This is a genomic window from Curtobacterium sp. MCBD17_035, from assembly GCF_003234815.2.
GTDB lineage: Bacteria > Actinomycetota > Actinomycetes > Actinomycetales > Microbacteriaceae > Curtobacterium.
Genome location: NZ_CP126279.1, coordinates 2,685,316 through 2,742,986 on the forward strand (window position 1 = coordinate 2,685,316; position 57,671 = coordinate 2,742,986).

53 protein-coding genes (1 of these 53 running past the window's edge) are annotated in these 57,671 nt (G+C 71.8%); 15 read left to right on the top strand and 38 right to left on the bottom strand.

The annotated features are described in order from the left end of the window. Positions 1-141: the end of a LacI family DNA-binding transcriptional regulator gene (locus DEI93_RS12615; protein ID WP_349815062.1), read on the top strand. The gene continues 882 nt to the left of window position 1, outside the view; 141 of the gene's 1,023 nt are visible here — the last part of the coding sequence; its start codon lies off the left edge, out of view; the stop codon is at positions 139-141. Next, entirely contained in the window at positions 138-1,589 is a 1,452-nt protein-coding gene (uxaC, locus tag DEI93_RS12620; RefSeq protein WP_258372292.1) for a glucuronate isomerase, read from the top strand. Before DEI93_RS12615 ends, uxaC begins: the two co-directional genes overlap by 4 nt. Before the next feature lie 157 nt (positions 1,590-1,746). Here uxaC and DEI93_RS12625 read toward each other — a convergent pair whose 3' ends face one another. The 3 genes from DEI93_RS12625 to DEI93_RS12635 all read right to left on the bottom strand — a co-directional run bounded on the left by DEI93_RS12625 (position 1,747) and on the right by DEI93_RS12635 (position 5,787). Beyond that, positions 1,747-3,258, bottom strand: coding sequence for a purine-cytosine permease family protein (locus DEI93_RS12625; protein WP_258372371.1), 1,512 nt, complete (start codon positions 3,256-3,258; stop codon positions 1,747-1,749). Between the two features lie 148 nt (positions 3,259-3,406). Further along, positions 3,407-4,768, bottom strand: coding sequence for an NtaA/DmoA family FMN-dependent monooxygenase (locus tag DEI93_RS12630; protein WP_181436089.1), 1,362 nt, complete (start codon positions 4,766-4,768; stop codon positions 3,407-3,409). Next, positions 4,765-5,787, bottom strand: coding sequence for an adenosine deaminase family protein (locus DEI93_RS12635; RefSeq protein WP_258372302.1), 1,023 nt, complete (start codon positions 5,785-5,787; stop codon positions 4,765-4,767). The genes DEI93_RS12630 and DEI93_RS12635 overlap by 4 nt, the downstream gene beginning before the upstream one ends. Before the next feature lie 182 nt (positions 5,788-5,969). On the opposite strand from DEI93_RS12635, the gene DEI93_RS12640 reads away from it, so the two are divergent. Next, entirely contained in the window at positions 5,970-6,869 is a 900-nt protein-coding gene (locus tag DEI93_RS12640) for a LysR family transcriptional regulator (RefSeq protein WP_181436091.1), read from the top strand. Positions 6,870-6,982: 113 nt separating this feature from the next. Here DEI93_RS12640 and DEI93_RS12645 read toward each other — a convergent pair whose 3' ends face one another. The 3 genes from DEI93_RS12645 to DEI93_RS12655 form a co-directional block, all read right to left on the bottom strand. After that, positions 6,983-7,495: a gluconokinase gene (locus tag DEI93_RS12645; RefSeq protein ID WP_258372295.1), complete on the bottom strand. Its 513-nt coding sequence runs from the start codon at positions 7,493-7,495 to the stop codon at positions 6,983-6,985. Next, positions 7,492-7,809, bottom strand: coding sequence for a putative quinol monooxygenase (locus tag DEI93_RS12650; protein WP_111010992.1), 318 nt, complete (start codon positions 7,807-7,809; stop codon positions 7,492-7,494). Before DEI93_RS12650 ends, DEI93_RS12645 begins: the two co-directional genes overlap by 4 nt. Before the next feature lie 234 nt (positions 7,810-8,043). Continuing rightward, complete coding sequence (locus DEI93_RS12655) at positions 8,044-8,712, bottom strand: hypothetical protein (RefSeq protein ID WP_111048129.1); 669 nt, start codon at positions 8,710-8,712, stop codon at positions 8,044-8,046. Between the two features lie 292 nt (positions 8,713-9,004). Here DEI93_RS12655 and DEI93_RS12660 point away from each other — a divergent pair, with 292 nt between their 5' ends. After that, the gene (locus DEI93_RS12660; protein WP_146244453.1) at positions 9,005-10,582 is read left to right on the top strand and encodes a molybdopterin-dependent oxidoreductase; all 1,578 of its coding nucleotides are present in this window, start codon (positions 9,005-9,007) and stop codon (positions 10,580-10,582) included. Here DEI93_RS12660 and DEI93_RS12665 read toward each other — a convergent pair. Continuing rightward, on the bottom strand, positions 10,569-11,153 hold the full coding sequence (locus tag DEI93_RS12665; protein ID WP_111010990.1) for a TetR/AcrR family transcriptional regulator: 585 nt from the start codon (positions 11,151-11,153) through the stop codon (positions 10,569-10,571). The genes DEI93_RS12660 and DEI93_RS12665 overlap by 14 nt on opposite strands. Positions 11,154-11,244: 91 nt before the next feature. On the opposite strand from DEI93_RS12665, the gene DEI93_RS12670 reads away from it, so the two are divergent. Continuing rightward, positions 11,245-12,348 (top strand): saccharopine dehydrogenase family protein, encoded by a 1,104-nt coding sequence (locus DEI93_RS12670; RefSeq protein ID WP_111012353.1) that lies wholly within the window; start codon positions 11,245-11,247, stop codon positions 12,346-12,348. A 30-nt stretch (positions 12,349-12,378) separates the two neighbouring features. Here DEI93_RS12670 and DEI93_RS12675 read toward each other — a convergent pair whose 3' ends face one another. Next, positions 12,379-13,410 (bottom strand): zinc-dependent alcohol dehydrogenase family protein, encoded by a 1,032-nt coding sequence (locus DEI93_RS12675; protein WP_111120240.1) that lies wholly within the window; start codon positions 13,408-13,410, stop codon positions 12,379-12,381. A 158-nt stretch (positions 13,411-13,568) separates the two neighbouring features. Here DEI93_RS12675 and DEI93_RS12680 point away from each other — a divergent pair, with 158 nt between their 5' ends. Next, positions 13,569-14,549: an aldo/keto reductase gene (locus DEI93_RS12680; protein WP_111010987.1), complete on the top strand. Its 981-nt coding sequence runs from the start codon at positions 13,569-13,571 to the stop codon at positions 14,547-14,549. Between the two features lie 84 nt (positions 14,550-14,633). On the opposite strand, the gene DEI93_RS12685 is transcribed toward DEI93_RS12680, so the two are convergent. The 7 genes from DEI93_RS12685 to DEI93_RS12715 form a co-directional block, all read right to left on the bottom strand. Next, positions 14,634-15,422 (bottom strand): putative protein N(5)-glutamine methyltransferase, encoded by a 789-nt coding sequence (locus DEI93_RS12685; RefSeq protein ID WP_111120241.1) that lies wholly within the window; start codon positions 15,420-15,422, stop codon positions 14,634-14,636. A 6-nt stretch (positions 15,423-15,428) separates the two neighbouring features. After that, entirely contained in the window at positions 15,429-16,406 is a 978-nt protein-coding gene (locus tag DEI93_RS12690; protein ID WP_111010985.1) for a ribose-phosphate diphosphokinase, read from the bottom strand. 8 nt (positions 16,407-16,414) lie between these two features. Further along, positions 16,415-17,890, bottom strand: coding sequence for a bifunctional UDP-N-acetylglucosamine diphosphorylase/glucosamine-1-phosphate N-acetyltransferase GlmU (glmU, locus tag DEI93_RS12695; RefSeq protein ID WP_111010984.1), 1,476 nt, complete (start codon positions 17,888-17,890; stop codon positions 16,415-16,417). A 93-nt stretch (positions 17,891-17,983) separates the two neighbouring features. Then, entirely contained in the window at positions 17,984-19,195 is a 1,212-nt protein-coding gene (locus tag DEI93_RS12700) for a zinc-dependent alcohol dehydrogenase (protein WP_111120277.1), read from the bottom strand. A gap of 239 nt (positions 19,196-19,434) precedes the next feature. After that, on the bottom strand, positions 19,435-20,979 hold the full coding sequence (locus tag DEI93_RS12705) for a Mur ligase family protein (RefSeq protein ID WP_111120242.1): 1,545 nt from the start codon (positions 20,977-20,979) through the stop codon (positions 19,435-19,437). 135 nt (positions 20,980-21,114) lie between these two features. After that, positions 21,115-22,500: an MFS transporter gene (locus DEI93_RS12710; RefSeq protein ID WP_111120278.1), complete on the bottom strand. Its 1,386-nt coding sequence runs from the start codon at positions 22,498-22,500 to the stop codon at positions 21,115-21,117. A gap of 135 nt (positions 22,501-22,635) precedes the next feature. Continuing rightward, positions 22,636-23,127 (bottom strand): DUF4126 family protein, encoded by a 492-nt coding sequence (locus DEI93_RS12715; protein WP_111072395.1) that lies wholly within the window; start codon positions 23,125-23,127, stop codon positions 22,636-22,638. A 522-nt stretch (positions 23,128-23,649) separates the two neighbouring features. On the opposite strand from DEI93_RS12715, the gene DEI93_RS12720 reads away from it, so the two are divergent. Together DEI93_RS12720 and DEI93_RS12725 are read left to right on the top strand one after the other, a co-directional pair. Continuing rightward, positions 23,650-23,889, top strand: a complete 240-nt coding sequence (locus DEI93_RS12720) for a hypothetical protein (protein ID WP_181436092.1) — start codon at positions 23,650-23,652, stop codon at positions 23,887-23,889. Further along, the gene (locus DEI93_RS12725; RefSeq protein ID WP_111120243.1) at positions 23,886-24,773 is read left to right on the top strand and encodes a J domain-containing protein; all 888 of its coding nucleotides are present in this window, start codon (positions 23,886-23,888) and stop codon (positions 24,771-24,773) included. The genes DEI93_RS12720 and DEI93_RS12725 overlap by 4 nt, the downstream gene beginning before the upstream one ends. Before the next feature lie 116 nt (positions 24,774-24,889). Here DEI93_RS12725 and DEI93_RS12730 read toward each other — a convergent pair whose 3' ends face one another. The 8 genes from DEI93_RS12730 to DEI93_RS12765 all read right to left on the bottom strand — a co-directional run bounded on the left by DEI93_RS12730 (position 24,890) and on the right by DEI93_RS12765 (position 35,615). Continuing rightward, complete coding sequence (locus tag DEI93_RS12730) at positions 24,890-28,213, bottom strand: GH92 family glycosyl hydrolase (protein WP_220037902.1); 3,324 nt, start codon at positions 28,211-28,213, stop codon at positions 24,890-24,892. 244 nt (positions 28,214-28,457) lie between these two features. After that, on the bottom strand, positions 28,458-29,189 hold the full coding sequence (locus DEI93_RS12735) for an OBAP family protein (RefSeq protein ID WP_258372296.1): 732 nt from the start codon (positions 29,187-29,189) through the stop codon (positions 28,458-28,460). A gap of 110 nt (positions 29,190-29,299) precedes the next feature. After that, complete coding sequence (locus tag DEI93_RS12740; protein ID WP_111120245.1) at positions 29,300-30,751, bottom strand: alpha-L-fucosidase; 1,452 nt, start codon at positions 30,749-30,751, stop codon at positions 29,300-29,302. A gap of 74 nt (positions 30,752-30,825) precedes the next feature. After that, complete coding sequence (locus DEI93_RS12745; RefSeq protein ID WP_111010970.1) at positions 30,826-31,005, bottom strand: DUF6903 family protein; 180 nt, start codon at positions 31,003-31,005, stop codon at positions 30,826-30,828. Between the two features lie 37 nt (positions 31,006-31,042). Next, positions 31,043-31,921, bottom strand: coding sequence for a carbohydrate ABC transporter permease (locus DEI93_RS12750; RefSeq protein ID WP_111010969.1), 879 nt, complete (start codon positions 31,919-31,921; stop codon positions 31,043-31,045). Positions 31,922-31,931: 10 nt separating this feature from the next. After that, on the bottom strand, positions 31,932-32,939 hold the full coding sequence (locus tag DEI93_RS12755) for a carbohydrate ABC transporter permease (protein ID WP_258372298.1): 1,008 nt from the start codon (positions 32,937-32,939) through the stop codon (positions 31,932-31,934). A 98-nt stretch (positions 32,940-33,037) separates the two neighbouring features. Then, the gene (locus DEI93_RS12760) at positions 33,038-34,363 is read right to left on the bottom strand and encodes a carbohydrate ABC transporter substrate-binding protein (protein WP_111120246.1); all 1,326 of its coding nucleotides are present in this window, start codon (positions 34,361-34,363) and stop codon (positions 33,038-33,040) included. Between the two features lie 229 nt (positions 34,364-34,592). Then, on the bottom strand, positions 34,593-35,615 hold the full coding sequence (locus DEI93_RS12765; RefSeq protein ID WP_111010967.1) for a LacI family DNA-binding transcriptional regulator: 1,023 nt from the start codon (positions 35,613-35,615) through the stop codon (positions 34,593-34,595). 108 nt (positions 35,616-35,723) lie between these two features. Here DEI93_RS12765 and DEI93_RS12770 point away from each other — a divergent pair, with 108 nt between their 5' ends. Further along, positions 35,724-37,628, top strand: a complete 1,905-nt coding sequence (locus tag DEI93_RS12770; RefSeq protein ID WP_258368689.1) for a glycoside hydrolase family 35 protein — start codon at positions 35,724-35,726, stop codon at positions 37,626-37,628. A 92-nt stretch (positions 37,629-37,720) separates the two neighbouring features. On the opposite strand, the gene DEI93_RS12775 is transcribed toward DEI93_RS12770, so the two are convergent. Then, positions 37,721-39,610: a glycoside hydrolase family 2 protein gene (locus DEI93_RS12775; RefSeq protein WP_258372299.1), complete on the bottom strand. Its 1,890-nt coding sequence runs from the start codon at positions 39,608-39,610 to the stop codon at positions 37,721-37,723. A gap of 48 nt (positions 39,611-39,658) precedes the next feature. On the opposite strand from DEI93_RS12775, the gene DEI93_RS12780 reads away from it, so the two are divergent. Next, positions 39,659-40,675 carry a LacI family DNA-binding transcriptional regulator gene (locus DEI93_RS12780; protein WP_111120247.1) on the top strand — a complete coding sequence of 339 codons (1,017 nt, stop codon included), beginning with the start codon at positions 39,659-39,661 and terminating at the stop codon, positions 40,673-40,675. Positions 40,676-40,893: 218 nt separating this feature from the next. After that, on the top strand, positions 40,894-41,508 hold the full coding sequence (locus DEI93_RS12785) for a hypothetical protein (RefSeq protein ID WP_111120248.1): 615 nt from the start codon (positions 40,894-40,896) through the stop codon (positions 41,506-41,508). 84 nt (positions 41,509-41,592) lie between these two features. Here DEI93_RS12785 and DEI93_RS12790 read toward each other — a convergent pair whose 3' ends face one another. Both DEI93_RS12790 and DEI93_RS12795 read right to left on the bottom strand, forming a co-directional pair. After that, positions 41,593-41,904 carry a nucleoside triphosphate pyrophosphohydrolase family protein gene (locus DEI93_RS12790; RefSeq protein WP_111010964.1) on the bottom strand — a complete coding sequence of 104 codons (312 nt, stop codon included), beginning with the start codon at positions 41,902-41,904 and terminating at the stop codon, positions 41,593-41,595. Between the two features lie 812 nt (positions 41,905-42,716). Further along, positions 42,717-43,202, bottom strand: a complete 486-nt coding sequence (locus DEI93_RS12795) for a P-loop nucleotide/nucleoside kinase family protein (RefSeq protein ID WP_181436094.1) — start codon at positions 43,200-43,202, stop codon at positions 42,717-42,719. A 79-nt stretch (positions 43,203-43,281) separates the two neighbouring features. Here DEI93_RS12795 and DEI93_RS12800 point away from each other — a divergent pair, with 79 nt between their 5' ends. Continuing rightward, positions 43,282-43,743 carry a Rossmann-fold NAD(P)-binding domain-containing protein gene (locus DEI93_RS12800; RefSeq protein ID WP_111120251.1) on the top strand — a complete coding sequence of 154 codons (462 nt, stop codon included), beginning with the start codon at positions 43,282-43,284 and terminating at the stop codon, positions 43,741-43,743. A gap of 12 nt (positions 43,744-43,755) precedes the next feature. On the opposite strand, the gene DEI93_RS12805 is transcribed toward DEI93_RS12800, so the two are convergent. The 10 genes from DEI93_RS12805 to DEI93_RS12850 form a co-directional block, all read right to left on the bottom strand. Continuing rightward, positions 43,756-44,514: a phosphotransferase gene (locus tag DEI93_RS12805; RefSeq protein ID WP_111010961.1), complete on the bottom strand. Its 759-nt coding sequence runs from the start codon at positions 44,512-44,514 to the stop codon at positions 43,756-43,758. Positions 44,515-44,618: 104 nt separating this feature from the next. Then, positions 44,619-44,954: a hypothetical protein gene (locus DEI93_RS12810; protein ID WP_111010960.1), complete on the bottom strand. Its 336-nt coding sequence runs from the start codon at positions 44,952-44,954 to the stop codon at positions 44,619-44,621. 59 nt (positions 44,955-45,013) lie between these two features. Next, positions 45,014-45,271 (bottom strand): GNAT family N-acetyltransferase, encoded by a 258-nt coding sequence (locus DEI93_RS12815; RefSeq protein ID WP_181436095.1) that lies wholly within the window; start codon positions 45,269-45,271, stop codon positions 45,014-45,016. Continuing rightward, positions 45,268-45,477: an alcohol dehydrogenase catalytic domain-containing protein gene (locus tag DEI93_RS12820; RefSeq protein ID WP_349815063.1), complete on the bottom strand. Its 210-nt coding sequence runs from the start codon at positions 45,475-45,477 to the stop codon at positions 45,268-45,270. Before DEI93_RS12820 ends, DEI93_RS12815 begins: the two co-directional genes overlap by 4 nt. A gap of 293 nt (positions 45,478-45,770) precedes the next feature. Beyond that, positions 45,771-46,043: a YlcI/YnfO family protein gene (locus DEI93_RS12825; protein WP_111010959.1), complete on the bottom strand. Its 273-nt coding sequence runs from the start codon at positions 46,041-46,043 to the stop codon at positions 45,771-45,773. Beyond that, positions 46,040-46,312: a hypothetical protein gene (locus DEI93_RS12830; RefSeq protein ID WP_111010958.1), complete on the bottom strand. Its 273-nt coding sequence runs from the start codon at positions 46,310-46,312 to the stop codon at positions 46,040-46,042. The genes DEI93_RS12825 and DEI93_RS12830 overlap by 4 nt, the downstream gene beginning before the upstream one ends. A 405-nt stretch (positions 46,313-46,717) precedes the next feature. Continuing rightward, positions 46,718-49,156 (bottom strand): glycoside hydrolase family 31 protein, encoded by a 2,439-nt coding sequence (locus tag DEI93_RS12835; protein WP_111120254.1) that lies wholly within the window; start codon positions 49,154-49,156, stop codon positions 46,718-46,720. 104 nt (positions 49,157-49,260) lie between these two features. Beyond that, the gene (locus DEI93_RS12840) at positions 49,261-50,133 is read right to left on the bottom strand and encodes a carbohydrate ABC transporter permease (RefSeq protein ID WP_111120281.1); all 873 of its coding nucleotides are present in this window, start codon (positions 50,131-50,133) and stop codon (positions 49,261-49,263) included. A 26-nt stretch (positions 50,134-50,159) separates the two neighbouring features. Then, the gene (locus tag DEI93_RS12845) at positions 50,160-51,095 is read right to left on the bottom strand and encodes a carbohydrate ABC transporter permease (protein ID WP_375334773.1); all 936 of its coding nucleotides are present in this window, start codon (positions 51,093-51,095) and stop codon (positions 50,160-50,162) included. A gap of 37 nt (positions 51,096-51,132) precedes the next feature. Then, positions 51,133-52,392 (bottom strand): ABC transporter substrate-binding protein, encoded by a 1,260-nt coding sequence (locus tag DEI93_RS12850; RefSeq protein WP_111026390.1) that lies wholly within the window; start codon positions 52,390-52,392, stop codon positions 51,133-51,135. 148 nt (positions 52,393-52,540) lie between these two features. Here DEI93_RS12850 and DEI93_RS12855 point away from each other — a divergent pair, with 148 nt between their 5' ends. After that, positions 52,541-53,386 (top strand): formate/nitrite transporter family protein, encoded by an 846-nt coding sequence (locus DEI93_RS12855; protein ID WP_111120255.1) that lies wholly within the window; start codon positions 52,541-52,543, stop codon positions 53,384-53,386. A gap of 24 nt (positions 53,387-53,410) precedes the next feature. Here the strand turns inward: DEI93_RS12855 and DEI93_RS12860 are convergent, their stop codons facing one another. Further along, complete coding sequence (locus tag DEI93_RS12860) at positions 53,411-54,121, bottom strand: SDR family NAD(P)-dependent oxidoreductase (RefSeq protein ID WP_181436096.1); 711 nt, start codon at positions 54,119-54,121, stop codon at positions 53,411-53,413. 154 nt (positions 54,122-54,275) lie between these two features. Between DEI93_RS12860 and DEI93_RS12865 the strand changes: the two genes are divergently transcribed. Both DEI93_RS12865 and fabI read left to right on the top strand, forming a co-directional pair. Beyond that, entirely contained in the window at positions 54,276-55,358 is a 1,083-nt protein-coding gene (locus tag DEI93_RS12865) for a hypothetical protein (protein WP_111120257.1), read from the top strand. Continuing rightward, positions 55,355-56,122: an enoyl-ACP reductase FabI gene (fabI, locus tag DEI93_RS12870; RefSeq protein WP_111120258.1), complete on the top strand. Its 768-nt coding sequence runs from the start codon at positions 55,355-55,357 to the stop codon at positions 56,120-56,122. Before DEI93_RS12865 ends, fabI begins: the two co-directional genes overlap by 4 nt. A 152-nt stretch (positions 56,123-56,274) precedes the next feature. Here the strand turns inward: fabI and DEI93_RS12875 are convergent, their stop codons facing one another. Continuing rightward, positions 56,275-57,654 carry a hypothetical protein gene (locus DEI93_RS12875; protein WP_111120259.1) on the bottom strand — a complete coding sequence of 460 codons (1,380 nt, stop codon included), beginning with the start codon at positions 57,652-57,654 and terminating at the stop codon, positions 56,275-56,277. Positions 57,655-57,671: the final 17 nt, after the last annotated feature.

Sequence of the window (57,671 nt, forward strand, 5' to 3'; positions counted from 1 at the left end):
CGCATCGGCGGCGGTGTCCCGACCGACGCCGACGCCGCCCCCGTCGCGGAGCACCCGACGGACTCGGTCGCCCTGCCCACCCACCTGACCGTCCGCGGGTCGACCGGGCCCGCCCCCGGCACCGAACGGAGTCCCGCATGACGAGCACCGACGCCCCCGCCGACACCGGCCGACCGATGGTCCCGCACCCCGACCGGCTGTTCCCCGCCGACCCGACGACGCGGTCCGTCGCCCGCCGCCTGTACGACGAGGTCGCCGAGGCCCCGATCCTGTCACCGCACGGACACGTGCCCGCCGAGGTGCTCGCCGACGACGAACCGTTCCCCGACCCGGCCGCGCTGCTCGTCACCCCGGACCACTACGTGCTCCGCCTGCTCCACGCCAACGGGGTGCCGCTCGACGCGCTCGGGCGCGCGCCGGTCGACGGGACGGGTGTCGTGCCTCCCGGCCGTGCCGTCTGGCGGACGCTCGCCGAGCACTGGGACGACTTCCTGGCGACCCCGGTACGCGCGTGGTTCGAGACCGAGCTGCACGACGTGTTCGGGCTGACGGAGGAGCCGTCCGGCGCGAACGCCGACGCCCAGTACGACCGACTGGCCACGGCCCTCCGCGACCCCGGGATGCGCCCCCGCGCACTGTTCGACCGGTTCCGGATCGCGGTGCTCGCGACGACCGACGACCCGACGTCCGACCTCGCCGCGCACGCCCGACTGGCGGCCGACCCGGCCTTCTCCGGGCGGGTCATCCCGACGTTCCGCGCCGACGCCGTGTTCGACCCGTCGCGCCCGGACTGGAGGGACGTGGTCGCGCGGATCGGCGAGGCCGCCGGCATCGACACGGGGACGCACGCCGGGTTGCTCGAGGCGCTCCGGGCCCGCCGCCGGTACTTCGTCGAGCACGGTGCGACCGCGACCGACACGGGGGTCCTCGACGCCGGGTCCGCGCCGCTGTCCCCGGTGGACCGGGAGCGCATCCACGCCGCCGCACTCCGGGGGCCGACCGCGCTCACCCCGGACGACACCACCGCGTACCGCCACGACATGCTGTACCGCTGGGCCGAGATGTCGTGCGAGGACGGCCTGGTCATGCAGTTGCACGCGGGGGTGCACCGGAACCACCACCGGCCGTCGTTCGAGCGCTACGGGTCCGACGCCGGCCACGACCTGCCCGCGGTCGGCGGGTTCACGGCGCCGCTCCGCCCCCTGCTCGAGGCGTTCGGCACCGTGCCGGGGTTCCACCTCGTGCTGTTCACCGTCGACGAGACCGTGTTCTCGCGCGAGGTCGGGCCGCTCGCAGGCTTCTACCCGGCCGTGTACGCCGGTGCGCCGTGGTGGTTCCTCGACACCCCCGGGGCGATGCGGCGGTTCCGCGAGGCCGTGACGGACTCGGCGTCGTTCGCCAAGACCTCCGGGTTCATCGACGACACCCGGGCGTTCTGCTCGATCCCCGCGCGGCACGACACCGCCCGGCGCGTCGACGCGGCGTACCTGGCCGACCTCGTGGTGACGCACCGGATCTCCGAGGAGGCCGCGGTGCGGACGGCGCACCGGCTCGTGTCGGACATCCCGCGCGAGGTCTTCAAGCTCTGACCGGGCCATGCCGGCCGGCCGCCGCCCGCCGACCCCCTCTCGCCCGCCCCCGACCGTGAGATCGCGGTCGTTGCCGTTCTGAGGGGGGTCCGAACGGCAACGACTGCGATCTCACGGCCCCAGGTGGGGGGGGGGGCTGGTGCGGGGGCGGGGGCGGCTACTCGGCGATGACCCTCGGGTCCGTCTCGTCGATGTCGACCGGGACGGCCGGGGCCTGCTCCTGCCGGGACACCGCGCCGCGGCCGGTCAGGAACGTGCCGAGGAACCCGATCACGAGCGCGACGACCACGCCGAGGTTCGCGTACGCCCAGGCGCCCTGGGTCCCGCCGAGCCCGAACGGGCCGAGCAGGTACCCCTGCCAGGACAGCCAGCCCGCGGCGGTGTTCGTGACGAGCCCCCAGCCCACGGCCGTGGCCACGACGAGGATCGCGATGCTGTCCCAGCGGACGTCGCCGTACCGCCCGCGGCGCGTGAACAGCTCACGCTCGGCGTAGTCCCGCTTGCGGAGCACGAGGTCCGCGATGAAGATACCCGCCCAGGCCGCGATCGGCACGCCGAGGGTGATGAGGAAGCCCTGGAACACCGTGATGAAGCTCCCCGAGACGAACACGATGTAGATCGTGCCGAGCGTCATGATCACGCCGTCGACGCCGACCGCGACGGGCCGCGAGACCTTGAGCCCGGCGTTGAGCAGCGCGAGTCCGGACGAGTAGATGTCCATGATCGCGCCGGACACGATGCCGAGCACCGCGGTCACGACGAACGGCACGAGGAACCACGTCGGCAGGATCCCGGCGAGCGCCCCCACGGGGTCGGTCCCGATCGCGGACTCGAGGTGCTTCGAGGACCCCGACACGAGCAGGCCGAAGACGAGCAGGACGGCGGGGCCGAGCGACGAGCCGAACGTCGTCCAGAACACGACGCCGCCGCTCGAGGCGCTCCGGGGCAGGTAGCGGGAGTAGTCGGCGGCCGCGTTCACCCAGCCGAGCCCGAACCCGGTCATGACGAACAGGAGCGCGCCGATCACGGCCGGCCCGTTCCCGGACGGCATCGCCATGACCTTCCCGAGGTCGACGTGCCCCGCGGCGAACACGATGTAGAGCACGGTGAGGACGCCCGCGATGATCGTGATCCACCGCTGGAGGCGCATGATGAGCTCGAACCCGAGCGTGCCGCCGAGGACGATGAGGGCGATGACGACGACGAGGGCCGCCACCTTCGTCACGACACCGCCGCCCCAGCCGAGGCGGTCGAACACGGTCGCGGTCGCGAGCACGGCCACCGCGGCGAGCGAGGTCTCCCACCCGACCGTCAGGATCCAGGACACGACGGACGGGAGGCGGTTCCCCCGCACCCCGAACACGCTGCGGCTCAGGGTCATGGTCGGGGCTGACCCTCGTTTGCCGGCGAGCGCGCTGAGCCCGCAGAGCACGTACGACAGAACGACGCCGAGGACGACGACGACCGTCGCCTGCCAGAACGAGATCCCGAACCCGAGGACGTACGCGCCGTAGCTGACGCCGAGGACGCTCACGTTGCCCGCGAACCACGGCCAGAACAGGTCGCGCGGCTTGCCGCGCCGCTCGTGCTCGGCGATCTCGTTGATGCCGTTGCGCTCGACCGAGAGCGCGGATGCCGGGCTCGTGGTCGTGTCGTCGATGGTGCTCACGGTGCTCCTTCGGGGAGGGTGGTGCCGGAGGGGACGGGCGGAGAGGGGTGGGGCGGGGTGGCCGGCGGGACCGGACGGGTGGGGCGCGGTGCTGGGTGGAGAGGGAGGTGCGGAGGGTGTGGGGTCCGGCCCCGCACCTCCCGGCTGGTCAGGCGGTGGTCGGCTGGTGCCGGAACCGTGCCGCCCGGTGGCTGGCGGGGAGGTGCGGGCCGCGTCCCGAGAGCCGTTCGCGGAACGTGCCCGTGCGGGGCGTCTCGGGCAGCATGCCACGACGACGGAGTTCGGGCACGACGTCGGCGATGAACGACCGGTACGAACCCGGCGTGACGTAGGGCGTGTAGTTGAAGCCGTCGAGGTCGGTGTCGGTCACCAGGGCCTCGATCCGGTCGACGACCTCGGTCGGCGTGCCGGTCAGGACGAACTCACGCATGCCGTTCCGGATGAAGTCCGCGGTGGCCTCGCGCACGGACGTGCCCTTGTACCGCTCGACCTGGGTCCGGCCGCCCTCGGTGGTGACGTCCGAGAACGAGCCCTCGGGGTCGAGCGCGGCGAGGTCGATGCCGGTCATGCTCGCGTAGTAGACGCGTGCGGCGTCCGGGTCGACGTAGGAGAGGTACTCCTCGAGCTGGTCCTCCGCCTGCGCCGTGGACGGCGCGGTGATGACCGACAGACCGGAGACGGTGCGGATGTCGGTCCCGGCCCTCCCGGCCTGCTCGGCGCGGGTGCGGATGTCGGTGACCTGCGCGGCCAACGAGGGCGCGTCCTTGCCCTGCAGGAACACGAGCTCCGCGTTGCCCGCGGCGAAGGCCCGACCCGATGACGACGCGCCGGCCTGGAACAGCACGGGCGTGCGCTGCGGCCCGGGCTCGGTGTTGGCGTAGCCCTCGACGTCGAAGTACCGGCCGTGGTGCACCACCTTGTGCACCTTGCTCGCGTCCGCGTACCGACGTGCGCCCTTGTCGGCGAGGACGGCGTCGTCCTCCCACGAGCCCTCGAGGAGCGCGTAGCTCAGCTCGAGGTACTCCTGCGCGATCGCGTACCGCTCGTCGTGCGGCACGTAGCGGTCCTTGCCGAACAGCTCCGTGACGACCGCGCTCGACGTCGTGACGACGTTCCAGGCGATGCGGCCGCGGGTCAGGTGGTCGAGCGTGGCGAAGCGGCGTGCGTTCGCGAACGGCGGCTCGAAGCTCGTCGACGACGTTACGCCGAAGCACAGGCGTGGGGCGGCCGCGGCCATTGCGGGGACGAGGAGCATCGGGTCGTTCTTCGGGATCTCGACGCCCTGCTCGAAGGCCACGTCGGGCACGACGCCGTCGATCACCGGGTACCCGTACGAGTCGGCGAGGAACATGAAGTCGAACCCGCCGTCGTCGAGCATGCGGGCCAGGTCGGTCCAGTGCTCGAGCTCCTTGTAGCGCCACGTCGTGTTGTCGGGGTGCGCCCAGAGCCCCTGGCTCGTGAGGTTCACGCCGTTGATCTCGAACGCGCCGAGGAACAGTTCCTTCGTCATGCTCGCCCTCCTGTGAGCCATGCGGTGAGCTCACGGTCGAATCGGTCGCGGGTGTCCGCGGACATCCCGGTGGCCCGCGTGCCGGTGCGCGCGAGGTCGGCCAGGGCCTGGTCGTCGAACCCCCACGTCGTGCGGGCGATCGCGTACTGATCGGACACGGTGGCCCCGAACCAGAGCGGGTCGTCCGCGTTCAGGGTCACCGGGACCCCGCGCTCGACGAGGACCGGGGCGGGGTGCGACGCGAGGTCGGCGACGACGCCGAGCCGCACGTTCGACACCGGGCAGACGTCGCAGACGATCCCCTCGGCCGCCAGCCGATCGGTGACGCGGGCGTCCTCGACCGCTCGGAACCCGTGCGAGATCCGGGAGGCACCGAGCACGTCGAGCACGGCCGTCACGCGGTCCGGCCCGCCGGTCTGGCCCGCGTGGCTCACGACCGGGAGGCCCGCCGCCCGTGCGGCGCGCGCCGCACCGACGAACGGGGCCAGGTCGCCGTCCTCGTCGAAGCAGGCGGTGCCGAGCGCGGTGACGCCGCTGCCGGCGAACCGGGCGGCGAGCGCACCGAGCTCGTCGGCGAGGTCCGTGTCGGCGTCGGTGTTGAGCGTCAGGTCGGCACCGACCTCGACGGGCGTGCCCGCGGCGTCGGCGTCGGCGGCCGCCTCGGCGAAGGCCGCGAGGACGGTGCGGAGGACCTGCTCGTTCCCGCCGAGACGCTCGGCGTACAGCTGCGGCTCGACGGCGGGCTCGAGGTACCGGACGCCCTCGGCGGCCTCGGCGTGCACGAGTGCCCGGCAGAGTGCGGCGAGGTCCTCGTGCGTCGCGACGAGGGCCGGGACGGTGCCGTACGCATCGAAGAACGCCCAGACGTCGGCGAACCGCTCCGGCCGGTGGAACGGGAGGCCGCGTCGCGTCGCGAGGGCGCGGACCGCGTCGACCGGGTAGCTGCCGTCGAGGTGCGCGTGGAGGTGGGTCTTCGGCAGGGCGCGGAGCCGGTCGTCGGCGGTGGGGTGGACCGGCATCTGCACGTCCGGCAGCGTAGGGCGAGGGCACCACGGCTGTCGCATAGGATGCGCCACTGGGGCCATAAGCAGCGCTGATGTGCCCGCCGACACGGGGATCGGCGCGGTGCGGCGCCGCACTCGGGCCCGGATCCGTTACACGCCGGAAACGCGCGGAGCGCGCGAGCGAGGAGGACCACGCCGTGCCCGTCGACCTCGACCTCCGGCTCCTCCGTGCGTTCGTCGTGCTCGTCGCCGAGCAGGGGTTCACCGCCGCTGCCGCCGTGACCGGGGTGTCGCAGCCGGCCCTGAGTCAGGCCATCCGACGACTCGAGGACGTCCTCGGGGTCGAACTCGTCGACCGCCGGGGCCGGACGCCCGGGAGCGGTGTGCGGCTCACCCCGGCGGGGCACGCGTTCCACGCCGACGCCGTCGCCGTGCTGGCCGCCGCGGAGCGTGCGGTGGCCCGGGCTCGTCGGGTCGCCGCCCGGCCGCGCGTCGTCGTCGGGTTCGGCACGAGCGCGCCACGGGCCCTGACCGGTCTCGCCGTGCGCGAGGGCGAGGCCGCCGACGTCGAGGTCGTGCTCGAGCACGTCCCGTGGGGCAGCGAGCACCAGCGGCTCGCGGCGGGTGAGGTCGACGTGCTCGTGGCGCAGCTCTCCCCCGGGTTCGCGGAGGCCGACTGGGTCGCCACGGTCCTCGGCACGCGCGACCTCGTCGCCGTGTTCCGCGCCGACCACCCGCTCGCCGGACGCACGGCACTGGCGCTCGCGGACCTCGACGACGAGCCGATCGTCGACGCCGCCTCGGACCGGGACTTCTGGATCGCGGCGGCACGGCCGGACGGGCGGGCTCCCGTCGTCGTCGGACCCCCGGCGCGGACGGTCGAGGAGATGCTCGCGCAGGTGGCGGCCGGGCGGGGCATGGCGTTCACGAGCACGACGGTGGCCGAGAACGCCGGGGGTACGGGACTCGCGTTCGTGCCGATGGTGGGCCTCCCGGCGGTCAGCGTCGCCATGGTCCGCCGACGCGACGACGACCGCGCGCACGTCCTGGACCTGGTCGAGCGCGTCCGCCGGTCCTGGGCCGACCCGGCCGCCTGACCGGCGCTGTGGCTCCGGTGCCGGCCGCCTCGGGCCTCGCCAGCCCCCCCTCGGGCCTGGCCGGTGCCGGGGCCCTCGGGCCTCGCTGGCTCCAGCCGGCTCCGGCTGGCCGGTCAGCGGGTGACGAGGGCGCTGTCGATGCTCTGGATCACGGACTCGAGGGTCTGGTCGATCCGGACGACGAGCCCGGCCTCGTCGGCCTGCAACGGCTCGAGCGTCGCGAGCTGCGAGCCGAGCAGCGAGTCGGGCATGTACTCGTGGTGCCGGCGGCGCTGCCGTTCGGCGATGACGTCCTCGTCGCCGGTGAGGAACACGAAGAACAGGTCGGGGTTCGTCGAACGCAGGCGGTCCCGGTAGACCCGCTTCAGCGCGGAGTTCGCCATGACGCAGCGCTGCCCCTGGGCCTCGATCGCGGCGATGCGGGCCGCGCAGATGTCGAGCCACGGCCAGCGGTCCTCGTCGGTCAGGGGATGCCCGGACCGCATCTTCTCCTTGTTCGCCTGGGGGTGCAGGTCGTCGGCGTCGACGAACTGGGTGCCGTCCCAGTGGCGCGCGAGGGCGGAGCCGATGGTCGTCTTGCCCGAACCGGACACCCCCATGACGACGACGGGGCGATGACCGGTCACAGCGCGCCCTTGGCGTCGTCGCCGAGCGGCACCGGGCGGAGGACCCGGACCTCGAGCGGACTCGCGAGCAACGGCTGCACGCGCTGCGTGAAGGCGGTGAACTCGGGCGCGGCGCCGTGCTGCTCGAGGGCCTGCTGGTCGCTCCACTGCTCGATGAGCACGAGGACGCCTTCGCCGGCCTCGTGCAGCGCGTAGCGGAGGTTGCCCTCGTCCTGCTGCGCGACCGGCACGTACTCCTGCACGGCGGCGGTCAGGTCCGCGACGGACTCGGGCTTCGGACGGAAGGTCGCGACGACGACGATCGGATCGGTCATGGGCCCACAGTACGAACCGCTGCGTGCGCCGCTCCCAGGGCGTCCGGAGGCTCGCGCTCGCGGCGGCGAGAGGTAATGGGCTCGGCCGTGGCGGGGCGCGGCGCGAGCGCGAGCGCGAGCGCGAGTGTGCAGGACATGCCGCTCACGTCACGAGCTGAGCGGCGCGTTGTGCGATCTCGCGAGCAGTGAGCGGCGCGTTGTGCGATCTCGCGAGCAGCGGTCGGCCGGGCGTGCCTACAGGATGACGCGCTCGGCGGCGAGGTCGGCGCTGAGCCGGTCGAGCGCCGGCCCACGGCCGAGCAGCCGCAGCGACCCGAGCGCGCGGCGCACCGCGAACGTCGCGACCGCGGGCGTGCCGTCCGGACGGTGGAAGTGGATGGCGATGACCGCGCGGTGGGGGGACGAGGAGCCGTCGGGGAGGTCCTCGACACCGACGTGCACGACCCGCGTCCACCGGACCACGAGCACCCGCAGGGCCTGCCGCCCGTCGAGTTGCCACAGGGACGCCTCGGTCGCGCCGAACCCCCAGACGACGTGGCGCCCGAGGGCGACCTCGGGATGCGCGCGCCCGACGAGGTCGCGGAGTTCGCTCGTCGGCACCGCCGGCACGAGCCGCACGGTCGGGTCGATGCTGCGGATCGCCCGTCCGAGCGACACGTCGGTCGTCCGGACGCGCTTCGACCATGACATGCCGACGCCGAGCGCCACGATGAGCACCCCCACGAGCGTCGCGAGGAACTGCACGACCCCGAGCACACGGAGGTCCGCGGCGGGATCCGTGCTCACCACCGTCACCCGCACGACGAGCAGCGCCACCCACAGCACGACGACGCCCCACCGCACGATCGCCCAGCGGTCGACGCCGCGCGCGATGCGGCGGTCCGGGCCGAGGTGGGTGGTCACCGTCCGATCCTCGCACGCAGCGGTCCCCGGCGAAGCGCCGAGTTCGGGGGGTCCGGCGACCCGGGGAACCGCCAGAGGACCCGCCTACGATCGCCCCGTGAGCACCGAGGACCCGGACCAGCGCGACGCCGCTCGACACCACCGCCCGGCGCCCGGTGCCGACCGCCGCGCGCCCGGTGCGGATCGCCCGGCAACCGGTGCCGACCGCCCCGCGCCCGGTGCCGACCGCCGCGCGCCCGGTACTGCCATCGCGGCGCCCCTTGCCGCGGAACCCGTCGACCGCCCGCTGCACCTGCCCGACCGCACACGGACGATCGCCGCCGCGGCCGTGGGGCTCGTGGCCGGGATCGTGTTCCTCGCCGTCGCCGAGATCGTCGCGCTCCTGCTCAACGGTGCTGGCAGTCCGCTCGTCGCGGTCGGCTCGGCCGCGATCGACCTCGCGCCGCGGTGGGTGAAGGACCTCATGGTGACGCTGTTCGGCACGGGCGACAAGGCGGCGTTGTTCGTCCTCATGGCAGTGCTCCTCGCCCTGATCACCGCGGCGGCGGGCGTCCTCGAGCGCCGTCGTCCGCCGTTCGGCACCGTCGTGTTCGCCATCGGCGGGGTGATCGCCCTCGTCGCGGTGATGACCCGTTCCGGCAGCGGGAGCCTCGACGGTGCACCCTCGGTCGTCGGGGTCCTCGCGGCGGTCGTCACGCTCCGCCTGGGCATGCAGCGGTTCCGGCGGTGGGACGCCGCCGCCGAGCAGCACGCGACCCCGACCGCAGCGAGCACGATGACGGGCTCCCCCGCGGTGCAACGCCGGGCGTTCCTCGGGTGGACGCTGACCCTCGGCGTCACCGCGCTCGTCGTCGGGGCCGGCGCGCGCGTCGTCGACGCGGCGAGCTCCGCCGCAGCGGCCGTCAAGCGCGCCGTCCACCTGCCGACACCGGCCGTGCACGAGCGCGTGGTCCCGGCCGGCGCGAGTCTCGGCGTGCACGGGATCACGCCGTACGTCACCCCGAGCGCCGAGTTCTACCGGATCGACACCGCGCTGCGCGTGCCGTCGGTCGATCCCGACACCTGGAAGCTCCGGATCACCGGCATGGTCGACCACGACGTCGAGATCTCGTTCGCCGACCTGCTCGCCCGGCCGCTCGAAGAGCACATGGCCACCATGAGCTGCGTCTCGAACGAGGTCGGCGGCGACCTCATCGGCAACGCGCTCTGGCTCGGGTACCCGATCCGGCACCTGCTCGCCGAGGCCGGCCCGCACGCATCGGCGGACATGGTGCTCTCGCGGAGCGTCGACGGGTTCACCGCGGGCACACCCCTCGACGTCCTGCAGGACGCCGGCACGGACGCGATCCTGGCGGTCGGCATGAACGGCGAGCCGCTGCCCGCCGAGCACGGGTTCCCGGTCCGCATGGTCGTCCCCGGCCTGTACGGCTACGTGTCCGCCACGAAGTGGGTGACCGAGCTCACCGTCACGCGGTTCGCCGACGCCGAGGGCTACTGGACACCCCGCGGGTGGAGCGCCCAGGGGCCGGTCAAGCTCGAGTCGCGGATCGACACGCCACGGTCTGGAGGCACGGTGCGCGCGGGCGAGCGGGTCGCCGTCGCCGGGGTGGCGTGGCAGCCGCACACCGGCGTGCGGGGCGTGCAGGTCCGCGTCGACGACGGAGCATGGCGCGACGCCGAGCTCGCGGACTCGGTGTCCGCGGACACCTGGCGGCAGTGGGTGCTCCGCGACTGGACGCCGACGCACGGGCCGCACACCCTGACGGTCCGGGCGATCAGCGCGGACGGCACGGTGCAGACGAGCGTCGAGCGGGCGCCGGCACCGAACGGGGCGAGCGGCTGGCACTCGGTGGGCGTCACCGCGAGCTGAGGTCGCCGCCGCCCGTCATCGCGAGGAACCGCGCCATGGTCTCGCGGACGACCGCGACCAACGCGCGATCACCGTCCTCGTCGAGCCAGCGGTCGAGCGACACCCACCACACGGCGCCGCTGACCTCGGCGGCGAGCGTGGCGGACAGGTCGTCCTCGCCGCGCTCGACGAACCCGGCACGGACGGCCCGGGCGAGCGCCGCATGCTTCGTCAGCTCGCGTTCGCGCAGGCGCTCGTCGCTCCGGACCACCGCACGGTGGGTGAGCAGGTACTCGCGCAGGGGTTGGAACCGGGTCTCGGCCAGGGTCTCCAGCCCCGCTGCGATGAGGGCGATCGGCGCGAGGTCCGGCGGCGCCTGGGCGAGCAGCTCGGCCACCACCGCGGGGAACTGGTCCTCGAACCCGAACAGGACCTCGCGCTTGTCGGCGAAGTGCCGGAAGAACGTCCGGGTGGTGAGGCCGGCGCGCGCGGTGATCTGCGGGACGGTGGTCGCGGCGAACCCCTGCTCACGGAACAGCTCGAGCGCGGCCTGCTCGAGGCGCGCTCGTGCATCCGGATCCCATCGAGCCACCCGTCGATCCTACTCACGACACGTCGTGTCATCACGTGTATCGTGACGACACGACGTGTCATCGAGGCACGCGGGACGGGCGGAGCACGACATGCACGACGAGGTCATGGTCCTCGGGGCCACCGGGCGCACCGGACGGGCGATCGCGGCGGAGCTCCACGCCCGCGGTGTCCCCGTGGTGCTCGCAGCGCGGGACCGAGCGCGGCTCGAGGAGGTCCGGGACGCCGTGTCCGCCGTCGCCTCCGAGCGGCCGGGCTCGGCCGCGCGCAGTCCCCGGATGGTCGTCGGCGGGTTCAGCGACCTCCTCGCGGCGATCGGACGGGAACGACCCGGGGTCGTCGTCAACACCGTGGGCCCCTTCACGCGGACCGCGCTCCCGGTCGTCCGGGCGCTCCCACACGGCACGCACTACCTCGACCTGTCGAACGAGTACGCCGCGGTCGACGACGTCCTGCGGCAGGACCGTCGCGCGGCAGCCGCGGGACAGGTCCTCGTGCCCGGCGCCGGGTTCGGGGTGGTCGCGGTCGAGAGCGTCGTCGTGCGCCTGTGCGACGGCGAGCCCCGGCCGCGGCGCGTCCGGGTCGACGCGATCGCCTCGGTGGCGACCGAAGCCGGGACCCTCGGCAGCGCCCTGGCGGAGTCCATCGCCGACGTCGCGGCCTTCGGCGGAGCGCAGGTCCAGGACGGTCGACTCGTCCGCACGCGACGGGTCGTCACGGACTACCGGACCATCACGACGCCGGACGGGGACCGGGTCGGCGCCGGCAGCGGCGCGAGCGGTGAACTGCTCGCGGCCTGGCTCGCGAGCGACGCGGACGACGTGGTCGCGGCCTCGGCCCTCGCCCCCGCGAACCCCGCGGTGCGCGCCGTCCTCCCGCTCGCGACCGCCCTGTTCCGGATCGCCCCCGTGCGGCGCTTCGTCGTCGGGCGCCTGTCCGCGATCCGCTTCGAGGACCGACCTCGCCCTCGGGCGTCGTCGTGGGGCCACGCACGGGTCGAGTGGCCGGACGGCCGCGTGCGCGAGGGCTGGCTGCGGCTCGGTGACGCGTCGGTGTTCACGACCGCAGCCGCCGTCGAGGTCGCGACACGGCTCCTCCAGGGCGAGGGCCGACCGGGCGCGGGCACCCCCGGCGTGGTGTTCGGCGCCGACCTGGCGGTCGCCGCTGGCGGCGTCGTCGTCGACGCCCCTGCCTGAGCGGGGTGTCGACGACACCGGCCGCCAGGGTCAGAGCACCGCCACGGTCATCCCCGGCACCGCGGCGGGTCCGTCGAGTCCGGTGAGCGTGGCGGGCAGCTCCTCGAACCCGATGGTCCGGCCGACCGTGGTGTCCGGCCGCAGATGCCCCGACACGATCGCGGCGAGCATGGCCGCGTACTCCGAGACGGCGATCCCGTGGCTCCCGAGCAGCTCGAGCTCCTGGGCGATGACGCGGCCCATCGCGACGGCGGGCTCGGCCTCGGCGCCGAGCAGCAGCCCGACCTGGACGTGGCGCCCCCGTGGGCGGAGGCTCTCGATCGCCGCGTTCGACGTGCTCCGGCTGCCGAACGCGTCGAAGGAAACGTGGACCCCGCCCCCGGCGAGCGCGCGCACCCGCTCGACGGCGTCGGGTCCGCTCGGCACGGTCACGGCGCCGAGCGCCTGGGCCCGTTCGAGCGCCGCGGGAGCGACGTCGACCGCGATCACCTGGGCCCCCGCCGCGAGCGCGACGACGATCGTGGACAGCCCGACCCCGCCGCAGCCGTACACGGCGACCCACTCCCCCGTCTGGACCCGCCCGCGCGCGTGGACGGCGTGGTAGGCCGTGCCGAACCGGCAACCGAGCCCCGCGGCCTCGACGAACCCGATCGCGTCGGGCAGCGGCACGAGGTTGAGGTCGGCGTGCGGCACCACGACCTGCTCGGCGAACGACCCGGGCAGCGTGAACCCCGGCTGCTCCTGACGCGTGCACACCTGCGTCGCCCCGGCGCGGCACTCGTCGCACGTGCCACAGGCGAACACGAACGGCGCCGTCACCCGGTCACCGACGCGGTGCTCGTGGACGTCCGGACCGACCTGGGCCACGACGCCCGCGAACTCGTGCCCGGGGACGTGCGGCAGGTGCACCGAGTCGTCGTGTCCGCGCCATGCGTGCCAGTCGCTGCGGCACACGCCCGTCGCCGCCACCCGGACGACCACGCCGTCGGGCGGACAGGCGGGGGCGTCGACCTCGACGACGGAGGGCTGGGCACCGAAGGCGTCGTACCGGACTGCGCGCATGCGCCAATCCTCGCAGCCCCGACGGGCGGCGTGCCCCGTTGCGCGAGATCGCAGTCGTCGTCGCTCTGGAGACCCGCAGAACGGCGACGACTGCGATCTCGCGGAGGGGTGCGGCGTGTACACAGGGGAGCAGGACGACGACGTCAGGAGACGACCGCATGGAGTACACCCACCTCGGACCGACCGGCCTGCGGGTCAGCCGCATCACGCTCGGTTGCATGAGCTTCGGCAACGGCAACGAGCAGCAGACCTGGACGCTCGACGCCGCCGCGGCGGAGCCGATCTTCCGGAGGGCGGTGGAGCTCGGCATCGACTTCTGGGACACCGCGAACGTCTACGGGCGCGGCAGTTCGGAAGAGGTCACCGGCGCGGCGATCCGCGAGTACACCCGCCGCGAGGACGTCGTCCTGGCCACGAAGGTGTTCGGTGAGATGGGCCCGGGCCCCGGCGAGTCCGGACTGAGCCGTCGGGCGATCCTGGAGCAGGTCGACAAGTCCCTGCAGCGACTCGGCACCGACTGGATCGACCTGTACCAGATCCACCGGTTCGACCCGGACACCCCCGTCGAGGAGACGATGGAGGCCCTGCACGACGTCATCCAGGCGGGCAAGGTGCGCTACATCGGTGCGTCGAGCATGTGGGCGTGGCAGTTCGCCAAGCTGCAGGCCGCAGCGGACCTCGGTGGGTGGACGCGATTCGTGTCCATGCAGAACCAGTACAGCCTCGTGCAGCGCGAGGAGGAGCGAGAGATGTTCGGGCTCCTCGCGGACCAGGGCGTCGGGTCGATCCCGTGGGGTCCCCTGCAGGCCGGCAAGCTGGCACGCCCGTGGAGCGAGCAGAACACCGCCCGCGCCGGTGACGAGCCGGAACGCGACCCGAAGGGGAACCCCGTCCGACTCGACTCGGACGAGGGCATCGTCGACGCGGTGGCGCGGATCGCCGACGAGCGCGGGGTCAGCATGGCGCAGGTCGCGCTCGCGTGGGTGCTGCGCAACCCGGTCGTGGACGCGCCCATCGTCGGCGCCACCAAGGTGCACCACATCGAGGACGCCGCGGCTGCCCTCGACGTCCACCTAACCGACGACGAGGCAGCGGCGCTCGAGGAGCACTACGTGGGCCGGCAGCCGACGTTCTTCTGACCCGGGCCCATCCCGCGAGATCGCAGTCGTTGCCGCTCAGGCCACCCTGAGAACGGCATCCACTGCGATCTCGCGGGGGTGGGGTCAGGCGGGGCGGACGGCGACGACGACCGTGGCGTCACGGTCCTCGTCTCGAGCGATCCGCGCCTCCAGGCCGGCGGCCGTGAAGAGCGCGGCGGATGCGTCTGCCTGTTCTGCGCTCACCTCGATGACGACGGCGCCGCCGGGGCGGAGCCACTCGCCGACGCCCGCGGCGATCCGCCGGTGCACGTCCAGCCCGTCGGCACCGCCGTCGAGCGCGACGCGGCGCTCGTGCTCACGCGCCTCCGGTGGCATCAGCGCGATGGCGTCCGTCGGCACGTAGGGCGCGTTCACCGCCACGACCGTGACAGCGCCACGGAGGCGGTCCGGCAGCGGCTCGAACAGGTCGCCGACGACGGCCACGGCACGGCCGGCCAGGTTCTCGGCCGCGACCTCGACCGCGTCCGGGTCGATGTCCACCGCGACGAGGTCCAGCAGCCCCACCGTCACGATCAGGCCGACGCTGATCGCGCCGACGCCGCAGCACAGGTCCACGACGCTGTCGCCGACCTGGAGGAACGGGGCGGCCTCCTCGACGACGAGCTCGGTCCGCCGACGGGGCACGAACACGCCGGGCACCACCCGGACCCGGTGCCCGCAGAACGACGCCCACCCGACGACGACCTCGAGCGGTTCGCCCGCGAGGCGCCGTTGCAGCAGGCTCCGCAGCCGGACCGCGTCGCCGTCCGCCTCGTCGAGGATGACGGCGGCCTCGTCCTCGGCGAACACGCTGCCGGCCGCGCGGAGTCGGGCGGTCAGGGCGCGGAGCGCGGCCGGGTCGTGGTCGGGCATGCGCCGCTACGCTGCGCCGTCGAACATCGAGGTCACGGAGCCGTCGTCGAAGACCTCGTGGATGGCGCGGGCGATGAGCGGCGCGATCGGCAGGATCGTCAGGCGGTCCCAGCGCTTGTCGGGCGCGAGCGGGAGGGTGTCGGTGACGACGACCTGGTCGATGAACTCGCTCTGCAGCAGCTCGGTCGCCGGGTCGGAGAACACCGCGTGCGTGGCCGCGACCACGACGCCGACCGCCCCGTTCGCCTTGAGGGCCTCGGCCGCCTTGGCGATCGTCCGGCCGGTGTCGATGAGGTCGTCGACGAGCAGGCACCAGCGGCCCGAGACGTCGCCGACGATCTCGTGGACTGTGACCTGGTTCGGCACGAGCGGGTCGCGGCGCTTGTGGATGATCGCGAGGGGCGCGCCGAGCTTCTCGCTCCAGATGTCGGCGACGCGGACGCGGCCCATGTCGGGCGACACGACCGTGAGCGTCGAGGGGTCGAGCAGCTGCCGGAAGTGCTCGAGCAGCACGGGCATCGCGAACAGGTGGTCGACCGGGCCGTCGAAGAACCCCTGGATCTGCGGTGCGTGCAGGTCGACGCTCATGATCCGGTGGGCGCCGGCGGCCTTGAACAGGTCGGCGACGAGGCGGGCCGAGATCGGCTCACGCCCGCGACCCTTCTTGTCCTGACGGGCGTAGGGGTAGAACGGCGCGACGACCGTGATCCGCTTGGCCGACGCGCGCTTGAGGGCGTCCACGATGATGAGCTGCTCCATGAGCCACTCGTTGATCGGCGCGGTGTGGGACTGGATGACGAAGGCGTCGCAGCCGCGGACCGACTCGTCGAACCGCGCGTAGAGCTCGCCGTTCGCGAAGGTCCGGGCGTCCGTCGGGACGAGGTCGAGCCCGAGCTCGTCCGCGATCGACTCGGCGAGCTCCGGATGCGCTCGGCCCGACACCAGCACGAGTCGCTTCTGGCCGGTCATCTTGATTCCGGACACCTGTGTGCTCACTCCTCGACCCGCGGGGTCGCGCTCTGGGGGGATGGGGCGGACGCGCGTCGTGCCCCCGCGGCCGCAGCGGCCTCGGCAGCAGGGGTTCCGGGCCGATGTTCCTCGACCCAGCCCTCGGTGATGCGCTGCGGGGCGTAGCTGATGGCGAGCGAGCCGGCGGGGACGTCCTTGCGGACCGTCGTTCCCGCTCCCGTGTACGCCCCGTCCCCAATCCTAACCGGGGCGACGAAGACGTTGTGCGAGCCGGTGCGGACGTGGGAGCCCACCTCGGTGCGGTGCTTGTGCACGCCGTCGTAGTTCGCGGTGATCGTGTTCGCGCCGATGTTCGAGCCCTCGCCCACCTCGGCGTCCCCGATGTACGACAGGTGCGGCACCTTGCTGCCGCGGCCGATGCGGGCGTTCTTCGTCTCGACGAAGGTGCCGATCTTGCCGTCGTCGCCGAGGTACGTCCCGGCCCGGAGGTACGCGAACGGCCCGACGGTCGCCCCCGCACCGACGACCGCGAGCGTCGCATCGGTCCGGACGACGGTCGCCCCGGGCCCGACCTCGGTGTCGCGGAGCGTCGTGTCCGGCCCGACGACCGCGCCGGCCGCGATCGCCGTGGCCCCCTCGAGCTGCGTGCCCGGCAGGATCTCGGCGTCGGGCTCGATCGTGACGTCGAGGTCGATCCACGTGGTCGCCGGGTCCTTGATCGTGACGCCGGCGAGCTGGTGCGCGCGGACGATCCGGGCGTTGAGCTCGCGCCCCGCGTCGGCGAGCTGGGCGCGGTCGTTCACGCCGGCGACCAGCCACGGGTCGGACAGGGTGAGGACGTCGATGCGACCACCCCGGGCGGCGATGAGGGCGGGCGCGTCGGTGATGTACTTCTCGCCCTGCGCGTTGTCGGTGCCGATCGACGGCAGGACGGCGCGGAGCTGCGCGACGTCGAACGCGTAGATGCCCGCGTTCGCCTCGGTGATCATGCGCTGCTCGTCGGTGGCGTCCTTGTGCTCGACGACCCCCGTGAACGCACCCCGCTCGTCGCGGAGGATCCGTCCGAGTCCCGTCGGGTCGGGCGCGATCGCGCTGACGAAGGTCACGGCGTCGCCCGCGGTGGTGTGCTGCTGCACGAGGGCCCGGACGCTCGCCGCGTCGAGCAGCGGCACGTCCGCACTGAGCACGACGACGACGCCGTCGAAGTCGGCCGGGAGCGCGGCGACCGCCACCTCGACGGCACGGCCGGTGCCGGGGACGTCGTCCTGGTCGACGACGAGGGCGTCCGGCATGCGCTCGGTCACCTCGGCCGCGACGCGCTCGCGCTCGTGCCGGACGACGACCGCCACGTGCGCCGGTGCGAGGGACTCCGCGGTGCGGAGCACGTGGGCGATGAGCGGGAGTCCGGCGAGCCGGTGGAGCACCTTGGGGGTCGCGGACTTCATGCGGGTGCCCTGCCCGGCGGCGAGGACGACCACGGCGATCGGCTGGTCGGTCATGCTCCCATCCTGGCCCGGTTCGCGGCCGGGAGGGACGACACACGGGCCCGGCGTCGGGTCCGGTGCCGCGCCTCCCGGCCGACACGCCGTCGGTCAACCGACGAGCGTCAGCTCCACCTTGGTCCAGCCGTCCTCGCGCCGGTCGAACGCCTCGTACGCCGCGATCGCGTCCGTGATGGCCTCATGCTGGGTGATCAGGGTCGTCGGGTCGAACTGCCCGCTCGCGACGAGGTCGATGAGCGGCGGCGTGACGGAGTGGTGATCGCAGTTCCCCGCACGGATCGTGAGGTTCTTGTTCATGGCCTCGCCGATCGGGTAGGCGTCGACGGTCGGCGAGTACACGCCGATGATCCCGATGCGGCCGTACTTCGCGACGACCTGCACCGCCCAGCGCGCGACCTGCGAGGGTCCGTCGCCCGGCTTCCACTGGTCGCCCCGAGGCTGCGCGTCGGGAGCGATCGAGGCGACCTCGGCGTCGAACTGCTCGGCCTCGTCGGCGGAGACCGCGGCGGGTCCCTGCTTCGGGCGCTCGGCGTCGACCCCGACCGCGTCGATGACGCAGTCCGCGCCGATCCCGTTCGTCAGGTCCATGACCGCCTGGACGGGGTCCTCGCGGTTGAAGTCGACGACCTCGGCGTGCTGCGCCAGGGCCTGGGCCAGCCGGGTCTCCTGGCCGTCCACGACGATCACGCGACCCGCGCCTTGCTTGAACGCCGAGGCGATCGCGAACTGGCCGACGATGCCCGCTCCGAACACGACGACCACGTCACCACGGCTGACACCGGCCAGCTCGGCGCCGAACCACCCGGTCGGGAAGATGTCGGACAGCAGGATCGCCTGCTCGTCGCTCACGTTCTCGGGCAACCCGTGCATGGTGTTCTGCGCCCAGGGGACGCGCACGTACTCGGCCTGGAGTCCGTCCACGGGACCGGTCGACACCGGGCCACCGAAGAAACTCGTGCCGGCCTGCGGACCGTTCGGATTCGCCACGTCGCACTGCGCCGTCTTGCCCATCCGGCAGTACCGACAGGCGCCGCACGAGATCGTGGAGTTGATGACGACGCGGTCGCCTGCACTGAATCCGCGGACGGCGTCGCCGACCTGCGTGACGACGCCCACGGCCTCGTGACCGAGGATCGTGCCCTCCTGCATCGGGGCCATCGTCCCGCGGACGAAGTGCAGGTCGGTGCCGCAGATCGCGCTCCGGGTGACGCGGACGATCGCGTCGTGCGGGTCCTGGATCGTCGGCTCGGGGACCTCGTCGAGTCGGATGTCGCCGATGCCGTGCCAGACGACTGCCTTCATGAGCGTGCTCCTCACGTCCTGCCGCGCCTCGCGCACGAGCGTCGCGGATCCCCGGATCTCGGGGCGCGCTGGACGGTACGCGGATGCCGGTGCGAGCCCGGGGGACGGCACTGCCAGGGTCGGCGGTCCGACCGGGAGGCACGGCGCACGTCGGCGACGTCGGACGCGGTGCCGGGCCTCCCGGACCCGCTGCCGGGCCTCCCGGACCCGGTCCTGGCCGCGCGGGCCGCGCCGCCGCCTCAGGCCTCGACGCCGACGCCCCATCCGGCCTCGGCGAGCGCCACCCCGGCGTCCTCGTACGACGAGTAGGGGACGTGCGCGTCGCCGATGATGCGGTAGTCGGTCAGCCCGGGGCCGGCCCAGTACACGGCCCCGTCCGCTCCCGCGTGGCGGAGGGCGGCGCGGATCGCGGTGGGCGGATCGGCGATCTCGAGGATGGTCGTGTCGGTTCCCGCCCCGCGCGCGCCGGCGAGGATCGCCGCGCGGATGGCGTCCGGGTCCTCGTGCCGGGGGTGGTGGTCCGCGACGATGACGACGTCGGCGTGCCGGGCCCCGACCTCGCCCATGCCCGCGCGCTTGGTCGGGTCCTTGTCCCCGTCCGCGCCGACCACCATGACGAGCGGCCCGACCGTGAACGCCCGCATGGCGATCAGGCTCTTCTCGAACGCGTCGGGAGTGTGCGCGAAGTCGACGAAGACCCGTGGCCCGGTGGCCGCGGACGCGTCCGCCATGCGCCCGGGGACGTCGACGTCGAGCCGAGCGCCGACCGCGCGCACGAGGTCCGGGAACGGCACGCCCGAGGCGGCGAGCATGACGATCGCGAGTCCCGTGTTCGCCGCCATGTGCACGCCGAGCAGGGGCACCTCGGTGGTGACGGTCGCTCCCCCGGGGCCGTCGAGCCGGAACCGCGTGGCGTCCGGGCGCTGCTCGAGGACGGTGACGTGCCAGTCGGCGGCCGTGTCCGGGCGCGAGGTGATCGTCGTCAGGGGGACCTCGGCGGACGCCGCGATGCGCACACCGGCGGCCGAGTCGAGCGACACGACCGCGCGCCGCGATCGGTCGGGGCGGAACAGGAGCGCCTTGGCCGCCAGGTACGCGTCGAGGTCGGCGTACTCGTCCAGGTGGTCGTGGCTGAGGTTCGTGAACCCGGCGACGTCGACGACCACCCCGTCCACCCGGTGCCGGGACAGGGCCTGCGCGCTGATCTCGAGGGCGACGCCGTCGGCACCGTGTTCCAGGGCCGCGGCGAGGAACCCGTGGAGCTCGCTCGCCTCGGGGGTCGTCAGCCGGCTCGCGATGACCCGGTCGCCCACGTGGCGCTCGGCGGTGGAGGTCAGCGCGGTCCGCCACCCGAGTCGGCGCATGACCGCGTCGAGCAGGTACACGCTCGACGTCTTGCCGTTCGTGCCGGTGACGCCGAACAGCGTCGCGGACGGCGCGGACGTCCCGAACACGACCGCCGCCGTCCGACCGAGCACGGCGCGGGGTGACGGCACGACGAGGACCGGCACGGTCGACGCCGCGAGCGCCTCGGCACCCGCCGCGTCGGTGAGGACCGCGACGGCCCCCGCCGACAACGCGGCCGGGACGAACCGGACGCCGTGCGTGTGGGCACCGGGCATCGCGACGAACAGGTCCCCGGGGCGGACCTCGCCGTCCTCGACGGCGACGCCGGTCACGCGCAGGTCGTCGGGGACGGCGGTCGGCGTGGTCGCGCCGACGACCTCGGCGAGGGCACGGAGCGCGGTGCCCGTCGGGTTGCGGGGCCGGAACGCATCGGACACCGGTCGACTCCTCGTCGTCGTGGCTCAGGACAGCGCGACGCTACGCCGGAGAGGTGCGGGTCGGGGTACGTGCCGTTCAGGCGACGGCGAGGAGGGGGACGCGTGCTGCCCCCGCGCACCCGACTGCGCGTCGGCTCAGGCCCGCCCGAGGGATGCCGGCTGCGCGCGCTGCACCCGGACGAAGAGCATGAGCACGAGCCCGGCGAGCAGCACCGCGACGATGCCGAGGATGCCGAACCGCGTGGATCCGCCGATCGTCACGGCCAGTCCGAACAGCGCGGGTGCCAGGAAGCTCGCCGCCCGGCCCGTGGTGGCGTACAGACCGAAGAGCTCGCCCTCGCGCCCGGGGGTCGCGAGGCGCGCGAGGTAGGCGCGGCTCGACGACTGCACCGGGCCGACGAACAGACACAGTGCGAGGCCGAGCACCCAGAATCCCTGCTGCGCGGTGCCGATGAACAGGACGCCCGTGCCGCACGCGACGAGTCCGACGAGCGCGGCGAGGATGAGCGCGCGCGAGCCGAAGCGGTCGTCGAGCCGTCCGGACACGACGGTGGCGATGCCCGCGACGACGTTCGCCGCGATCGCGAACAGGATGACCTCGGACGACGAGAACCCGAACACCTGCGCGGCGATGATCGCCCCGAATGTGAACACGGCGGCGAGGCCGTCGCGGAACACGGCGCTCGCGACGAGGAACATGAGGAGGTCGCGCCGCTCGCGCCACAGTCGGGCGACGTCGCGGCCGAGGTCGGCGTAGGCGGTGAGGACGCCGCTGCGCCGCGCCGGTCCGCGGGTGGCCTCGGGCACGACGACGAACAGCGGCACCGACGAGGCCGCGAGCCACAGCGCGGCGATGCCGATCGCGACCCGGACGCTCCACTCCCCACCCGCCACGGTCGACGGCAGGCCGAGCAGTCCCGCGCGGTCGGGCGAGCCGAAGTCCTGGATGCACAGCACGAGCAGGACGACGAGCAGCACGATGCCCCCGAAGTACCCGGCGGCCCAGCCGATGCCGGACACCCGGCCGGTCCGGCCCTCGGGGGCGACCTGCCCGAGCATCGCGTTGTAGCCGACGCTGGCGATCTCGTACGCGACCGTGCCGATGCCGAGGAGGGACGCCCCGAGCACGAGGTACGGCTGGGCGGGCGCGACGAACACCATGCACCCGATGCTCAGCACGATGCCGATCGTCGCGAGCAGCACGGACCGCTTCCGGTGCCCGGACGCGTCGGCGAACCGGCCGATCGCCGGTGCGATGAGCGCGACGACGACGCCGGCGATCGTCAGCGCGACCGACACCACGGTCGCGTTGTGGGCGAGGGCTGCCTCGACCGCCCGCCGCCCGGCTGCACCGTGCTCGTGCGCGACGAGGGCGGGGTCGACGAACGCGCGACTGGCCAGGTAGGTGCTGAAGACGAACGTCGTGACGACGGCGTTGAACGCGGCCGACCCCCAGTCCCAGAGCGCCCACGCGACGAGGCCACGCCGGTCGGTGCGCTGCGGGGGCGCCGTTGCTGCCATGGGCGAACCGTAGCGGAGCCGGGTGTCGCGCGGGTCGCGGCGCTGGCGGTCGGCGGCGATCACACGCGCTGACACGGCCGACCGGAGCCGGACGGGAGGGGCGCAGCCGCTGGCCCCGCCCCTCCCGTCCGTCGGTCAGTCGGCGGTGACCACCGCGGTCGCCCCCGCGACCGTGATCGCGTCCTCGACGAGCGCGACGACCGGGTCCGGCAGGCCGCTGACCCAGCCGAGGGCCGTGCGGCCGAGGTAGCCCGCGTAGCTCCCGATCACCGCGCCGACGCCACCGAGCACCGCGGTCTGGAGGCGCGACACACTGCTGCCGCCCACGCTCCCGATGACGAGCCCGGCGATCGCACCGGCCGTGACGCGTCCGAGGAGCGCCCCGGGCTTCAGCCGACTGGGCGTGACGGGGAGCTTGTCGGCGACGAGCTCCCCGGCCGCCGAGGCGACGAGGGCGCCTCGGCCGACGGGCGAGCGGAACACGGGCCACTGCTGCCAGGCACCCTGGAGCGAGGGGCGATCGTGCTGCAGCGCGAGGACCGCGAGGGGCGTGGCGGACCGGGCGCCCGTGAACACGCCGAGCAGCAGTGCCCGGGCCGGGATGGACAGCGTGGTGGTGCTCGGCATGGTGGGCTCCTCGTGGTGGCGGATGTGGTTCTCGCGCGAGGCTACCGACCGCGGGTCGACGGGGACCCAGCCCGCCGACGGGTGACGTGGAACGCGACGACCGAGCGGGTTGCGGCGGCACCATCCAGCGCCCGGCACGCGGTCACCGGGCGTCGGGGCCGTGTGGGCCGTCAGCGGGCGCCGGTCGCCCGTTCGCGGGACTCCCGACCGTCCGTCTGCATCAGTACGGTGGGGGCCACCGTCAGGACGACGGTCGGACCGGGGGTGTGGATGGTCGCCGAGCTGCGGCAGGTGCCGCTCCGATTCAACGCGCCGCCGGGGTGGCCGAGCCCGCCGGCCGACTGGGTGGTCCGCCGTCAGGGCTGGACACCGCCGCCGGGATGGACACCCCCCGTCGCGAACGGCCGCCCGCCGAGCGCCCCGCCCGGCTGGGTCTTCTGGCGACGGAACGGCGCGGCCTGGCGTCGCGCGGCTGCCCCTGTCATCGGCCCGCCCGTCCGGAGGCTCACCGTTGCCAGCGCCGTGGTCGCGGTGTCGACCGCCGTCACGGTCCTCGCGGCGTTCACCCCGATGACCGCGTTCGCACTCGCCAGCATCGGCATCCTGGTCGGGCTCGTCCGGGTCCTCACCGGCGTCTTCGAGGTCGTCGACGCACGACGCGTGGCCTGGCGGACCGTCCTCCAGACGGCGGTTGCCACGCAGGCTGCGACCGACCGGGCCGCCTACGAGCGGTACCTCGCCGAGTTCCGGGCGACCGCATGAGCCGCCAGGAGACGATGACACCCGACGTCGCCGCGATCGTCCTCGACGTGCCCGCGGGCGCCTCGCGCAGCGAGATCGCCGCGGCGTACCGATTGCGGGCGCGCCTCGTCCACCCGGACCGCTTCGTCGACGCGAGCGAGGTCGAGCGCCGCGCGGCGAACCGCGAGTTCGCGCGCATCACCGATGCGAAGGACGCCCTCCTCGCCGCCGCCCCGGCGCCCGCGCCACGCACCGCGGCTGCGGACCGGCCGGGAGGCCCGACGCAGGGCTCGAACACAGCCGCCGATCCGCCGCGCGCCCGCCCGGTGCCGTTGTCCTTCGACGAGTTCGTGGCACGGGCGGAGTCGACCGCGCAACCGTGGGACGGACCCGTCACGCCCCGACGGCCCGTGCGCCGGTTCGGGATGCGGACGCTGGTCGTGGCGTCGATCGCGCTCGTGGCCGTGGCCTTCCTCGGGGCGGGCGTGGTCAGCCAGGCCACGTCGTCCTCGGGCAGCGCGACGGGGTCGTACGACAGGACGGGCACGCACGCCTCGTCTGCGCCGACGGGCAGGACCGGGCGCGTCGCACACTCCGGTGGCGCGCGCGACGCGGCAGCGGCGGGGTGGATCGAACTGACCCGCAGCAACTGGCGGGTCCTCTCGACCGCGACCGACTGCACGACGAACACCGGGTGCTTCGACGTCGACATCACGCCGCTCGGGAGCTGCCGCGACGCTGAACTGCGCTGGGGTCTGACCCAGTACGACGACCGCGTGCCGAGCAGCCTCGTCACCGTCCGCACGCCGCTCGTCGCGGACCGGACGAACCACGTGGTCGTGCCGATCCCGCGAGGCCACCGCGACTTCTACATCGACCTCGACGAAGCGAGCTGTCCGGGCTGAGCCGGCGGCCCGCTCCTCCGCGCGATGACAGCGCGAACGGCCCCGGTGGACCGAGTCCACCGGGGCCGCCACGCGCCTCCGAACCGGCCGCCGATCGGCAGCCGGCTGCGGGCCTCCTAGCCGATCGCGAAGGCGAACACGTGGAGCGTGCCCGCGTTCGTCGTCGCCGGGAGGGTGACGCTCGACACCGTCTTGCCCGCCGTCAGCGCACCGCTCGTCGTGAACAGGTACGCGTGCACCGGGTCACGACCACCGCTCGAGGTGTCGCGGTACGCCGAGTCGGCCACGACCTGTTCGCCCGCCGTGGGCTGCGAGGAGCCGGCGTTGAGCGTCCAGTCGCTGAACCCGAGGGTCAGCGTCGAGGTCGTCCCGTCCGTGTAGTGGACGGTGAACGTCCCGGTCGAGTCGGGGTCGCCGTTCGTGGCGCTCCCGAGGATGCCGAGGCGGGTCGCACCCGCGGTGCCCTGGAGGGGAACCGTCTGTCCGCCGGCCTGGATGTTGTCGAAGTCACCCGGCGTGGTGTCCGGCAGCGTGTAGGTGAGCCCGTCGGACTGCACCGTGCCACCGAGCGTGAGCCCGGCCGCCGCGAGCGCCTGCGCCGAGTACGACCATCCCTCGCCGTCGTAGGTCGAGGACAGGCTCTGCCCGTCCTGCGCGATGCCCGCGTCGTCGTAGAACGGCCACAGTTCGCCCGGCTTCGCCACGTCCACCTCGACCGTGACGTTCGGCAGGCGGTTGCCCGCCTGGTCGCGGAAGGTGAACGTCTGCGTGTACCGGCCCTCGGTCGTCGGCGCGGTGATGCCGACGGTCGCGGTGCCCGTGCCGTTCGCCGCGAGGACGAGCGATCCCGAGGCCGGACCGGCGGACGTCCCGGCGGAGGTGCCCGAGGACCCCGCGGGCGCGGCCGACCACGAGACGGTCTGCTTCTTCACGGTCAGGTTGCGGACGCCGAGGTGCACCGTCGCCGCGGTCCCGGGCGCCGTCACGACGACGCTCTGGTCCGTGGAGCCGAGCGCGGACGCCAGCCCCGTGGTGTCGGACGGCGGCGCGTCACCGGCCGCCGCGGCGAGGGACGTGTTCGGCTTCGCTCCGAGTGCGAAGGTCACCGAACCCCCCTTCGTGATCAGCGACGGGTCCAGGTACGCGTGCGACCAGCTCGCGCCGTTCGACGTCATGCTCTGGACGTACTGGTTCGTGGTGGACGCAGCCGGCGCCGACTCCGTCAGCGTCCCTCCCGACGGCAGGTGGATCGCGACGTTCGCGAACACCGGGCTGCCGAGCGCCAGGTCGGTGGTCCCCGGGGTCTCCGGGAAGAAGCCGAGCGCCGACCAGACGTACCAGGCGCTCATCGTGCCGAGGTCGTCGTTGCCGGCGATCCCCGCGGGCTGGTTCGTGAAGATCTGCTGCTGGATGCTCCGCACCGTCGACTGGGTCTTCCACGGCTCGCCCGTGTAGTCGTACTCCCACGGGATCTCGATGCTCGGCTCGTTCCCGAAGTCGGCGTTCGCGCTGGTCGGGTTCTTGATCGTCGAGGTCAGCGCGTCGAGCTTGGCGTTCCAGGCCTTCTTCCCGCCGTCCGCCGCGATCAGCCCCGCGATGTCGAACGGCTCCATCGGCGTGTACTGCGCCGCGGACCCCTCGACGAAGCCCTGGGACGAGGTCGGGGAGAACCCGGCCGTGAACACGCCGTTCGTGTTCTTCGGCTGCAGGTACCCCGAGGCCGGGTTGAAGACGTTCTGCCAGTTGTTCGCGCGCTCCTGGTACTGGTGCGCGACGCTCCCCTTGCCGATGGCGGTCGCGAAGGACGCGATGGCGTGGTCGGCCGTGTTGTACTCCTGCTGCGTCGAGACGGCGCCGTAGAAGTTGCAGCAGCCGTAGGAGCCGTCGATGGGGATGTAGCCGTCGTCCTCGTACGCCGACAGGGCGGGACGCACGTCGTTCGGCTCGTTCGCCTCACGCTGCATGGCGGCGAGCGCGGCCGAGGTGTCGAAGTCGCGGGCCCCGAACGCGTACGCGTCGGCGATGATCGCGTCCGCCGGGTCCCCGACCATGACGTACGACTCCCCGTTGTTCAGCGCCCACTTCGGCAGCTGTCCCGTCTGGTCGTACTGGTTGAGCATCGACCGGACGGAGTCGCTCGTCTGCTGCGGTGCGACGGTGGCGGCGAGCTGGACCTGGCTGCGGTAGATGTCCCAGCCGGAGTAGTTGGCGTACTCGGTGTGTCCCTTCGCAGCGGTGTGGACCTGCCCGTCGAAGCCGGCGTACTGCCCGTTCACATCACTGAAGACGTTCGGGTGCAGCAGCGCGTGGTACATCGCGGTGTAGAACGTCTTCTGCGCGGCGGTGTCGCCGCCCCCGACCTGGATCTTCGAGAAGATCGCGTTCCAGGACGCCGTCGCGGCGCTCTCGACGTGGTCGAACGCGAACGTGCCGTTCTCGGTCGTGCGGTTCTTCTTGGCGTTCGCCGTGCTCACGTAGGAGATGCCGACGTTCGTCTGCACGGTCGCCTTCGACGACGTGTCGAAGCTGACGTACGCGCCGTCGGCTCCCTCGACCGGCGGCGCGGCCGCACGCGACCTGGTCTGCGGGGAGGTTGCGGTGGCGCCCGCCCCGCCGGTCGCGCCGGGCGAGGCCTTGCCGGTCACGTTCGGCACGGTCTGCCGCTGCCCGGTGGACGAGCGCGGCTGCAGGGTGCCCGCCTTGCCCGAGGCGCTGCGCGGCGCGAGGTTCCGGGTGACCGTGGCCTGCTTGGCGCCAGCGTCCACCGTCGAGTCCTGGTAGGTCCCGTAGCCGGTGATGGCGTGGTCGAAGGTCATGTCGAAGTAGAGCGTGTACTTGTCGGTCGCCCCGCAGAAGTCCCCGCTCGTCACCGATCCCTGGATCTCCTTCGGTCCGACGACACGGAAGCTGGTCGCCGAGGAACCCGCTGCGCTGTCGGACAGCTTGAGGAGGAGGTTCGCCTGCGCGTCCTTGGGGAACGTGAACCGGCCCGCTCCCGTGCGGAGCGTCGAGGTGAGCTCGCTCGTGATCCCACCCGCGGTCAGCTCGTAGGAGCCCGCGTGCGCGGTCTCCGCGGCGTGGTCCAGCGGGAGCGTCGCGGCGTCCGGCGATGCACCGACCGAGCCGCTCGTCGGCAGGATCGGGATGTCACCCGACGCGGCGCACCCGGGACCGGAGATGTGCGTCAGGCTGAAGCCGGTCACCGACGAGTCGTTGTACTCGTAGCCGCCGCCAGCTGGCCGGGACGGCGTGTCCGGGCTCCACTGGACCATCCCGAAGGGCACGTCGGCCCCGGGGAAATCGTCCACCGCGCCGGATGTCCCGATGATCGGGTCCACCAGGGACGCGGGGTCGCTGACGTATGTGGGCGCCGCTTGCGCGACGCCGGACGGCACGAGGGCCGCTGCGGCGAGCGCCGCGACGGAGACCCCCAGCAACACTGCTGGAGGTCGACGGAATTTCGACAAGGGTTCCCCTTCGATCGCAGCGGCGCACGCCACGGTCGAACCCCGATCGCAGTGACGTCGCTATCAACTGGATGGCGTCATGCTGGACCCGGGGAACGGGTGGAGTAAAGCATTCCGCACGGATCGTCCCCCACGAACGGGGGGCAGGTCCGCACAAGGGCGGACACCGTTCCGGAGCCTCAGGGTCGCACTGCGCGCGCAGGTCGCGGCCAGCGGGTCAGGGGCGCCCGTCCTGCGCGTCGATCACGCCGGGAGTCGGACTCGTCCCGCTGAAGGCGTCGCGCATCGTCGCGACCCCCTGCTGCGGATGCGCCCGGTCGAGGTACTTCGCCCGGGACGCCTTCCGCGGCTCGGGGTCCGTGTGCATCGCGGCGTTGCGGTCCCGACGCAGGGCCTCGTCGACCTCGCCCTCGCGGTTGAACGACCACATGAGCATCGGGTCGCCGAGGGGCAACGGCTGCGGCGGGTGCTCCCCCATCGGCGTGCTGTGCCAGGTGTGCCAGGTCTTGCCGTACGAGTTGACGAGGTGCCCCATCAGCTCCGTCTCGATGGCGACCGGCAGTCCGGGCGCGACGAGTTCCCCGGAGAACACCTCGTGGTTGTGCGGGTGCCACGCGGCCCGTTCCTCCTCGGGGAGCGTTCCGTACAACGCCTCGGAGACGATGTACTCGATGCCGATCAGGTTCGCGTCGCGCGTGTTGCCGTCGAAGAGGACGCACTGGAGCATGTCCGCGTTCACCACCTTGCAGAAGTGGTGCGCCTCCATCTGCAGGTCCGGCTCCCCCTTGACGCAGTGGAAACCGACGACGTAGACGTCGAACCCGGCCAACGGTGCGGTGGTCTGTAGGACGTCGGCGCCGCGGTCGAGCAGGGCGAGTTCGAACCCGCCGGGCCGGCCGGGAGGCACGACACCGGTCGAGCGGTTCGCGACAGCTGGATTAAGGGGCACGATGCATCTCCTCAGGCTCGGAACTCCTGCTCATCGCACTCCGCGCCGCCTGCCAGCAACCTCAGGACCCGGGGCGCCGGACACCGCCCTCGCGGGCACACGCCCCCCGCTCATCCGCCGGGTGCCACCGCCGCCCTGACCACTGCGACGCCCGCGATCACCGGGACGGCGCGGGAGAGCCGGATCTCGATCGTCACGGTGTCGACGAGTTCGGGGGCGAGCGGGACGATGCGCTGGTAGCCGACCGCACCGAACTCAGCGCGCAGGACGAGTGCACCCCGAAGGGCCGCCGTCACGACAGCGCGCTCGATGCGCTGCCCGACGGCGATCTCCTCCTTGATGACGACGGCCTCGACGACCGTCGGCTCGGCCAGTCGCAGGGTGAGGTGCGGCGACGCATCGCCCGGCTCGGGCTCCCACCGACCGGTGCCGTTCGCGAGGTCGAGCGCCGGACCGCCGGGCGAGCCGATGTCGGGGCGCGGCCAGCCATCGCCGCCAGTTCGGACCACACCGCTCGACGGCTCGACGTCCGCCTCGACGACGCGCCGACGCTGGTCCGCGATCCGTTCGCCGAGCTCGGCGAGCACCGCGACGTCGGGCTCCGCGATCCGACCGGCTCGTGTCGGCGGGACGTTCAGCAGGAACCCCGCGTTGCCGCCCACCGCCGACCGGTGGATCGCGAACAGCTCGTCGACGCTGCGGACCGCGTCATCCTCGGCCGGGTGGTGGAACCAACCGGGGCGGATCGACGTGTTCACCTCGGCCGGGTACCAGACCAGGTCGTCCTCGTGCCCGGCGAGGGCGGCTCGGCTGCCCAGATCCTCCTCGTCGCTCCGCACCAGCGTGGTGAAGGTGCCGTCGTCGACCTGCTGGGATCGTTCGGCGATGCGCTCGGCGTCCTGCAGCGCACGCGGCACGACGCTCCACTCGTCGGCGCGGGTGTGCCCGGCCTCGTTCCCACACCAGCGGACGTCCGGGCCGCAGACGTTGATGACCGCGCCCGGTTGGAGTTCGCGGATGACGGCGTAGTACCGGTCCCAGTCGTACACCTGGCGTCGACCGTTCGGTCCCTCGCCGTTGGCACCGTCGAACCACACCGAGAACACGTCGCCGTACCCGGTGAGCAGCTCCGTGAGCTGGGCCACGTAGAAGTCGTCGTACGCGCGGCCCGAACCGTAGGACGCCTCGGTCCGGTCCCACGGCGACAGGTAGACGCCGAACCGGAGACCGTGGCGCCGGGCGGCGTCCGCGACCTCGCCGACCAGGTCGCCGTGCCCCCCGCGCCAGGGCGATGCGGCCACGGAGTGGCGGGTCACGGCGCTCGGCCAGAGACAGAAGCCGTCGTGGTGCTTGGCGGTCAGGATCACCCCGGTCATGCCGGCGCTCGCGACCGCTGCCATCCACTGGTCCGTGTCGACGTCCTCGGGATCGAAGAGCGCCGGGTCCTCGTGTCCCGCACCCCATTCACGGTCGGTCATCGTGTTCATGCCGAAGTGGACGAACGCGGTGAACTCCATCGCCTGCCACGCCAACTGCCGCTGAGAGGGGCGCACTGCGACCATCGCCGCCAACGCGGGATCCAGTGGGCTGACGGCACTCGTGGCGGCCGCTCCGGGACTCCCGGCCGCTGCTCCGCTCACCGGAACCGCCGGTTGTAGCTCCAGAGCACGGCGATGAGTCCGGCGAGCCCGACGAGCATGAGCAGCAGGCTCGGCCAGCCGACGTGGGTCCGCGCGACCACGACGAGGACGACGCAGACGAGCACCGCCACGACGCGGGCCACGATCACGAGTGCCGCTGCGGTCGATTCCTTCACTGTCCAGATCCCTTCATGACGTCGAACACTGCCGCGCTCATCCCTTGACCCCGCCGGACGCCATGCCCTCGATGAGCCGACGTTGGATGAGCGCGTACACGATGAGCACGGGGACGATGACGATGACCATGCCGGCGTAGAGACGTCCGTAATCGGCAGCGGCCTTCTCGGCGGTCATCAGGTTGAGGAGACCGACCTGGACCGTCTTGTGCGACCCGGTCAGCAGGGTCATCGAGATGATGAAGTCGTTCCAGTAGGCGAGGAAGTTGAACAGGATCACGGTGGTCACCGCGGGGCGCGCCATCGGGAGCATGATCCGGGTCATCACGCCGAACCGGCTCGCGCCGTCGAGCGACGCGGCCTCCTCGTAGTCCACCGGGATCGTGCGGAAGAACGCGGTGAGCAGGTAGATCGTGAACGGGATGCTCGTCGCCGCGTAGACGAGGGAGAGCATCACGGGGTCGTTGAGGAACAGCCCGTTCGGCGCGATCGAGCTGATCGCCCGGTCCCAGCCGACGAGCATGAGGAAGATCGGCACGACGATGTAGTTGACGTTGACGAACAGGCCCGCGAGCAGCGCGAGTTCGATGATCCGCTTGCCCGGGAACTCGTAGCGCGCGATGACGTAGGCGGCGGGAATCGAGACCGCGAGGACGAAAGCGAGCCCGAGCAGCGTCACGAGCACGCTCGTCAGGAAGTACTGGCCCATCTGGGCGTCGACGAACGCGGCGACGTAGTTCTGCCAGTGGAAACCCTGCGGCAGCGCCCATGGGCTGCCGTAGAACTCGCTCTTCTTCTTGACGGACGCGAAGATCACCCACGCGACCGGGACCGCGGTGGCGAGCGAGGCGATGATGACGAGGACGTAGGTGAGGGTGCGGCCGACGCGGGGGCGGCGAGTGGTGATGGTGGTCATGGTCGACTCCTCAGAACTGCAGCGGCTCGCGCTTGGTGGCCCGGCTCACCAGGAGCGAGACGAGGAACGAGAACGCGAAGATGACGACCCCGATCGCCATCCCGTAGCCGTATGACCCGTTCGTGTAGGCCTGCTTGTACATGTAGGACAGGAGCACCTCGCTCGAGCCGTCGGGCCCACCGCCGGTCATCGCGTGCACGAGGACGAAGCTGAGGTTGACCGCGCTCATGATGAAGAAGGTCAGCGTGGTGCGGAGGTTCTGCCAGATGAGCGGCAGCGTGATCGTGAAGAACTGGCGACCGTTGCTCGCGCCGTCGAGCGACGAGGCCTCGTAGAGCTCCTCGGGGACGCTCGCCATGCTCGACATGTACATGACCATGTAGTAGCCGAGCGACTGCCAGACCATGGCGATGCCGACGGAGTAGACGACGATGTGCTGGTCGCCGAGCCAGACCTGACGGAGCCCGTCGAGCGACAGCAGGTGGAGCGAGCCGTTGATGAGCCCGTTGTCCTGGTCGTAGATCGCGGAGAAGATCGCCGCGATCACGACGACCGACAGGATGTTCGGGATGTAGAGGATGAACCGGTAGAGGTTCTTCGCGCGGAGCGACTGCCGGGTCATGATCGCCGCCAGGAACAGTGCCATCCCCATGGTGACGACGGTGACGACGACGAGCAGCGCGACCGTGTTCTCGAACGCCCGGATGAACTGCTGGTCCTGGAACAGCGCCTCGAAGTTCTGGAGCCCGACGAACTGCGCGGTCGGCGAGAAACCGCTCCAGGTGAACAACGACATGCGGAACACGCTGATCGTCGGCCACACCATGAACACGGCGAACAGGACGAGCGCCGGGGCGAGGCAGGCGATGACGAAGCCCCGACCGCCGCGACGGCCACCGCTCCCTTGGCGTGCGACGCCCGGCTGCATCCGCCGGATCCGGCGCTCACGGGAGGGCGCGACCGGTGCCGGGGTACCGGCGACCGTGGTCGGTGCCGGTGGTGTGGAGGTTGAGGTCACGATTGACGTCCTTCGCTTGGTTCCTCGTGTGGTCCCTCGTGGGGCCCGGCGGTCCCGGGATCAGCGGGACCGCCGGGGCGGGTGTCCGATGCTTCCGGTCAGTCCTTCGCAGCGTGGAGCTTGTTGCTCGCGGCGTTCAGGGCGCTCCGCCACTGGGCCTCGGTCTTGTCGCCGGTGATGATGCTGTTGGCGGTGCCGAAGAGGGTGTCCTGGATGCTGACGCCCTGGACCGTCCCGGTACTGGCGAAGCCGCCGACGATCGGCTTGACGCCCGACTCGTCGTAGACCTTGTAGAACGACTTGTTGTCGCCGGTCAGGAGCGAGGACACGCCCTTGATGGGCTGGATCGCCCCGGAGGCAGCGAACAGCTTGGCGGCCTTCTTCGAGTACATGAACGCGATGAAGTCCTTCGCCGCGTCCTTGTGCTTCGCCGCGCTCGGCACCCACACGGCCTCGGTCTGCGTCGCGATGTACCGTTCGTCACCGGCGGAGACGGCCGGCAGCGGCATGAGTCCCCACTCGAACCCGGAGGCCCGCGGTGCGCTCGCCATCTCCGTCGAGACCCACGTTCCGTTCGGCATGAAGAGCGCCTTGTCGTCCATGACGCTCTGCTGGTTCTTCAGGTAGTCCTGCTCGTTCGCGTAGCCGACGGTGGTCGGGGCGGCGTAGCTCAGCAGCTTCGTCGCGATGTCGAGGACCTTCTTGCCCTTCGCGGTCTCCCAGATCCCGGGCTTGTAGTTCATGACGTCGTCGTAGAACGCCTTGCCGCCGACGTCAGCCGTGAGCGCGTAGAAGAACGAGTCGAGGTAGCCGGTCGTCGGGTAGGTGAACAGCGACATGCCCTGCGCCTTGGCCTCGTCGCCGAGCTGGAACATCTGCTTCCAGGTCGTCGGGACCGCCCAGCCCTTCTCGGCGAACAGGTGCTTGTCGTACACCAGGCCGGTCGGCGCGTAGTAGACGGGCATCAGGTAGGTCTTGTCGGTGCCGTACGGGTTGGTCGCCAGGTTGCCGACGATGCCCCCGGTCAACTGTGATGAGACCGTGCCGCCCTGACCCGGGATCTTCTCCTTGAGCACCGGGGTGAGGTCCTCGAGCGCCTTGTCCTTGACCATCGTCTCGGTGAGGCCGGCCGCGCGTCCCTCGCCGAGCTCGACGAGGTCCGGGTAGTTCCCGGCCTTCATCTGCGGGGTGATCTCGTCCTCGATGTCCTTCGACAGCGTGAGCTTGATGTGGACGTTGGGGTGGATCTTCTCGTACGCGTCGATGACCTTGTGGTACATCGCGGTGCCGTAGCCGCCCTGGAGCGCGGCGAAGTCCAGCGTGGTGGAGCCGCTGGACGACGAGCCGGAGTTCGTCGTCGAGCAGCCGGCGAGCAGTCCGAGCGCCGCGACGGCGGCCCCGATCATGACGAGCGGTCTCTTCATCGTTGTGCGGTCCTTCCGTGGGCGCGTTGCCCGGACGGGTCGAAGTGGGGGTGGTGGTTCCGGTCCGCCAGCCCGGGCACGGATCGGCGTCGTCGTCGTCCGCGTGCCGGTCGGGGTGCTCCTGGTTCGCGGATGTCAACACTGTGGCATCGATAACACGGACGCGCAAGCAGGTTAATGAGCCGGAAACAAACGGCACGGCGCTCGCCCGGCCGGCCGCTCCCTCGACTCAGCGAACGGCGGGAGCGGCGGTCGTGGCCCGGACGACGAGCTCCGGGGCCCCGTCGTCGGTCAGCGGGCGGCCGGCACCGGGCGCGAGCAACAGGTCGACGGCGGCCGCACCGACACGGTGGAAGTCCTGCCGGACCGTGGTGAGCGGCGGCGAGCAGTAGGCCGCGAGCGCGATGTCGTCGACGCTCACGATCGAGACGTCGTCGGGCACCCGCCGCCCGTGCTCGCGCAGGGCGCGGATGACCCCGAAGGCCATCTCGTCACTCGCGACGAACACCGCGGACACGTCGGGGATCATGGCGAGGATCTGCCCCTGCCGGTGACCCGAGGCAGGCGACCAGTCCCCTTCGAGCGGCGGCGGCGGTTCGATCCCCACGGCCACCAGGGCGTCCTCCCAGCCCTGCCGACGCTGTCGGGCCTCGATCCACTCGTCCGGTCCGCCCACGTGCCACACCTGACCGTGCCCGAGTGTCAGCAGGTGCTCCGTCGCGAGCCGCCCGGCGGCGCGCTGGTCGATCCCGACCACGGCCGCGCCGGCCGTGCGCGAACCGTCGACGGTGACGGTCGGGATCTCGCGGGTGATCTCCTCCATCTTGCGGGTGACCGAGATGAGCGGGACCGCGATGACGATGCCCTCGACCCCCTGGTCGGCGAGCTTCGACAAGGACCGCTCCATCTGGCCCGTGTCGAGGGACGCGATGGTCGCGATGCTCACGGCGAGTCCGGCGGCCTCGGCCGCCGACTCGACACCCGCCGTCACCGCCGAGCGCGAGTAGTACCCGCCGGACTGCAGCAGCACGAGTCCGAGCGTGCGGGACCGGCCGGACGACAGCATCCGGGCCGCGTTGTTGAGTCGGTACCCCAGCTGCTCGACCGCCAGGAGGACGCGTCGACGCGTCTCGGGGTTGACGTTCGGGGAGTCGCGCAGGGTCCGCGAGACGGTCTGCGCGGACACCCCGGCGGCCCGCGCGACGTCGGTCATGCTCGGACCGCGGACGGCGTGGATGTCGGTCTCGGTCATGTGCCTACTGTGGCAGTGCGGTCGCCATCGATGCCATCGCGACCGCTGCTCGGCGAGCCGTTCCCGGCGATGTTGGCAGAGATGGCATCGATAACATACGATCGCGGCGTGACGGACCTGCCCTCGACCGGCGTCGCGCCGGTGCGCTCGACCCTGCTCGAACCGACCGGATCGATGATCCCGGACGCGGATCCGACGAGGACCAGTGGGACGACGACCCGCTCCGGAGCGACCCTCACGTGGGCGGACCGCCGCCTGTACCGCGAGGGCGCACCCCACCGGATCCTCTCGGGAGCCCTCCACTACTTCCGCGTCCATCCCGACCTGTGGCGGGACCGTGTCCGGCGCCTCGCAGACCTCGGGCTCAACACGGTGGACACGTACGTGCCCTGGAACTTCCACCAGCCGCACGAGCAGCGCGCTCCCCGGTTCGACGGTTGGCGGGACCTCGAGCGGTTCCTGACCGTCGTCGGCGAGGAAGGCCTCGACGCCGTCGTCCGCCCCGGACCGTACATCTGCGCCGAGTGGTCGAACGGGGGCCTCCCGAGCTGGCTCACCGCCCGCGGGGTCGCGCTCCGCAGCTCCGACCCGGGTTTCACGGGCCCGGTCGGGTCGTGGTTCGACGAGCTGGTCCCCCGGGTGCGGGACCTGCAGGCGAACCGTGGCGGCCCCGTCGTCGCACTCCAGGTCGAGAACGAGTTCGGCAGCTACGGCGACGACCATGCCTACCTGCTCTGGAACCGCGAGGCCCTCGTGTCACGCGGGATCGACGAGCTGCTCTTCACGGCCGACGGCCCCACGGACCTCATGCTCGACGGGGGGAGCGTCCCGGGGACCCTCGCCGCCGTCACGATGGGCTCCGGGCCGGCGGCGGCGCGGCGGCTGCAGGCGGACCGCCGACCCGAGGAGCCGTTCGTCGTCGCCGAGTACTGGAATGGATGGTTCGACCACTGGGGCGAGCCACATCACGTCCGCTCCGTCGCGAGCGCGACGTCGACGCTGTCGGGCATCCTCGACGACCACGGCAGCGTCAGCGTGTACATGGCACATGGCGGCACGAACTTCGGCCTCTGGGCGGGCGCGAACGAACTCGACGGCGTCCTGCAGCCCACCGTCACCAGCTACGACTCCGACGCGCCCATCGCCGAGGACGGCACGCTGACCCCCAAGTTCCACGCCATGCGCGCCGAGCTCGGTGTCGACGGTTCGGTGCCGCTCCGCGTCGCAGCGCAACCATCACACCTGCCACCGCGGACGATCGCGCTGCAGCGCCGTGCGGACCTGCTCCCCGGCCTCCGGGCGGTCGGCGAGCGGTCGGTGTTCCGGCCGCTCCCCGCCGCGTACGAGGACCTCGGACTCGACGCGGGTCTCGTCGTCCACGTCGCGTTCCCTCGGATCCCCGCAGGCGTCCACGAACTCACCCTGACGGAGGTACGCGACCGCGCGGTGGTCCTGGTCGACGGGGCGCCGGTCGGCGTCATCGACGGCCCAAGCGGTTCCGTGACGGTCACCGGCACCGGTGACGCGATCCGTCTGGAGGTCGTGGTCGAGTCCCTGGGACGGGTGAACTACGGTCCGCTCCTCGGCGGCCGCAAGGGGTTGCTCGGGCCGGTGCTCGTCGACCGGAGGATGGTCCAGGGCTGGGAGAGCGTGGCAGTACCACTCCAGGACCTCGGCCCGGACCAGCTCGACGCCGCGACGAGCGCTCCCGTCACCCGAGCCACGACCGCACCGGCTTCCGGCTTCGCCACCGCGACCCTCGACGTCGACGAGCCGGCCGACACGTTCCTCGCCCTGCCTGGTTCGACCAAGGGCTTCGTGTGGGTCAACGGGTTCCTGCTCGGCCGCTACTGGGAGATCGGTCCGCAGGTCACCCTGTACTGCCCCGCCCCGCTCCTCCGTCCAGGCGCCAACACCGTCACCGTGCTCGATCTCGAACGCCTCGGCACCGTGCTCGAACTCCGGGACGGACCGGAACTCGGCCCAGCCGAGGAGTACGTCGAGGAGTTCTGACCTCCTCCCCCCGAACGGGAACGGGCGACTTCCCCGGTGTCGTCCGACCGCCGACCTGTCGGAACCAGGCGGTTTCCGGGGGGCGGGGGCGCTCAGCCGCGCCCGGTGACCGCGCGGCGGATCCGCTCGATCGGCACCTTCGGCTCGCGCTCCGCGGTGAGCAGCCCGTTCGTCTCCTGCAGCGTGTCCGTCAGCTGCGTGTAGCACGAGCCCGCCAGGAACGTGCTCGCTCGGATGGCGTCGTACAGCGCCGTGACGCGGTCGAGGTAGTCGTCGCCGTCGGTCGCGGCCGTGTAGCCCCAACCGTCCTCGCGCCGTGCGCCCGGCTGGTACTGCACGCCCCCGAACTCGGTGAGCATGACGGGCTGGCCCTGGTCCTCCACGCCGTCGACGAGGATCCGCCGGGTGGCGGGTCCCATCCCGGACAGCACCGCGGTCCGGGCGGCCGCGTCGGCGTAGGTGCGGGCGAGGACGGCACCGTCACCCTCGTAGTCGTGCACGGTCAGGATGTCCGACGCGGTGTGCTCCCAGCCGTCGTTCGAGATGACCGGCCGTGACGGGTCGAGCGCCCGGGTCACGTCGGCGAGGGCGCGCGAGTACGCCTGCTGGGCGCGGTCCTGCGGCACGTGCTGGATGCCCCAGCTCTCGTTGAGCGGCACCCAGGTCACGATCGACGGGTGCGACACATCCCGTTCCACGGCGTCCATCCACTCCCGCATGAGCCGCTGCACCGCCGTCGGGGTGAACGCGTACGCACCCGGCGCCTCGCCCCAGACGAGGAGGCCGAGGCGGTCCGCCCAGAACAGGAACCGCGGGTCCTCGATCTTCTGGTGGATCCGGGTCGCGGTGAACCCGAGCTCCTTGATGAGCTCGACCTCGCGCCGCAAGGCCTCCGGCGAGGGCGCCGTGAGGTTCGAGTCCGGCCAGTACCCCTGGTTGAGCACGCTCCGGACGTCGTAGGGCCGGTCGTTGAGCAGGAACGCACCCCGGTCGACCGCGACGGTCCGGAGCCCGAGGTACGAGGACACCGCGTCGAGCACCGCGCCGGCGGGGTCGAGCAGGGTGACCGTCGCGTCGACGAGCCTGGGGTGTTCCGGGCTCCAGCGGATCTCGTCCTCGGCCTGCCCGTTCACCTGCCGGGCGATCGGCAGGACGAGGTCGACCGTGTCTGTGGCGGTGGGCACCGTGACCTCGGTCGTCCCGAGGTCCTCGCCACGGTCCTCCCAGCGGAGTGCCACGCGCACCCGTGCGCCCGCCCGTGCCGCGCCGCGCAGGCGGACGCCGAGCGCGACGGCGGTCGCACCCGCGGGCACCCACCGCAGCGCCTCGACCGACACGGGCGGTACGGCCTCGAGCCAGACGGTCTGCCAGATCCCGGTGGTGCGCCGGTACCAGATCGCGTGCGGCTCTTCGTGCCAGTCCTGCTTGCCGCGGGGCTGCGTGACGTCGTGGGGGTCGTCCTCGGCGCGGACGACCAGGGTGTGGGTCCGGCCGTCGTCCACGGACGCGGTGACGTCGATCGTGAACGGCGTGTGCCCACCCTCGTGCGTCCCGACGAGTGCGCCGTCGATCCAGACGCTCGCGCGGTGGTCCACCGCGCCGAAGTGCAGCAGCACCCGCGACGCTTCGGCCGAACGCCCGGCACGCTCGAGATCCTCCGCGGAGATGCTCCGCGCGTACCAGACCACCGGGTGGAACCCCGGCTCGTCCACGCCCGACGCGACCGACTCCGGCGGGAACGGCACGGTGATCACACCGGCGTCCGGGAGGCCCGCGGTCCAGCCCGCGATCAGGCCTGCGTCGGCGTCGTCGTGGCGGAACGACCAGGTGCCGTCGAGGGAGGCCCATCGTCCGCGGATGAGCTGCGGTCGCGGATGGGTGCCGTCCTGCCGGCTCGCGACCGGGAGGGTCGGCGCGGCGACCGGCGGAGCGGCCGGGGACGAGGAAGCGGGCGTCGTCGGGACAGCGTCATCGATGTGCACGAGTCGAATTTATACCGCTTCAAACGCGCGTGGCGATACCCTTCCCCCATGGATCGCGTCACCCTGCAGGACGTGGCGGACCGGGCCGGCATCTCGATCGGGACGGTCTCGAACGTCGTGCGCGGGTACCAGCACGTCAGTCCGCGGATGCGCGCGCGGGTGCAGGCGGCCATCGACGAACTCGGCTACCGACCGAACGGACTCGCCCGGAGCCTGGCCACCGGACGATCCCGGATGCTCGGTCTCGCGTTCCCCGACCTCCGCCGCCCCTACTTCGCCGAACTCGCCCACGTGTTCGCGCGCGTGGCCGAGTCGCACGGCTACCGGCTGCTGCTCATCGAGACGGGTGGCACCGCGGAGGGCGAACGCGCGGTCCTCGCCGACCGTGAGGCCGGCACGATCGACGCCCTCGTCATGCACCCCCAGATGCTCAGCGCCGGCGAACTCGACGCGATGCGGCGCGGCATGCCGGTCGTGTTCCTCGGCGAGGACCCGCAGCCCGCCACCTCGGACCAGGTCGCGATCGACAACGTCGCCGCCGCCGAGGACGCCGTCGCGCACCTGCTCGGTCTCGGCCGACGCCGCATCGCGTTCCTCGGGCACGAGGTCGGCGAGGCCTCCCGGACCTCGACCCTCCGACTCGAGGGGTACCGGCGCGCACTGGCCGGGGCGGGCCTCCCGGACGACCCGACGCTCCTGGTCCCCCGCGACGTCGGCGACGCGCGGGGCGCGGAGGAGGCCCTCGACGCGGCGCTCGACGCCGGCCTGCGGATGGACGCCCTGCTGTGCCGCGACGACCTCGCCGCGATCGGTGCCCTCCGGTCGCTCCGCCGACACGGGATCACTGTCCCCGACGACGTCGCCGTCATCGGGTGGGACGCCATCGAGCTCGGCGCGAGCACGGACCCGAGCCTGACATCGGTCGCCCCCGACACGCACGGGCTCGCGGAACGGGCGCTCGGCCTCGTGCTCCGGGAACTCGACGGCGCGCACCAGGGCGGGGCGCACCACACGGTGGGGCACCGCATCCTCGTGCGCGAGAGCGCGCCGACGACGCCGCGCTGACCCGCGCGATCACCCTCCGACGACCGCACAGGCCCATCGGCACGACGCCGCTGGGACTGTCCGAACACGACGTCGCTGCAATCGTGACCGCCACGTGACCGCGGGCTCAGCCTGCCGCGCCCGTTCGATGAAGTCCCGACCATCGAGACACCGACCAGTCCACTCTCACGGCATCGGGCGGTTGTCTCCGTCTGGGCATCTGTGGTTGGTTCGCAGTTGTGGAATCACACGACCTCGTCGGGGACGACAACTTCGTGATCGCGGGTCGGCGCGCCGAGCGCCTTGCCCAGCACGGAGCCACCGTCGTCGGCATCTCGCAGCAGGCGGGCGCGGCAGGTCTGTGCAGCCTGTGGCTTCTCGTTACCGTCACGTCCGCGTTCCGTTCGACGACGCTGATCTGGTTTCTTCTCACCGTCGCGGGAGCCGGCGTCGCTTTCACCAGCTGGATCCGGGCGCGACAGCTCCACACCCTGCTGCCCTACACGATCGAGGCACCGGAGCGCCCGTTCCAGGTTCTCGACAAGGCGCAACGTCGAACCGTCGGACGGCAGATTCGCGGGAAAGAAACAGTCACCCCAGTGACTGCGAGGCTCGTTCGCGCCACACACCTGTCGCAACGGCGCTCGACACGCGCTGCACTGCCGCCACTGATCGGCATGGGTCTGGGTGTCGCTGGCTTCGCGGGGTCGTTGATCCGCACGGTCGGTGGATGGGGGTCAGCACTGCTCGTTCTCGAACTCGCTACAGCCGTGGCAGTCACGATCGCGGGTCTCGTGGAGGCAAACAGGCGCAACCGAGTTCTCGCCGCGACAGAGCACCTCGAAACGCTTTGAAGCGGGAGCCGGTCGCTCGCTCTCGGAGTGCTCCCGATTCCGTCCCCCGCCCGCGACCGCCGTCGGTCTCTGGTGAACGATTGGCTAATGGGAAGGCTTCCAGACGAGCCACTTCCGAGCGACCTCCTCGGCCAAGTCGACGTCGAAGCGGCGCGCGATCAACAGCACCTGCGCGAGCACGTCCGCCAGCTCTGATCGGAAGTCGCCCTCGAGCTCGACGTCGGAGCGTCCCTTGTCGCGTGCCTGCCCGGCACGGGCGAGGTACGCCTGCGTCAGCTCCCCGACCTCTTCGTTGAGCTTCAACACGAACCAGTCATCGGACCGATCGATGCCGTGGCGCTCCGCGTAGAAGGCGGAGACCTGCTCGACCTCGTCACTCAACTCGTCGATCTGCACGACAGCAGTGTCCCATCGTCGACGAGGAGCCGAAGTGGATGACTGATGCGCCCCCCATCCATGTCCTATAGCCGATCTTGGCCCGACACCTCGACCGTCCGCCGCCGGCGCAACGCTTGGCGCTACTATCCGGCCATGACCTACCGGCCGCCGCACCTGCCATCGGCGCCGGTAAGTCCGCTGTACCGGACCGAGACTCGCACGAGCCGCGCTTGGACAGCGCTTCCAGTGCAGGTGGTCCTGACCGGGTTCATCACCTACGTCGTCATCGCGGCGTGCTCCGTCCTAGGCGGCACGTTCACCGAAGGCCTGCAGATCGTCGGCATCGCCGTGTTCTCGACACCGCTGACGATCGCGGCCTTCGTTCTCGGCCTGCCCCTGCGTCTTATCCCGCGGGCACGGTCCTGGTGGTTCCGTCGCGCAGAGTGGACCTTCGTGGTGTTCGTCCTCGCGGCACTGGTCCTGTGCCTGTCCTATGTCGTCGGGAGAGCCGGACCGGTCACTACGACGCCAACGCACAGTGGCCCGCATCGGACGGCTACAACCCGGATGTCCGAGTGTTCGTGTCAGCACTCGGCGTGCTCGCCTTTGCCTCCATGCACATGCTCCCGCCACGCCGGGCCAGACGCGCCGCGCTCGATGACACGACGCCGGTGACGCATCTCGCTTGACGATCCGCAATCGAGACGACGAGCGCCGTCAGGCGTTGTCATCGCCGCTTTCGGGCCCCGGGACGGCCGGTAGGGCCCTCACAGCCCTCCCGACGCGACAGTTTCGACAGCCGATCGGGTGAAGCGCGCCGTTTTGTGTGCTCACTCGAAGCCCCCCGAGTGTGTCCTGTGGGAGTCGACCCGCAACAGCTCCTCGGCAGACACGGGTTCGAACAAGTCCCAAGCCGAACGAAGGCGCTCCGACGTGATCGGCGCGGCCCCGGAAGCGCCTTCCTCGTTGCGCTTCTGCAAGCGGGTCCACAGCGTGTCGTAGTCGACGTCGAACACGTGAAGGTCGATGAGTGCGCCGCAGGAGCGGGTGTCGGCGAACTTCTGGGCCCGTTCAGCCTTCATCCACAGGCCGTCTTCGAGAATCACATCGACACCTCGCCGCAGCAGGACGAGGGCGTGTTGGTACAGCGCGGCTTGTAGCCGCTCGTGAAACGCGCTCTCGGAATGCGGGACGCCCAGCCGGTCCTGCCACTCATCCGTAGCGAGGCGGACGCCTTTGCCTTCAGCTTCGAGGCGACGCGCGAGCGTCGTCTTGCCCGAACCTGGCAGGCCGGAGAACAAGGTGAGTGTCGCCACGCGATCCCCGGACCCCGGTCTGATCGTCGGACCAGGCGACCCGAGTGACCGGTTCGGCTACTGGCCGGCCAGGTTGTCCATGGGACGCGCCGTCCTCACTCCGAACACCACCCACCGCTTCGTCCAGGTCATCGATGTCGGCGACCTCGCTACGTGGATCGGCGGGGAGAAGCACGGCGGCGCAACCGGCGTGGTGAACGCGGTCGGTGTGAGCCACACCATGGATGCGTTCTTCGGCGACGCTGCACGAGTGACGGGCTTCAGCGGAAGCCTCGTACCGGCCGACGACGAAGTGCTCCTCGCGCACGACGTCCAGTATTGGTCCGGTCCGCGATCCCTGCCGCTCTGGCTCCCCGCCGAATACACGGGGTTCGCCCATCGTGACCGCTCACGCTTCGGTCAACTGGGCGGGACCGTCCGGCCACTCGCCGAAACACTGCAACGAGCCCTGGCCGACGAGCAACGACGCGGCGTGCACCGACCGCGGTCGGCCGGGCTCACCCAGGAGGAGGAGGACGCGGTCCTCGCGCAGCTGCAGTAAGCGGGACCGGCGTCAGGCGTCACCGGTGAGGGCCGCCGTCCACGCGCTCAGGTGCGCGGCGATGTATTCGCTCGCGGCCCACCAATGGGTGCCGTGACCGTTGTCGAACATCGACGACCAGGGTTCCCGGCCGCTCGCGTTCGCGTCGCGGAGCAGCGCCCACATCGCCGTGGCACGGTGAACCATGGTCGTGGGCAGGGCCGCCCGGATGTCGTCGGTCGCGCCGTACCCGTCGACGAACCAGCGGAGTCGTTCCGCGGCCGACGAGACGGGCTGCCCTGCCTCCAATCCAGCGAAGGCCTGCGCGGAGTACGCGAGGTCCCAGAGCCGGGTGCTCGGGCCAGCTCCATCCCAGTCGATGAACACCCACCGGTCGCCGAGGACGAGGTTCCACGGCGCGAGGTCGTTGTGGCAGACGAGGTCGGCGCTCGTCGGCGGCGGAATCAGAACATCCCAGGCCGCCGTGTCCGGAGTGAAGCCGACGCTCCCGTCGTGGATGGACCGCACCATCCGTCCGACCCGCACCAGAGCGTCCTCATCGAGCGGGCCGACGTGCATCGCGAGCTCGCCCGGCACATGCTCAAGCACCTGCCGCCCGCGGTCGTCGCGCCCCCGCCACGCGGGGACGTCGATGCCCTGGGCGCGGAGATGCGCCATGAACTGCGCGACCGACGGAGTGGAGTCGGACCAGGGCTTCCTGACAGTGTCACCCACACGCACCACCGCTTCGGACGCGTTACCGCCCGCCAGCGGAATCTCGGCGTCTTCCATCCGTGTAATGCTGCCAGCTCGGCACGCCGTCTCGGTGCCAAGCGGCACGAGCATCCGGACGAAAGCGCTTCAGCGCCAATGCGTCCGGGTAGGGGTGGTGGGGGTCAATGCGAAGCGTCGCGCGCATTCTGGGCAAGCGCGTTGAGGACCGCCCGTCCGTTCTCGAGGAGCGCTCCCCGCGTGAAGTTGCTGCCGAGAAGCGCGGTGCTTGCGATGCTGCCCCCGTTGGTGGCTTCCGCGGTGACCTCGCTGCTCCCGTCGGGTCGGGCGGAGAACGTGAACCGGGTCGTCTCCGACCCGAGAGCGAAGTTGCTGCGACGGCCAACGAGAGCGCCGTCCGGCCGCACTTCGATGAGGGTTGCGCCGGCGACCGACCTGACCGCTGCGCGGAGGAGCTCCGGAAGCGCGTCCACCGGCGCCGCAACGACGACCTTCGCCATGCTGTACCTCCTGCCCGGTGCAGCGTAGCGCCGCCGTGAGGAGCGCCGTGCCGAGACGCTCAGGGCGGGGGCGGGGTGAACCAGAGCACGTTCGTGTCCCGGCGGACGAATCCGACCTGCTCGTACAGTCGAAGCGCGGACTCCCGCGACGGCCGCGACGTCAGGTCGACCGTTGGAAGTCCGAACGCTGCCCCCGGGTCCGTCATGTGCTGCAGCAGCAGCCGTGCGCCACCGCGACCGCGCATGCGCTCATCCACGACGACATCCTCGACATGGCCGCGCACACCGGACGGCAGCGGGAACACCACCAGCGTCACAAGCGGCAGCCGAGCCCCGCGGCCTCGACGAACCCGATCGCGTCGGGCAGCGGCACGAGGTTGAGGTCGGCGTGCGCGACCACCACCTGCTCGGCGAACGACCCGGGCAGCGTGAACCCCGGCTGCTCCTGACACGTGCACACCTGCGTCGCCCCGGCGCGGCACTCGTCGCACGTGCCACAGGCGAACACGAACGGCGCGGTCACGTCACAGGGACGGACAGATAGCCGAAGAGTCACACCACGAGCTGGGACCAGTGCCAGCCTGCCAGCCGACCCCAGGCCAGCCATGAACTCTGAGAGATAGCCGATCGGTCATGGAGCCAGGTGGCGCGCACGCCTCGTAGTGGAGTGGTGCCGCCGCGTTAGGCATCGTCTGGCTGCCACTTCGAGAGCGTCATAGGTGCGATGCAGCCAGTTCGAGTTCTCCCCTCGCCCAAACACAGACGCCCCGATCACTTGTGCGTCAGTGCGCAGGGTCGGGGCGTTCTCGTTCGACCTCAGAGGTTGTTGATCATCTCGCGAAGCAGCGCGGAAGTGCTGAGATGCCGAGCATCCGCCTTCGCTTTCAAGATGCTCCGCTCTCGGCTGTTCACGCGAACGGTGATGCGGGTGACGTCGTCACCGAGCGTCTTTGGTCGTCCGGGTCGCGCCGGGCTCCCGGCATGCGACGGACCGAACTGCGCGTTGGGGAACCCCGCGTCGGCTTCGTCGGCCCAGCGGTCGAGGTCCGCGTCCGTAAACGTGGTGCCCTTTGTCTTGTACGTCTTCATCGCCTTCTCCTTTCGAGTCCGACCTCTTGCTTCACCTTCGTCGTCGCGTCCATGCTGTGGAAGATCAGCCAGTCCTCAGGATCATCTGGCTTCACGGCCAGGTACTCAAGGAGCCTGCCTGCATGAGTGACTCCGACACCGACCCATTGCATCGGGTCGGTGGCCATCCGCGGCGCGAACCGGAGGGAGTTCTCGAACGCCTCCCGGACCTCGTCATCCGTCACTTCAGGATGCCGACGGGCCACCCGGGGATGCACCTCGACGACCATCGTCCCTCCGCGACAATAGAGTTTTGTCTGACGTAAGTCTACGCGACACATCCACCCCGCTACCAGCCCAGGGGTGCTCAGGCTACGACTGGTGCTGCTCTGTCCCGCAAGCCGGTCGTCCAGCGAACTTCCCGCTGGGCCGCCCGCCGGCCCGGACTCCCCGCGCCGACCGGGGCGCAGGCGGTCTCACATAGGGACTCCCCGACCTCTCGCGGTGAAGTCACGTCTGACGAACACATCGCGGCGGACGAAGCAGTCGGCCGACCCGAGGCGGGCGTGGCCGATCGGGACTGCAAAAGGACGCGTTCATCCTCAATTGCACGCACATGGAGTGGCAGTCAGACGCGAAAGCTGGCGGTCGGCGCTGCCCGCGAGCCAGCCGGTCTCCGGAACAACGGAGCTCGCTCAGGACACATCGCCCGGAGGCACCTGCCCAACCACCGCCCCGAGCAACTCGGTGAGCGCCGCCCGGACCGCCTGCGGCAGCGCCACGGCGTCGAGCTCCGCGAGCCGGTCCACGACGGGCCGGTCACCGGCGATGATCTCCCACGCCTCGAGCTTCTCGGGGTTGCCCATCTGCGCGTCGGCGAGCACGGTGCGGGCCGCGGCGCGTCGGTCGGGGCCGACCCGGACCTCCCCCGCGATGCGGACGACGGCACCGACGTCGGACGGGACGGTCGCGGTCACGCTCCAGCGCCCGTCCACCCCGGTGACGGCGACCTCGGCGCCGTCGACGGTCACCGGTCCGTCCGGCAGGGCGGCGAGGACGGTGAGCGTCCACGTCCGGACGGGCGGGACCAGGTCGCCCCGGCCCTCCGCGGGCCCGATGCGGAACGTGCGGGTCGGGAGGTCCCAGGTGAGCTCGGTCCGGACGGCCGGACCGGCGGCGGCAGCGCCCGCGTCGTCGTCCTCGGCGTCCTCCGCCAGCACGAACGTCCCGGAGGCCGCCGGCGCGACGAGCACCTCGAGCTCGCTCGGGTTCCGGGTCGCGTCGAGGTCGGGACCCGCGTCGAGCGGCAGGATCCCGCCGGCGCGCAGGAGGACGGGGATCGACGCGGTCGGCCGGTGGAACGCGATGCTCCGGTCACCGCGGTAGACCGTCCCGGTGAACACGTCGGTCCAGGTCCCGGCGGGCAGCCAGGCCCGGACGCTCCCGAGCAGCGAGGCCGGGTCGCGCGGCTCGGTGATCGGCGCGACGAGCAGCTCGGAGCCGAACGCGTACTCGTTCGGGACGCGGTAGGCCTCGCTCCGGCGCGGCTCGAGGTGGTACATCGGCCGGACGAGCGGGGTGCCGGCCGCCGCCGCGTGGTTCATCGTGTGCAGGTAGGGCACCATCCGGTGACGGAACCGGAGGGCGTCGTCCATGGCGGCGCGGTGCTCCGGCGGGAACGACCACGGCTCCTTGCGGATGAACGGGTTGTTGGCGGAGTGCAGCCGCATGATCGGCGAGAACACCCCGAACTGCACCCAGCGCGTCGCCAGCTCGTCGTCGCGCACGCCGCGGGTGTGCCCGCCGATGTCGTGGCTCCACCACGCGTAGCCGATGTTGGCGGCGGTCGCCGTGAACTCGGGCTGGAACGCCAGCGACGCCCACGACACGACCGCGTCGCCCGAGAACCCGACGGCGTACCGGTGGCTGCCGGGCCCCGCGTACCGCGAGAACGTCATCCCGGGGCCGCCGTTCCGGGCGGCGTCGAGGTGGTGGAAGTGGTTGAGCACCCAGAGCGGGTCGACCCCCGGCAGGTCGGAGGTGCGCCCCTGCTGCCAGTCGATCCACCAGAAGTCGACGCCCTGGTCCTCGAGCGGGTCGTGCAGGTCGCGGAAGTAGGACTCGAGGAACGCGCGGTCCGTCGGCGCGAAGGGCAGCGGGCGCTCCGTCTCCGGGTCGACCCCGAGCGCCCGCGCCATCGTCGGGTAGGCGTCCTCGAACGCCCGGACGCCGTCGGCGGGGTGCAGGTTGAGGGTCGTCCGCATGCCGCGCTCGTGCAGGGCGGTGAGGAACGCCTCGGGATCGGGGAACAGCGAGCGCTCCCACGAGTAGCCGGTCCACCCGTTCCCGAACCGCGACGGCACGGAGTCGACGCGGTGCCAGTCCATGTCGATCACGGCGACGGAGAACGGGACGCCCTCGTCGTCGAACCGGTCCATGAGCGACAGGTAGCTGTCGGCTGTGTACGGGTGGTACCGGCTCCACCAGTTGCCGAGTGCCCATCGCGGGAGGCGCGTGGGCGGTCCCGAGACCGCGTACAGCGCCGAGACGGCGGCCGGGTAGTCGCGGCCGTACGCGAACACGTAGAGGTCCTCGCGATCGGCGCCACGCACGCCGACCCAGCCGTCGTCCTCGAACAGGAACGAGGTGGCGTCGTCGACCACGGCGATGCCGTCGGGGGCGACGACGCCCGGTTCGAGGTCCGTCCGGCCGTCGACGTCGTCGAGCGTCCGCGCCGTCCCGCCGAGGTCCCGCGTCGGCTCGCCGTACCGCCACCGGCCGGTGTCCGCGCCGATCATCTCGACGAGCAGCCCGCTCGCCGAGAACGGGCCGCCGTCGTACCGCAGCCGTGCCCGGGCCGTGGTCACGACGACGCCCCGGCCGGACCGCTCGACGTCGAACGGCACGGCCGGCAGGTCGCGTCGGATCGCGAACGTGGAGGCCCGGTCCTCGAACCCGCCGTCGGCCGACCGTTCGACGCGGAACAGCCCGTCGGCGAGCACCGTGATGCGCCAGCCGTCGCCGTGGACCTGCTGGTCGTCGCGCGCCCGCGGCGCGGCGCCGGGCAGCGGCCGGATGACGGGCAGCGCGGTCGGAGTGGCATCGGGCGTGGGCTGCGTGACGGAGTCGGACATGGTCCTCCAGGTCGGTCGGGTGGTCGGACGCGACGGTACCCGTGTGCGGTGGGGTGGGCCCCCCGGGCGGAACCCGCCGGTCGGTGCTCGACGGCGCGCGTCGGTCAGTGCTTGACGGCGCCCTGCGTCACGCCGCTGATCACCCAGCGCTGGGCGAACAGGTACACGACGATGGTCGGCGCCATGGCCATGAGGTACGACGCGAACGCGACGTTGTAGTTCGTGCCGAACTGGCTCTGGAAGATGTTCTGCACGACCGGCAGGGTCTGCAGGCTCGGGTCCGCGGTGATGAGCGACGGCATCATGAAGTCGTTCCACGACGCCAGGAACGCGAAGATGCCGACCGTGGCGTTCATCGGACCGAGCAGCGGCAGCACGATGCGCCAGAAGATCTGCCACGTCGTCGCGCCGTCGATGCGGGCGCTCTCCTCGAGCTCGATCGGCAGCGAGCGGAGGTACGCCGAGTAGAGCAGCACGCTGAACGACAGTTGGAACATCGCGTGCAGGATGCCGACGCCGACGGGGTTGTCGAGGCCGGTCAACGCCGTGAGCTGGATCTGCGGCAGGGCGACCACCGGGAACGGCAGGAACAGCGCGGCGAGCAGGTAGTACAGCGACCAGCGGTAGATCCGCTTGTCCCAGTTGCGGGCGATCGCGAACGCGGCGAGCGAGCTGAGGAACAGCGTCAGGACGACCGTGATCGCGGCGACGCCGAGCGACAGGCCGAACGACACCGGGAAGTGCGTGAGCCGCCACGCCTGCGCGAAGCTCGCGGGGTTGAACGGCGCCGGGAACGAGAACGCGTTCCCGTCCACCGACTGCGCACTCGTCTTGAACGCCATCGACAGCGTGACCCACAGCGGGGCCAGCACCGTCAACGACGCCAGGATGAGCAGGACGGTCAGCGGCCAGTTCGTGCGGCCGAGCCGACGACGCCGACGCGTGGTGGTGGGGCGGCCGGCGCTGGAGCCGGCCATCTGGTCGTGGTGGAGGTCGACAGAGGTCACAGTCGGATGGTCCTTCCGCGGGTGACGAGGAGCTGGGCGACGGAGATCACGACGGTGACGATGAAGAACACCGTGGCGTTGGCCATCTGGTACGCGTAGTCGCCGCCCGTGAAGCCACCGAAGATCGTCATGGCGACGCTGCTCGTGGCAGTGCCCGGGCCACCGTTCGTCAGGCCGACGATGACGTCGTAGGCGCCGAGGTAGCCCTTCACGCCGAGCACCGTGTTGATGACGATGAACCCGGCGATGAGCGGCAGCGTGATGGAGCGGAACTGCTTCCAGGAGCTGGCGCCGTCGAGCGCGCTCGCCTCGTACAGGTCGTCCGAGATCGCCGTGAGGCCGGCGGTGTACACGAGCAGGGCTCCGGGGATCGTCTGCCAGGCGGACACGATCACGATGGCGAGCCAGGCGAGGTCCGGGTTGCCGAGGATGCTCTGCTCGAGCGGGTGGAACCCGACCGCGGTGGCGAGGGCCGGCAGCGAGTTCGAGAACAGGTAGTTGAACACGTACGCGACGACGATCCCGGAGATCACCATCGGGATGACGAACACGCTCCGCAGCGGCGCCGCGAACCGGATCCGCCGCGACAGCGCCACGGCCAGCGCCAGGGCGATCACCTGCGCGACGACGACGGTGACCGCCGCGAACCCGAGCGTGAAGCCGTACGAGGCGATGATGTTCGGATCCGTGAACAGCGTCGTGTAGTTCCGCAGCCCCAGGAAGGACCACCGGCCGTACCCGACGTAGTTCGTGAAGCTGTAGAAGATGCCGATCACGGCGGGCACCACGACGAACGCGGTGAACAGCGCGAGCGCCGGGAACAGGAACAGGGCGTAGATCGGGTCGACGCGCCGCCGCCGAGCGGGCCGGGTCGTCGGTCTCGGCGGCAGTTCATCCGCGGTTCGGTCCGACAGGGGTGCTTGCAGGGTCACGATCGCTCCTCGTCGAGGTCGGACATCGTCATGGGGGTCATACGAGTGCGTCCCGTCCGGCGAGGCGCCGCCAGTCCGCGTCGAGCTGGCGGAGCATGCCGTCGAAGTTCCCGCTCCGCGTGGCGGACTGCAGGTAGTTGCCGAGCGGGATCGAGTTCGGCATGAACGTCCCCGCGCCCTGGTAGAACGCGGCCCGGTCGACGAACGGCTGGAGGCCCGCCACCCGCTCGTCCTGCTGCGCGGGCGCGCCCTTCCGCGTCGAGTACGCCAGGTTGTCCTGGTTGTAGGCGTCGATGACCGACGGACGCATGAGGAACTCGACGAGTTCGCGAGCTTCCTCGCGGTGTGCCGTCGCGGTCGGGATGTAGAGGCCGAGGTCGATGTTCACCCGGGCCTTGCGGTCCGCCGGGTCCTCGGACACGGGCAGCGGGAAGGTCCCGACCGACAGGCGCTTGTCGACGAGCGCGATCTGCCCGAGGGCCCACGGCCCCTGCAGGTACATCCCCACCTGGCCCTTGCCGAACGCCAGGTTGCCGTCGGCGTACGAGCGGACGGCGTGGTCGGGGTTGAAGTACGTCGAGATCGTCTTGGCGCGTTCCATCGGGACCGCCAGGGTCTTCTCGAACGAGACCTCGGAGTCGGGTCCGACGTCCGTGCCGAGTTCCTTCATCCGCCGGAAGAACCGTCCCGTGTCGACGAGGCTGCCGACCGCGTAGTCGAACAGGCCCTGCCACAGGGTCCACGTGTCCTTGTCGGTCGCGTAGATCGGGGTGATCCCGGCTTTCTTGAGCTCCTTGCAGACGTCGACGAACTGCGACCACGTCTCGGGCACCGGCAGGTGGTGGTCGGCGAAGATCTTCTTGTTGTAGATGACGCCGGCCGCGGCGAGGGAGTACGGGAGCACGCTCGTTCGCCCCGGGTACGTCGCGTACTGGTCCGTGAGGGAGCGGATGTCCGTGCGGACGGTCCGGGCCGAGGGCAGGTCGGACATGTCGCTGAGCACGCCGCGCTTGATGTACCGGGCGAGCTCGAGGTTGTCGTTGAAACAGCCGACGTCCGCCGGGGCACCGCGCACGAACTGCGGGGCGATCACGTTGGTGGAGTCGTGCACCACCGAGATGCCCGGCCGCTCCCGCTCGAACTGGCGGAGCAGCGTGTCGAAGTAGGCGATGACCTCTTGCTTCTGTTCGTAGAACCGGAGGTGCGTGGTGCCGCCGCCGGCACCGGGCGCGGCACAGCCGGCGAGACCGAGCGCAGCGAGTGCGGTGGAGCCGACGAGGAAGGACCGGCGGCTCACTGAGACAGGACGGGACACGCGACATCTCCCTTGATTGCGGCGTGCGCGCCAATTTATAGCGCTCAAAATCGGGTGTCAAGCGGGCTGCCCGGCGGTGGCCGCCGGGGTCCGTCCCGTCCGACCAGGGAGGCCGCATACCCTCCGGAGCATGACTGACGATCGACGCCGCGAACTCGGCTCCACCGACGCGCCCGTCGAGGACGAACTCCTCGAGTCCTTCGAGGCGACGATCGAGGAGGGTGCGGAACGGTTGCAGCGGACCGTGCGAGCGGTGCTCATCACGGGGTTCTTCGGTGGTCTCGAGGTCGGCCTCGGCGTGATGGCCTACCTCGCCGTCCTGACCGAGACCGGCAGCCACCTGCTCGCGGGCCTCGCGTTCGGCATCGGGTTCATCGCCCTGCACCTCGCGCACAGCGAGCTGTTCACCGAGAACTTCCTCATGCCCGTCGCGGCCGTCGTCGCGCGCGAGGGGAGCCTGCTGCAACTCCTCAAGCTGTGGGGCGGCACCCTCGTCGCGAACCTCGTCGGCGGGTGGGTGTTCATGTGGCTCGTCGTCCAGGCGTTCCCCCAGTGGCACCCCACGCTCAGCGAGGCCGCGCACCACTACATCGACGCCCCGTTCGACCTGCAGAGCGTCGTGCTGGCCGTGCTCGGCGGCAGCACCATCACCCTGATGACCCGGATGCAGCAGGGCACGGACTCCGATCCGGCCAAGCTCGTCGCCGCCGTGGCCGGCGGGTTCCTGCTCGCGGGCCTCCAGCTGTTCCACTCGATCCTCGACTCGCTGCTGGTGTTCGGCGCGATCCAGAGCGGTGTCGACATCACGTACGGACAGTGGCTGGGGTGGTTCGGGTACACGCTCCTGTTCAACGTGCTCGGCGGCCTGGTGCTCGTGACGGCGCTCCGCCTGCTTCGGACCAAGGAGCTCATGGAGGGCCGGCGAGAGACCTCGCACGACCACCCGGACCGCGCGGCGCACCAGCAGGAGGACTGACGGGCCCGGTGGTCGGGGGCGGGATCAGACCCCGAAGCCCTCGCCGCCGGTCACGGGCACGACCGCTCCGTTGAGGAACGTGCTCTGCGCGACCCACCGGATGACGTCCGCGATCTCGTCGGGACGCCCCAGCCGCCCCAGCGGGATCCGCTCGAGGAGGGCCCGACGGTGTTCGTCCGTCATCGGGGCGAGCATGTCGGTCTCGGTCGGACCCGGTGCGACGGCGTTGATCCGGATGCCGCGCGGGCCGTACTCCCACATGACCGACCGCATGAAGCCCTCGAGCGCGGCCTTCGACGCCGTGTAGTGGCTGCTGCCCGGGATGCCGACACGCGCGCTCTCGGACGACACGAGCACGATCGAGCCCGACCGCTGCCGGTTCATCGCCTTCGCCACGTGCTTCGTCGCGAGCATCGCCCCGACCAGGTTCACCTCGAGCACCTCGCGCATCGACGCCGCGGTCATCCGCACCAGGAGCTCCTGCGGTGCGACGGCGGCGTTCACCACCGCGACGTCGAGCCGTCCGTGCTCCACCGCCGTGCGCACCGCATCCGCCACGGATCCCTCGTCGCGCATGTCCGCCTGGACGCCCACGACGCCGGACGGGACGCCCGAACCACGGTGCGTGCCGACGACGCGATGGCCGGCCTCGTGGAACGCCGTGGCCGTCGCGGCGCCGATGCCCCGCGATGCCCCGAACACGATCACGGACAGCGGTTCGACGTCGGTCTGCACGGGTCGATTATCTGCTACGGTCCTGTTCGTGCGGGGCGGATGCCTCGTGAGCATGGCCGCTGGACAGCGGCTCAGGCTGGACGTTCTGGGGCGCGGACGCGCTCGGTCCGGCCCTGCCGTGCCCGCCCCGGGATCCCGAGCGCGGAGGCACAGGATGGCGAACACCGAGGTCGATCCCGTCGGCCGGTGGGTCGTCGTCGATCACTTCGGTGCCGTCACGAGCCTGCTCGCGGTCGGTGACCAGGAGCACGCCGGGGTCAGCCCTCGGCGGAACCTGGACCGCCGCGCGCGCGAGGTGCTGCTCCCCGCACTGTCCGAGGTGATCGGGTCGGGCGCGGCCCTGCGACGCATCGTGCACCTGGGGGGCGATGCGTACCAGGTCGACGCCCGGCCCGTGATCACGCCGGACCGGTCGCACGTGACGGGCGCGTACGGCGTGTTCGTCCCGGCTGCCGACCCCGTGCCGGAGCCGCCGCTCATCGGTGCGTGGCAGTGGACGGTGGACACGTCCGGCAACAACGTCGGGTCGACGTCGTCGCAGTGGGACGCCGGCCTCTACCGATTGCACGAGTTCAGCCCGGACGATGTCCAGTCGAGCCGAGGGCCGGTCGGCGATTGGTTGACGCGACTCCTGCCGTACGAGGAGCGTGCGCGGGTGAAGACGACCGTGGACGCCGGGCTCGCCGCCGCGAACGGGGTGCACCAGCTCCTCACCTTCGGTGCCGTCACCCGCCCGGACACGCCGAACCCCGGCCGCAAGCAGTTGGCACTCGTCGGCACGTCGACCGTCCTGCCCGACCGGCCGGGCGTGTTCTACGCCTACGGGTTCACGCGGGAGGTCCCGAAGCCGAGCACGTACCGCACGACCGGTCTCGACATCGTCGACGCGGCGGAGTTCGCCCGCGCCTACTTCGCGCTCGCGGGTGACGTCGCGTACGCCGCCGTCGACTGCCTCCAGTCGTCGACGTTCATGACGTCGCCGAGCTGGGGGCGGCTCGGGCTCCACGAGCCGTTCGAGGGCGACATCGCCTCGCTCGCGCTCGCGGAGGACCGTCCCGCCTTCGAGGAGTTCGTCGCCGCCGCGCGTCGGAGCGTCGACCACGACGCGGCCACGCACGACGTGCGACTCGTCCGCGACGACGGCTCCCCCGCCCGGTTCCGCGTCCGTGCGGCGCGGGTGGACCGCACCGCGGCGGCGAGCCGGTACCTGCTGCTGTCGTTCGAGGCACGCTCGTGAGCCTCCTCGCCGGCAAGACCGTGCTCGTCTCGGGCGTGTTCACCGAGTCCTCGATCGCGTTCCGCACCGCCGCGATCGCGCAGGAGCAGGGCGCCACCGTGATCCTCAGCGGGTTCGGGCGGCGCCGTCGCATCACCGAGGCCGTCGCACGACGGCTGCCGACGACCGCGCCCGTCGTGGAGTTCGACGCCGAGGACCCGGCCGACGTGGGCCTCCTGGCCGACCGGCTCCGCGAGCACACCGACCGACTCGACGGCGTCGTGCACTGCATCTCGGCGAGCCTGCCGTCCGTGGTCGGCGACGGGTTCAGCGATGCCGAGTGGGACGACGTCGCCCACTCGTTCCGGGTCTCCGCGTACTCGCTGCAATCGCTCGTCCGCGGCGCGGACCCGCTGCTCGGCGCGGGCGCGAGCGTCGTCGGATGCACGCTCGACGCCTCCCGGGCCTGGCCCGTCTACGGCTGGGCCGGCGTCGCCAAGGCGGCGTACGAGTCCGTGAACCGGTACCTCGCGCTGCACCTCGGTCCGCGCGGCATCCGCACCAACCTCGTCGCCGCCGGCCCCGTCGACTCGTTCACCATGCGGGCGATCGAGGGCATCGACCAGGTGAACGGCCTCTGGGAGGACCGGGCCCCGCTCGCCTGGGACCGCACCGACGCGACCCCCGTGGCCAGGACGATCGTCGCGCTGCTCTCCGACTGGCTGCCGGCCACGACCGGGTCGATCGTCCACGCCGACGGCGGGTTCCACGCGGTCGAGTACTGACCGGCGCCGGAGGTCGACCTGGCCGGGACGTGGAAATGCCCCGGCGGACTCGGGGGAAGCCCGCCGGGGCGGATCCGCGGAGTTGGGGGGAACGCCGCGGACAGGTCGATGCTACCCCTCGCACGCCGCATCGCGTGGTCTGGAGCGTCGTCTCACCATCCCGTGTCGAGCGTGTGCTGCACGAGGAGGGCGGTCAGGACCTGGACGACCAGGCCGGACCATCGCCAGCGGGGCGAGAGCAACGCCGTCCCGACGAGCACCCACGGCGCGAAGGGCAGCCAGATGCGCTCCACCTCGGCCTTGCTCATCCCCGACACGTCGGCGAGGAACACCATGGCGGCGCCGGCGAGTGCCAGGACCACCGGGACGACGGCCGCCCGAGGGAGCCGCCGGTACGCATGGATCCAGCCGTGACCGCGCAGCACCGCGCGCGCTCGCACGAGCGTCTGTGCGACGGCAGGCCCGATCACCGGTCCGGCGCTGAAGGCGAACGCGGTCAGGTCACCCCAGACCCAGTACCCGAACGGACGCTTGTGTGCCACGCCGTTGTAGTACCGCTCGCGGAGGACCGGGTACGCCTCCCACCAGGCGAACCCCCACAGCGCGAACGTCCCGACGACCGCGACGGCACCGAGCAGCCCCCACACGAGTGGCCGCCACGAACGTGCCGCGACGAGCACCCCCACCGCCAGGACGCCGAGCAAGGGCAGCCCGTAGGAGAGCATGACGCTGTACCCGAACAGCAGTCCCGCTGCGACACCCCACGCGGCGGCGGCCCCGCCGCGCCGGCTCGTCGCCGACCGGGCCAGCAGACAGGCCGCCCAGGCGCCGCACGCAGCGAACACCGCGTCGGCGGAGACGGCCGACCAGACCGCTGCGGGACCGAGGACGAGGAACGGGGCGGCACGGCGGGCGGCGGAATCGGCGCCGAGGGTACGCAGGGTGAGCAGCACCGCGACCGGCGTCGTCGCCGCGACGAGCAAGGTCATCCAGCCCGCCGCCAGGCCCGTCGTGAACCCGAGCCGGACGAGGACCACGTAGAAGAGCAACGCCCCGGGCGGGTGCCCGGCGATGTGGACCGGCCACTTGCCCGGGCCGCCCACGATGCGTGGGATGAACCCGTGGAGGGTCTGGGCGAACGGATGCCCAGCCACGGCCCGCGCCGTGTCCATGTACTCGTACGGGGTGTCGAGGACGTGACCGATGCCGTGGGAGCCGTCGACCAGTGCGAGCGCCGCGAACCACGCCACCGTGACTGCATACGCGCCGGGCACGAGCACCGCCCAGCGCGCCCGAGCGGCCACCCGGTGTGCGAACACCACCCCGAGCACCGCCAGCGCCACCGCCGGCAGTGTCCCCGGCCCGACCCGCGGGTCCCAGTGCGCGTGCAGGGGCGGGAACGCGATGACGTGCACGCGCCAGCCGGTCAGTCTCGGGATCAGCACTGCGGCGGCCATCAGGAGGACGGCGACGGCCAGGCCGACCACCGCTGGCGTCCGCGGTCGTCGGACGTGGTGTTCAGGAAGGGACATGGATCTCCGGTTCCGGC

Bases quoted from the DNA above. Each gene is read 5' to 3' on its own strand.
- uxaC (WP_258372292.1), top strand. From the start codon at position 138: ATGACGAGCACCGACGCCCCCGCCGACACCGGCCGACCGATGGTCCCG.
- DEI93_RS12805 (WP_111010961.1), bottom strand. From the start codon at position 44,514: ATGGAAGACGCCGAGATTCCGCTGGCGGGCGGTAACGCGTCCGAAGCG.
- DEI93_RS12830 (WP_111010958.1), bottom strand. From the start codon at position 46,312: ATGGTCGTCGAGGTGCATCCCCGGGTGGCCCGTCGGCATCCTGAAGTG.
- DEI93_RS12855 (WP_111120255.1), top strand. From the start codon at position 52,541: ATGACTGACGATCGACGCCGCGAACTCGGCTCCACCGACGCGCCCGTC.
- DEI93_RS12760 (WP_111120246.1), bottom strand. From the start codon at position 34,363: ATGAAGAGACCGCTCGTCATGATCGGGGCCGCCGTCGCGGCGCTCGGA.
- DEI93_RS12825 (WP_111010959.1), bottom strand. From the start codon at position 46,043: ATGAAGACGTACAAGACAAAGGGCACCACGTTTACGGACGCGGACCTC.
- glmU (WP_111010984.1), bottom strand. From the start codon at position 17,890: ATGACCGACCAGCCGATCGCCGTGGTCGTCCTCGCCGCCGGGCAGGGC.
- DEI93_RS12725 (WP_111120243.1), top strand. From the start codon at position 23,886: ATGAGCCGCCAGGAGACGATGACACCCGACGTCGCCGCGATCGTCCTC.
- DEI93_RS12765 (WP_111010967.1), bottom strand. From the start codon at position 35,615: ATGACCGAGACCGACATCCACGCCGTCCGCGGTCCGAGCATGACCGAC.
- DEI93_RS12780 (WP_111120247.1), top strand. From the start codon at position 39,659: ATGGATCGCGTCACCCTGCAGGACGTGGCGGACCGGGCCGGCATCTCG.
- DEI93_RS12865 (WP_111120257.1), top strand. From the start codon at position 54,276: ATGGCGAACACCGAGGTCGATCCCGTCGGCCGGTGGGTCGTCGTCGAT.
- DEI93_RS12750 (WP_111010969.1), bottom strand. From the start codon at position 31,921: ATGACCACCATCACCACTCGCCGCCCCCGCGTCGGCCGCACCCTCACC.
- DEI93_RS12675 (WP_111120240.1), bottom strand. From the start codon at position 13,410: ATGCGCGCAGTCCGGTACGACGCCTTCGGTGCCCAGCCCTCCGTCGTC.
- DEI93_RS12740 (WP_111120245.1), bottom strand. From the start codon at position 30,751: ATGGTCGCAGTGCGCCCCTCTCAGCGGCAGTTGGCGTGGCAGGCGATG.
- DEI93_RS12710 (WP_111120278.1), bottom strand. From the start codon at position 22,500: ATGGCAGCAACGGCGCCCCCGCAGCGCACCGACCGGCGTGGCCTCGTC.
- DEI93_RS12835 (WP_111120254.1), bottom strand. From the start codon at position 49,156: ATGTCCGACTCCGTCACGCAGCCCACGCCCGATGCCACTCCGACCGCG.
- DEI93_RS12670 (WP_111012353.1), top strand. From the start codon at position 11,245: ATGCACGACGAGGTCATGGTCCTCGGGGCCACCGGGCGCACCGGACGG.
- DEI93_RS12810 (WP_111010960.1), bottom strand. From the start codon at position 44,954: ATGGCGAAGGTCGTCGTTGCGGCGCCGGTGGACGCGCTTCCGGAGCTC.
- DEI93_RS12650 (WP_111010992.1), bottom strand. From the start codon at position 7,809: ATGACCGATCCGATCGTCGTCGTCGCGACCTTCCGTCCGAAGCCCGAG.
- DEI93_RS12840 (WP_111120281.1), bottom strand. From the start codon at position 50,133: ATGGCCGGCTCCAGCGCCGGCCGCCCCACCACCACGCGTCGGCGTCGT.
- DEI93_RS12685 (WP_111120241.1), bottom strand. From the start codon at position 15,422: ATGCCCGACCACGACCCGGCCGCGCTCCGCGCCCTGACCGCCCGACTC.
- DEI93_RS12635 (WP_258372302.1), bottom strand. From the start codon at position 5,787: ATGCCGGTCCACCCCACCGCCGACGACCGGCTCCGCGCCCTGCCGAAG.
- DEI93_RS12875 (WP_111120259.1), bottom strand. From the start codon at position 57,654: ATGTCCCTTCCTGAACACCACGTCCGACGACCGCGGACGCCAGCGGTG.
- DEI93_RS12715 (WP_111072395.1), bottom strand. From the start codon at position 23,127: ATGCCGAGCACCACCACGCTGTCCATCCCGGCCCGGGCACTGCTGCTC.
- DEI93_RS12700 (WP_111120277.1), bottom strand. From the start codon at position 19,195: ATGAAGGCAGTCGTCTGGCACGGCATCGGCGACATCCGACTCGACGAG.
- DEI93_RS12800 (WP_111120251.1), top strand. From the start codon at position 43,282: ATGGGACGCGCCGTCCTCACTCCGAACACCACCCACCGCTTCGTCCAG.
- DEI93_RS12680 (WP_111010987.1), top strand. From the start codon at position 13,569: ATGGAGTACACCCACCTCGGACCGACCGGCCTGCGGGTCAGCCGCATC.
- DEI93_RS12630 (WP_181436089.1), bottom strand. From the start codon at position 4,768: ATGACGAAGGAACTGTTCCTCGGCGCGTTCGAGATCAACGGCGTGAAC.